48 protein-coding genes (1 of these 48 only partly in view) are annotated in these 50,656 nt (G+C 62.1%); 21 read left to right on the forward strand and 27 right to left on the reverse strand.

Annotated features, from left to right (window positions below):
* Positions 1 to 370, forward strand: partial view of a response regulator transcription factor gene (locus tag FW789_RS20130; protein ID WP_186700757.1) — the 3' portion only. It extends 257 nt beyond the left edge of the window; only the last 370 of its 627 coding nucleotides appear in the window; the start codon falls outside the window, past its left edge; its stop codon occupies positions 368 to 370.
* Between the two features lie 36 nt (positions 371 to 406).
* On the opposite strand, the gene FW789_RS20135 is transcribed toward FW789_RS20130, so the two are convergent.
* The 3 genes from FW789_RS20135 to metG form a co-directional block, all read right to left on the reverse strand.
* On the reverse strand, positions 407 to 586 hold the full coding sequence (locus tag FW789_RS20135) for a PA3496 family putative envelope integrity protein (protein WP_101321832.1): 180 nt from the start codon (positions 584 to 586) through the stop codon (positions 407 to 409).
* A 103-nt stretch (positions 587 to 689) separates the two neighbouring features.
* Positions 690 to 1,328: an endonuclease III gene (nth, locus tag FW789_RS20140; RefSeq protein WP_103438356.1), complete on the reverse strand. Its 639-nt coding sequence runs from the start codon at positions 1,326 to 1,328 to the stop codon at positions 690 to 692.
* A gap of 97 nt (positions 1,329 to 1,425) precedes the next feature.
* The gene (gene metG, locus FW789_RS20145; protein ID WP_103438355.1) at positions 1,426 to 3,468 is read right to left on the reverse strand and encodes a methionine--tRNA ligase; all 2,043 of its coding nucleotides are present in this window, start codon (positions 3,466 to 3,468) and stop codon (positions 1,426 to 1,428) included.
* Between the two features lie 158 nt (positions 3,469 to 3,626).
* Between metG and apbC the strand changes: the two genes are divergently transcribed.
* Positions 3,627 to 4,721, forward strand: a complete 1,095-nt coding sequence (gene apbC, locus FW789_RS20150; RefSeq protein ID WP_446431941.1) for an iron-sulfur cluster carrier protein ApbC — start codon at positions 3,627 to 3,629, stop codon at positions 4,719 to 4,721.
* A 107-nt stretch (positions 4,722 to 4,828) separates the two neighbouring features.
* Here the strand turns inward: apbC and FW789_RS20155 are convergent, their stop codons facing one another.
* On the reverse strand, positions 4,829 to 5,038 hold the full coding sequence (locus FW789_RS20155) for a cold-shock protein (RefSeq protein WP_101321828.1): 210 nt from the start codon (positions 5,036 to 5,038) through the stop codon (positions 4,829 to 4,831).
* Between the two features lie 325 nt (positions 5,039 to 5,363).
* Between FW789_RS20155 and dcd the strand changes: the two genes are divergently transcribed.
* Both dcd and FW789_RS20165 read left to right on the forward strand, forming a co-directional pair.
* Positions 5,364 to 5,930, forward strand: coding sequence for a dCTP deaminase (gene dcd / locus FW789_RS20160; protein ID WP_101321827.1), 567 nt, complete (start codon positions 5,364 to 5,366; stop codon positions 5,928 to 5,930).
* A 97-nt stretch (positions 5,931 to 6,027) separates the two neighbouring features.
* The gene (locus tag FW789_RS20165) at positions 6,028 to 6,258 is read left to right on the forward strand and encodes a hypothetical protein (protein WP_103438353.1); all 231 of its coding nucleotides are present in this window, start codon (positions 6,028 to 6,030) and stop codon (positions 6,256 to 6,258) included.
* Here the strand turns inward: FW789_RS20165 and pdeM are convergent, their stop codons facing one another.
* The 10 genes from pdeM to FW789_RS20215 form a co-directional block, all read right to left on the reverse strand.
* On the reverse strand, positions 6,259 to 6,915 hold the full coding sequence (gene pdeM, locus FW789_RS20170) for a ligase-associated DNA damage response endonuclease PdeM (protein WP_446431942.1): 657 nt from the start codon (positions 6,913 to 6,915) through the stop codon (positions 6,259 to 6,261).
* 26 nt (positions 6,916 to 6,941) lie between these two features.
* On the reverse strand, positions 6,942 to 9,419 hold the full coding sequence (locus tag FW789_RS20175) for a ligase-associated DNA damage response DEXH box helicase (protein WP_446431943.1): 2,478 nt from the start codon (positions 9,417 to 9,419) through the stop codon (positions 6,942 to 6,944).
* 61 nt (positions 9,420 to 9,480) lie between these two features.
* Positions 9,481 to 10,596: a succinylglutamate desuccinylase/aspartoacylase family protein gene (locus FW789_RS20180; protein ID WP_411562666.1), complete on the reverse strand. Its 1,116-nt coding sequence runs from the start codon at positions 10,594 to 10,596 to the stop codon at positions 9,481 to 9,483.
* Between the two features lie 99 nt (positions 10,597 to 10,695).
* The gene (locus FW789_RS20185) at positions 10,696 to 12,354 is read right to left on the reverse strand and encodes an ATP-dependent DNA ligase (RefSeq protein WP_446431944.1); all 1,659 of its coding nucleotides are present in this window, start codon (positions 12,352 to 12,354) and stop codon (positions 10,696 to 10,698) included.
* Complete coding sequence (locus tag FW789_RS20190) at positions 12,351 to 13,361, reverse strand: ligase-associated DNA damage response exonuclease (protein WP_411564381.1); 1,011 nt, start codon at positions 13,359 to 13,361, stop codon at positions 12,351 to 12,353. Before FW789_RS20190 ends, FW789_RS20185 begins: the two co-directional genes overlap by 4 nt.
* Positions 13,362 to 13,476: 115 nt before the next feature.
* Positions 13,477 to 15,915, reverse strand: coding sequence for a penicillin acylase family protein (locus FW789_RS20195; protein ID WP_446431945.1), 2,439 nt, complete (start codon positions 15,913 to 15,915; stop codon positions 13,477 to 13,479).
* A 118-nt stretch (positions 15,916 to 16,033) separates the two neighbouring features.
* A complete protein-coding gene (locus FW789_RS20200) occupies positions 16,034 to 16,237 on the reverse strand; it encodes an SEC-C metal-binding domain-containing protein (protein WP_101321819.1) in 204 nt (67 codons plus the stop codon).
* A 6-nt stretch (positions 16,238 to 16,243) separates the two neighbouring features.
* Positions 16,244 to 16,717 carry an LEA type 2 family protein gene (locus FW789_RS20205; protein WP_446431946.1) on the reverse strand — a complete coding sequence of 158 codons (474 nt, stop codon included), beginning with the start codon at positions 16,715 to 16,717 and terminating at the stop codon, positions 16,244 to 16,246.
* Between the two features lie 2 nt (positions 16,718 to 16,719).
* On the reverse strand, positions 16,720 to 17,196 hold the full coding sequence (locus FW789_RS20210) for a YchJ family protein (RefSeq protein ID WP_103438345.1): 477 nt from the start codon (positions 17,194 to 17,196) through the stop codon (positions 16,720 to 16,722).
* Between the two features lie 4 nt (positions 17,197 to 17,200).
* Positions 17,201 to 17,695, reverse strand: coding sequence for a DUF6231 family protein (locus tag FW789_RS20215; RefSeq protein ID WP_186700740.1), 495 nt, complete (start codon positions 17,693 to 17,695; stop codon positions 17,201 to 17,203).
* 158 nt (positions 17,696 to 17,853) lie between these two features.
* Here FW789_RS20215 and FW789_RS20220 point away from each other — a divergent pair, with 158 nt between their 5' ends.
* The 3 genes from FW789_RS20220 to FW789_RS20230 all read left to right on the forward strand — a co-directional run bounded on the left by FW789_RS20220 (position 17,854) and on the right by FW789_RS20230 (position 19,750).
* Positions 17,854 to 18,546: an OmpA family protein gene (locus FW789_RS20220; RefSeq protein WP_103438335.1), complete on the forward strand. Its 693-nt coding sequence runs from the start codon at positions 17,854 to 17,856 to the stop codon at positions 18,544 to 18,546.
* Positions 18,547 to 18,723: 177 nt separating this feature from the next.
* Entirely contained in the window at positions 18,724 to 18,999 is a 276-nt protein-coding gene (locus FW789_RS20225; RefSeq protein WP_103438334.1) for a DUF1145 domain-containing protein, read from the forward strand.
* The gene (locus tag FW789_RS20230; protein ID WP_446431947.1) at positions 18,992 to 19,750 is read left to right on the forward strand and encodes a collagen-like protein; all 759 of its coding nucleotides are present in this window, start codon (positions 18,992 to 18,994) and stop codon (positions 19,748 to 19,750) included. The genes FW789_RS20225 and FW789_RS20230 overlap by 8 nt, the downstream gene beginning before the upstream one ends.
* Positions 19,751 to 19,792: 42 nt before the next feature.
* On the opposite strand, the gene FW789_RS20235 is transcribed toward FW789_RS20230, so the two are convergent.
* On the reverse strand, positions 19,793 to 20,257 hold the full coding sequence (locus tag FW789_RS20235) for a CopD family protein (protein WP_103438332.1): 465 nt from the start codon (positions 20,255 to 20,257) through the stop codon (positions 19,793 to 19,795).
* A gap of 97 nt (positions 20,258 to 20,354) precedes the next feature.
* Between FW789_RS20235 and dinG the strand changes: the two genes are divergently transcribed.
* The 6 genes from dinG to FW789_RS20265 all read left to right on the forward strand — a co-directional run bounded on the left by dinG (position 20,355) and on the right by FW789_RS20265 (position 29,186).
* On the forward strand, positions 20,355 to 22,499 hold the full coding sequence (dinG, locus tag FW789_RS20240; RefSeq protein ID WP_446431948.1) for an ATP-dependent DNA helicase DinG: 2,145 nt from the start codon (positions 20,355 to 20,357) through the stop codon (positions 22,497 to 22,499).
* A gap of 81 nt (positions 22,500 to 22,580) precedes the next feature.
* Entirely contained in the window at positions 22,581 to 24,818 is a 2,238-nt protein-coding gene (locus FW789_RS20245) for a beta-agarase (RefSeq protein ID WP_446431949.1), read from the forward strand.
* A gap of 133 nt (positions 24,819 to 24,951) precedes the next feature.
* Positions 24,952 to 26,097 carry a serine hydrolase domain-containing protein gene (locus FW789_RS20250; RefSeq protein WP_103438329.1) on the forward strand — a complete coding sequence of 382 codons (1,146 nt, stop codon included), beginning with the start codon at positions 24,952 to 24,954 and terminating at the stop codon, positions 26,095 to 26,097.
* A gap of 98 nt (positions 26,098 to 26,195) precedes the next feature.
* Complete coding sequence (locus FW789_RS20255) at positions 26,196 to 27,185, forward strand: OmpA family protein (RefSeq protein WP_186700735.1); 990 nt, start codon at positions 26,196 to 26,198, stop codon at positions 27,183 to 27,185.
* A 19-nt stretch (positions 27,186 to 27,204) separates the two neighbouring features.
* Positions 27,205 to 27,852, forward strand: coding sequence for a pyridoxamine 5'-phosphate oxidase (pdxH, locus tag FW789_RS20260; protein ID WP_103438327.1), 648 nt, complete (start codon positions 27,205 to 27,207; stop codon positions 27,850 to 27,852).
* Between the two features lie 872 nt (positions 27,853 to 28,724).
* Positions 28,725 to 29,186 carry a glycine zipper 2TM domain-containing protein gene (locus FW789_RS20265; RefSeq protein ID WP_150573613.1) on the forward strand — a complete coding sequence of 154 codons (462 nt, stop codon included), beginning with the start codon at positions 28,725 to 28,727 and terminating at the stop codon, positions 29,184 to 29,186.
* A 69-nt stretch (positions 29,187 to 29,255) separates the two neighbouring features.
* Here the strand turns inward: FW789_RS20265 and FW789_RS20270 are convergent, their stop codons facing one another.
* The 7 genes from FW789_RS20270 to FW789_RS20300 all read right to left on the reverse strand — a co-directional run bounded on the left by FW789_RS20270 (position 29,256) and on the right by FW789_RS20300 (position 36,746).
* Entirely contained in the window at positions 29,256 to 30,866 is a 1,611-nt protein-coding gene (locus FW789_RS20270; protein WP_181109116.1) for an NAD(P)/FAD-dependent oxidoreductase, read from the reverse strand.
* Positions 30,867 to 30,970: 104 nt separating this feature from the next.
* A complete protein-coding gene (locus FW789_RS20275) occupies positions 30,971 to 31,645 on the reverse strand; it encodes a COG3650 family protein (RefSeq protein WP_411564387.1) in 675 nt (224 codons plus the stop codon).
* A 119-nt stretch (positions 31,646 to 31,764) separates the two neighbouring features.
* Positions 31,765 to 32,466, reverse strand: coding sequence for an ABC transporter ATP-binding protein (locus FW789_RS20280; RefSeq protein WP_101321803.1), 702 nt, complete (start codon positions 32,464 to 32,466; stop codon positions 31,765 to 31,767).
* Positions 32,466 to 33,233, reverse strand: a complete 768-nt coding sequence (gene livG / locus FW789_RS20285; RefSeq protein WP_101321802.1) for a high-affinity branched-chain amino acid ABC transporter ATP-binding protein LivG — start codon at positions 33,231 to 33,233, stop codon at positions 32,466 to 32,468. Before livG ends, FW789_RS20280 begins: the two co-directional genes overlap by 1 nt.
* On the reverse strand, positions 33,230 to 34,486 hold the full coding sequence (locus FW789_RS20290) for a high-affinity branched-chain amino acid ABC transporter permease LivM (RefSeq protein ID WP_101321801.1): 1,257 nt from the start codon (positions 34,484 to 34,486) through the stop codon (positions 33,230 to 33,232). Before FW789_RS20290 ends, livG begins: the two co-directional genes overlap by 4 nt.
* A complete protein-coding gene (livH, locus tag FW789_RS20295; protein WP_101321800.1) occupies positions 34,483 to 35,406 on the reverse strand; it encodes a high-affinity branched-chain amino acid ABC transporter permease LivH in 924 nt (307 codons plus the stop codon). The genes FW789_RS20290 and livH overlap by 4 nt, the downstream gene beginning before the upstream one ends.
* A gap of 224 nt (positions 35,407 to 35,630) precedes the next feature.
* Positions 35,631 to 36,746, reverse strand: coding sequence for a branched-chain amino acid ABC transporter substrate-binding protein (locus tag FW789_RS20300; protein ID WP_150571553.1), 1,116 nt, complete (start codon positions 36,744 to 36,746; stop codon positions 35,631 to 35,633).
* Between the two features lie 356 nt (positions 36,747 to 37,102).
* Here FW789_RS20300 and FW789_RS20305 point away from each other — a divergent pair, with 356 nt between their 5' ends.
* Together FW789_RS20305 and FW789_RS20310 are read left to right on the forward strand one after the other, a co-directional pair.
* Entirely contained in the window at positions 37,103 to 37,414 is a 312-nt protein-coding gene (locus tag FW789_RS20305) for a DUF2288 domain-containing protein (protein WP_103438323.1), read from the forward strand.
* Positions 37,415 to 37,638: 224 nt separating this feature from the next.
* Positions 37,639 to 38,526 (forward strand): NAD(P)-dependent oxidoreductase, encoded by an 888-nt coding sequence (locus FW789_RS20310; RefSeq protein ID WP_446431950.1) that lies wholly within the window; start codon positions 37,639 to 37,641, stop codon positions 38,524 to 38,526.
* On the opposite strand, the gene FW789_RS20315 is transcribed toward FW789_RS20310, so the two are convergent.
* Together FW789_RS20315 and rapA are read right to left on the reverse strand one after the other, a co-directional pair.
* Complete coding sequence (locus FW789_RS20315) at positions 38,426 to 40,690, reverse strand: putative bifunctional diguanylate cyclase/phosphodiesterase (protein WP_446431951.1); 2,265 nt, start codon at positions 40,688 to 40,690, stop codon at positions 38,426 to 38,428. The two genes, FW789_RS20310 and FW789_RS20315, sit on opposite strands and share 101 nt — an antisense overlap.
* 198 nt (positions 40,691 to 40,888) lie before the next feature.
* Positions 40,889 to 43,735, reverse strand: a complete 2,847-nt coding sequence (rapA, locus tag FW789_RS20320; RefSeq protein WP_446431952.1) for an RNA polymerase-associated protein RapA — start codon at positions 43,733 to 43,735, stop codon at positions 40,889 to 40,891.
* 122 nt (positions 43,736 to 43,857) lie between these two features.
* On the opposite strand from rapA, the gene FW789_RS20325 reads away from it, so the two are divergent.
* The 4 genes from FW789_RS20325 to ccoM all read left to right on the forward strand — a co-directional run bounded on the left by FW789_RS20325 (position 43,858) and on the right by ccoM (position 45,443).
* Positions 43,858 to 44,553, forward strand: a complete 696-nt coding sequence (locus FW789_RS20325; protein WP_446431953.1) for a M949_RS01915 family surface polysaccharide biosynthesis protein — start codon at positions 43,858 to 43,860, stop codon at positions 44,551 to 44,553.
* A gap of 89 nt (positions 44,554 to 44,642) precedes the next feature.
* Entirely contained in the window at positions 44,643 to 44,969 is a 327-nt protein-coding gene (locus FW789_RS20330) for an aspartate-semialdehyde dehydrogenase (protein WP_101321792.1), read from the forward strand.
* A 60-nt stretch (positions 44,970 to 45,029) separates the two neighbouring features.
* The gene (locus FW789_RS20335) at positions 45,030 to 45,191 is read left to right on the forward strand and encodes a hypothetical protein (RefSeq protein WP_188035409.1); all 162 of its coding nucleotides are present in this window, start codon (positions 45,030 to 45,032) and stop codon (positions 45,189 to 45,191) included.
* A gap of 135 nt (positions 45,192 to 45,326) precedes the next feature.
* On the forward strand, positions 45,327 to 45,443 hold the full coding sequence (gene ccoM, locus FW789_RS20340; protein WP_275967712.1) for a cytochrome c oxidase subunit CcoM: 117 nt from the start codon (positions 45,327 to 45,329) through the stop codon (positions 45,441 to 45,443).
* Between the two features lie 89 nt (positions 45,444 to 45,532).
* On the opposite strand, the gene FW789_RS20345 is transcribed toward ccoM, so the two are convergent.
* A complete protein-coding gene (locus FW789_RS20345; protein WP_186700724.1) occupies positions 45,533 to 46,750 on the reverse strand; it encodes a GAF domain-containing sensor histidine kinase in 1,218 nt (405 codons plus the stop codon).
* 185 nt (positions 46,751 to 46,935) lie between these two features.
* Between FW789_RS20345 and FW789_RS20350 the strand changes: the two genes are divergently transcribed.
* Complete coding sequence (locus FW789_RS20350) at positions 46,936 to 47,256, forward strand: DUF2025 family protein (protein ID WP_446431954.1); 321 nt, start codon at positions 46,936 to 46,938, stop codon at positions 47,254 to 47,256.
* A 12-nt stretch (positions 47,257 to 47,268) separates the two neighbouring features.
* Here the strand turns inward: FW789_RS20350 and FW789_RS20355 are convergent, their stop codons facing one another.
* The gene (locus tag FW789_RS20355; protein WP_446431955.1) at positions 47,269 to 48,345 is read right to left on the reverse strand and encodes a diguanylate cyclase; all 1,077 of its coding nucleotides are present in this window, start codon (positions 48,343 to 48,345) and stop codon (positions 47,269 to 47,271) included.
* A gap of 125 nt (positions 48,346 to 48,470) precedes the next feature.
* Here FW789_RS20355 and FW789_RS20360 point away from each other — a divergent pair, with 125 nt between their 5' ends.
* Complete coding sequence (locus tag FW789_RS20360; RefSeq protein ID WP_446431956.1) at positions 48,471 to 49,565, forward strand: MBL fold metallo-hydrolase; 1,095 nt, start codon at positions 48,471 to 48,473, stop codon at positions 49,563 to 49,565.
* A 3-nt stretch (positions 49,566 to 49,568) separates the two neighbouring features.
* On the opposite strand, the gene FW789_RS20365 is transcribed toward FW789_RS20360, so the two are convergent.
* A complete protein-coding gene (locus FW789_RS20365; protein ID WP_103438314.1) occupies positions 49,569 to 50,462 on the reverse strand; it encodes a formate/nitrite transporter family protein in 894 nt (297 codons plus the stop codon).
* Between the last annotated feature and the right edge of the window lie 194 nt (positions 50,463 to 50,656).

A 50,656-nucleotide genomic window follows, 5' to 3' on the forward strand; every position in this document is an offset into this window, starting at 1 on the left:
GCATTTCTCCATGCGCTGCATGCAGGCCGGCGCTGCCGGCTATGTCTGCAAGCAGCAGGAACTGACCGAATTGCTCAGTGCAATCAAGGCGGTGCTCTCGGGCTACAGCTATTTCCCCAATCAAGCCCTGCACAAGGCTCGTAGCACCATCAGTCGTGGGACCGAGACCGAAATGGTCGAGCGCCTTTCTGCGCGTGAGATGATGGTGCTGCAGCAGTTGGCCAGGGGCAAGAGCAACAAGGATATCGCCGAAAGCATGTTCCTCAGCAACAAGACCGTCAGCACCTATAAAACCCGGCTGCTGCTCAAGCTCAATGCTCGCTCACTGGTCGATCTGATCGAGCTTGCCCAGCGTCATGGGCTGGCCTGAGCAGGCTTAGTGCCGACCTGTTAACAGATCGTGGTTTTACAGGTCGTAGTCGTAATCGGCGAGTTGCCGCTGCAGGCGTCGCTCCTCCAGCAAGTTGTCAATGGTGCGACGCTTGTCCAAGTTGGTCTTGGCAACTTCTACCCGCGGCTCCGGCTCGTCATCGGTGCTCAGTACCAGATCGTCATCTATCACCAGGTCTTCTTTGTCAGTGCTCATGAGTTACTCCAAGCCAAGGGCCATTGGCCGACCTTATAACGAAAATCTCTGGTCTGGTAAAAAAGATTTTTTCAATCAGGCAGGGGGTGTTCTGGCTATTGGCTCAATCGTCCGAGGTTTTTAGTCGGTATTCGCACAAATCCTCGATGCGGCAGCTGCCGCAGCGCGGCTTGCGCGCCTGGCATACGTAGCGACCATGGAGGATCAGCCAGTGATGAGCATCGAGCAGGTAATCCTTGGGAACGAAGCGCATCAGCTTTTTTTCCACTTCCAGCACGGTCTTGCCAGGGGCGATCCCGGTGCGGTTGCTGACGCGGAAAATATGCGTGTCGACGGCCATGGCGGGTTGCCTGAACGCCGTATTGAGCACCACGTTGGCGGTCTTGCGGCCCACGCCTGGCAGCGCCTCGAGTGCTTCGCGGTTGTCGGGGACCACGCTGCCATGCAGCTCAATCAGCAGCCTGCAGGTTTCGATGACGTTTTTCGCCTTGCTGTTGTACAGGCCGATGGTGCGGATGTAGGCGCTTAGCCCGTCGACGCCCAGGGCGTAGATCGCCTCGGGTGTATTGGCAACCGGATACAGGCGCGCCGTGGCCTTGTTGACGCCGACATCGGTGGCCTGGGCTGACAGGATCACCGCAATCAGCAATTCAAACGGTGTGGTGTAGGCGAGTTCGGTCTTGGGCTCTGGGTTGTCTTCGTGCAGCCGACGAAAGATCTCCAGGCGTTTGGCGGCATTCATGAAAGGCTAGGCTCTCGTTTGAGGCGGGGAGGCGATGGTCGCTGGCCACATTGGCCAAAACAACGCCCCGGCACTTGGCCGGGGCGTTGTTGCTCGGTTACTTGATGCGCTGGCCTGGCTTGGCGCCGCTGTCAGGGCTGAGCAGGTAGATCTCTTCGCCGCCAGGGCCGGCTGCCATGACCATGCCCTCGGAGATGCCGAAGCGCATCTTGCGGGGCTTGAGGTTGGCCACCATCATGGTCAGGCGGCCTTCCAGCAACGACGGGTCAGGGTAGGCCGACTTGATCCCGGAGAACACGTTGCGACGCTCATCGCCGATGTCCAGGGTCAGTTGCAGCAGCTTGTCGGCGCCCGGTACTGCTTCGGCTTTGACGATCAGGGCTACGCGCAGGTCGACGGCGGCGAAGGTGTCGAATTCGATTTCCGCAGCCAGCGGATCCTTGCTCAGCTCGCCATTGCCAGCAGGGGCGCTGGGAGCCTGGGAGGCGAGCAGGTCTTCCTTGCTGGCGGCGATCATGGCTTCGACCTTGGCCGGTTCGATGCGGCTCATCAATGGCTTGAACGCATTCAGCTGATGATTTTCCAGGCGTGACTGGTGATCGTCCCAGCGCAGCGGCGCGACGTTGAGGAAGGCCTCGGCGTCTGCTGCCAGCACTGGCAATACCGGTTTGAGGAAGATCACCAGCTGGCGGAACAGGTTGACGCCCTGGGCGCAGATGGCCTGCACTTCGTCCTGCTTGCCTTCCTGCTTGGCCAGCGACCACGGCGCCTTGTCGGCAATCCAGGCGTTGGCGCGGTCGGCCAGGGCCATGATTTCGCGCATGGCGCGGGCAAAGTCGCGTGCCTCGTAGGCTTCGGCGATCGATGGCGCGGCGGCGGCAAAGGCTTCGGTCAGTTCAGGCGCAGCGTCACCGCCGACCATCACACCGGCATTGCCTTTGTGGATGAAGCCTGCGCAACGGCTGGCAATGTTCACCACTTTGCCGACCAGGTCGGAGTTGACCTTCTGGATGAAGTCTTCCAGGTTCAGGTCGAGGTCATCGACGCCGCGGCCAAGTTTGGCGGCGTAGTAATAACGCAGGTATTCCGGCGCCAGGTGGTCGAGGTAAGTACGCGCCTTGATGAAGGTGCCACGCGACTTCGACATCTTCGCGCCGTTGACCGTCAGGTAGCCGTGCACGTTGATTGCGGTCGGCTTGCGCAGGCCTGCGCCTTCGAGCATGGCCGGCCAGAACAGGGCGTGGAAGTTGACGATGTCCTTGCCGATGAAGTGATACAGCTCAGTGGTCGAGTCGGCCTTCCAGTACGCATCGAAGTCCAGCTCCGGGCGGCGTGCGCAGAGGTTCTTGAAGCTGGCCATGTAGCCGATGGGCGCGTCCAGCCAGACATAGAAGTACTTGCCTGGCTCATCCGGGATTTCGAAACCGAAATACGGAGCGTCGCGGGAGATGTCCCACTCCTGCAAACCGGAGTCGAGCCACTCGGCGAGTTTGTTGGCAACGGCGTCCTGCAGGGTGCCACTGCGGGTCCACTGCTGCAGCATGGCCTGGAAGTCAGGCAGCTTGAAGAAGAAGTGCTTGGAGTCCTTCAGTACTGGCGTGGCGCCAGAGATCGCTGACTTGGGGTTCTTCAGTTCGGTCGGGGCGTAGGTTGCGCCGCACTTCTCGCAGTTGTCGCCGTACTGATCTTCAGCCGCGCACTTGGGGCAGGTGCCCTTGATGAAGCGGTCGGCCAGGAACATGCCTTTTTCCGGGTCGAAGTACTGCGTGACCGAGCGGTTGGCGATGTGCCCAGCGTCGCGCAGGCGGGTGTAGATCATGCTCGACAGTTCGCGGTTTTCATCGCTGTGGGTCGAATGGAAGTTGTCGAAGTCGACCAGGAATTCGGCAAAGTCATTGCTATGCTCGGCCTGCACGTCGGCGATCAACTGCTCGGGGGTGATGCCTTCTTTTTCGGCACGCAGCATGATCGCCGAGCCGTGGGCGTCGTCGGCGCAGACATAGGTGCACTGGTTGCCGCGCAGCTTCTGGAAGCGAACCCACATGTCCGTCTGGATGTACTCGAGCATATGGCCAAGGTGGATGGAACCGTTGGCATAGGGCAGGGCGCTGGTGACGAGAATCTGACGTGGCTCGGACATGGTGGCTCGGCTATTACTCTGGCTAGACGGGATACAAAGTTGATCGGCCACTATAAAGCGACAGCGAATTTATTTCACCCCATCGACGTACCTGCTGACGATTGACGGGTTAGCATAGGCGCCTGTCTCACCTTCAGATCTTGCCTATGGGAGCCTCCATGAGTGCCGTCACACGTGCCGATGTCGAAGTCGCGCTTCGCCAGTACACCGATCCCTACCTGAACCGGGACCCGGTCAGCGCCGGTTGCGTACGCGCGATCGACATCCAGGGTAGCCAGGTCAGCGTGCAGCTGCAGTTGGGCTATGCCGCCGGGCTGTTCAAGAATGGTTGGGCGCAGGTATTGCAGACCGCTGTCGAGAACATAGAGGGCGTGACTGCGGCCAACGTCTCGATCGATTGTGTGATCAGCGCACACAAGGCCCAGGCGCAAGTGCCCGGCATGGCCAACGTGAAGAACATCATCGCCGTTGCCTCGGGCAAAGGTGGCGTAGGCAAGTCGACCACCTCGGCCAACCTGGCCTTGGCGCTGGCGCGCGAAGGGGCGCGGGTGGGTATTCTCGATGCCGATATCTATGGCCCAAGCCAGGGCGTGATGTTCGGTATCGCCGAAGGCACTCGACCGCAGATTCGTGAGCAGAAGTGGTTTGTGCCGATCGAGGCGCACGGCGTCGAAGTGATGTCGATGGCATTTCTGACCGACGACAACACGCCGATGGTCTGGCGCGGGCCGATGGTCTCCGGCGCCCTGCTGCAACTGGTGACCCAGACGGCCTGGGATGATCTGGACTACCTGGTGATCGACATGCCGCCCGGCACTGGCGATATCCAGCTGACCCTGGCGCAGAAAGTCCCGGTGGCCGGTTCGGTGATCGTGACCACGCCGCAGGACCTGGCCCTGCTTGACGCGCGCAAGGGTGTAGAGATGTTCCGCAAGGTCAACATCCCGGTACTTGGCGTGGTGGAGAACATGGCCGTGCATATCTGCTCCAACTGTGGCCATGCCGAGCACCTGTTCGGTGAGGGCGGCGGTGCCAAGCTGGCCTCGCAATACGGTGTCGACTTGCTGGCGTCGCTGCCGCTGTCGATGCTGATTCGCGAGCAGGCCGACAGCGGCAAGCCGACTGCGATTGCCGAGCCGGAAAGTCAAATTGCCATGGTCTACCAGGAACTGGCGCGGCAGGTCGGTGCGCGTATCGTGCTGCAGGAAGCAGCCGCTCCGGCCATGCCGAGCATCACCATCAGCGAAGACTGATATCTCGGCATCCCTGCGTAAGTGGGGATGCCGTCCGCGCTGGTCTGATAGCTAAATTGCAGGCATAAAAAAACCCGCCGAAGCGGGTTTTTTGAAGCCAGCTGGAATTAACCCAGTTGAACTTCTTCAGCCTGCATACCTTTCTGGCCGCGGGTAGCGACGAAAGTTACGGCTTGGCCTTCTTTCAGAGTTTTGAAGCCGTCAGCTTGGATGGCTTTGAAGTGCACGAACAGGTCGTCACCCGATTGAGGGGTGATGAAGCCGTAGCCTTTTTCATCGTTGAACCACTTGACGGTACCGTTTTGACGGTTGGACATGTGTCTGTCTCCTTGGACAAAGTAATTATCGGCGCAGGAAATGCCCTGGCCGGACTGAGTGCAAAGAGTCGGAAAATTCAGCGATGGGCAGATTGGGATCGTGCATCTAACTAGAGTTCTCGGTGTCACGTGCAGCACAGTGACGTCACCATACCCCACTTTCTTCAGCCTGCCAATGGCCAAACGCGGCTTTGCTCAAAATCGGATCGGCGGCGGCTGCAAGCCCCGTCCGGCGTGGGATACGGTCGGGGAACTTTAACCCGGAGGCCGGGACCGGTAAGATGCGCTTCTCGTTTTTTACCTTGCAGCCTTCAGGACACCCGCCATGAGCATCAAATCAGACAAGTGGATTCGCCGCATGGCGCAGGAACACGGCATGATCGAACCCTTCGTCGAGCGCCAGGTGCGCGGTGACGAAGCCAGCCGGGTGATTTCCTTCGGCGTTTCCAGCTACGGCTACGACGTACGCTGCGCAGACGAATTCAAGGTCTTCACCAACATCAATTCGGCCACGGTCGACCCGAAAAACTTCGACGCCGGCAGCTTTGTCGACGTCAAAAGCGACGTCTGCATCATCCCGCCGAACTCGTTCGCCCTGGCGCGCACCGTCGAGTACTTCCGCATCCCGCGCAACGTCCTGACCATCTGTCTGGGCAAAAGCACCTACGCTCGCTGCGGCATCATCGTCAACGTCACGCCGCTCGAGCCAGAGTGGGAAGGCCATGTGACGCTGGAGTTCTCCAACACCACCACCTTGCCGGCAAAGATCTACGCCAACGAAGGCGTGGCGCAGATGCTGTTCCTCGAGTCCGATGAAGAGTGCGAAGTGTCTTATAAAGACCGTGGCGGCAAGTATCAGGGCCAGCGTGGCGTCACCCTGCCGCGGACCTGAGCCGACGAGCGCGGGGAATTAGTTGCCCGCAAGGCACTCCAACGGGGTAACAGTTGCGGCGTGCATGACGTACGCCGGCCCCCGTGAGGAGCTGCCCATGAAACTCCATACCACTGTCAGTGCCCAGCTGGCTCATCTCCAGCCCAACCAGATCGGCCTGCTGGCCTGGTCGCTGTTGGCGCAGCCACCACTGCCTGTGCAGGCAGGAGGGGTGCCGGGCCAGCCAGACCCGGACAGCCCGCAGCCGCCTCAGCCGGGTGAGGATCAACCGACCGAGCCGGGTGTACCGACCTTGCCGGACGATATACCGCCTACTCCTGTTGCGTAATTAACGCTGCACTGCCCAGACCCGCTCAGCCCCTGCCAGAAACACGCGGGTGGCTGCGTCGGGTTCGACCGTCCAGCCCCCGGTGAATTCGCCGAATGCGGGCAACAGGCAGACCTCCTTGTTGATCAGAAAGCACGGCAAGCGCAACCGCTGCCGGGCTCTGCCGCGCAGTACGTAAACCGGATGCACGTGTCCTGCCAGCACCGTGTGCGCAGGGTTTGCCGTGGGCTCGTGCTGCAGGGCAAACGGGCCGTATAGCCACGGTTCTTCCTTGATCTCGATGTTCAGCTCCGCCGGTGGATCGCCGGCGTGGCGGTCATGGTTGCCGCGCACCAGAATCATCTGCACCTGAGCATGCCGATCGCGCCAGGCCTTGAGCTTAGCGATGATCGCCGGCGCCTGAGCGTGGTGGGCGTGCAAGAAATCGCCGAGTACAATCAATTGCTCGCAAGCGTGCTCGGTAAGCAACGCATCAAGGCGGGCGAGGGTGGCATCGGTGGTGCCGCGCGGCACTGGCTGATTCAATGCGCGATAGCTTGCCGCCTTGCCGATGTGCACATCAGCGACCAACAAGGCCCGCCGCGCTGGCCAGTACATGGCCTTGTCCGGCAGCAGCCAGAGCGTTTCGCCGCAGTGTTCAATTTCCAGATGCTGCATAGAAGTCCTTGTATTCAGGGCGAGGCTCAGCTCCCGCGTCGGGTTCGCCCGTTGGGTGCGTCGGCGACTTTTTCCAGATCAGCCACCATCCGTGCAATGCGGTCGGCCAGTTTTTCTGTGCTCAGGGTCTCGCGCATGCCTTCTACCAACAGCGCGAAAGCCAATGGTCCGGGGCGACGCAGGTCGTGCAGATCCAGACGCAGCGTGCTCAATTTGAGCAGCTGCCGATGCAGTCGCTCGATTTCCAGTTCTTCGCGCAGCACCTCATCCCGCGCTTGGCCGAGCAACAGATTGTCGGCGTCGTGCTTGCGAAATACCTCGTAGAACAATCCGCTGGAGGCCTGAATCTGTCGAGTGCTCTTCTGCGCGGCGGGGTAGCCGCCGAACACCAGCCCGGAAATCTGCGCGATTTCGCGAAAGCGCCGCAGCGCCATTTCGCCCGCATTCAAGCTGGCCAGTGCATCTTCGAGCAGATCATCCGTGCTCAACGCCCGCGGCAGATACGTGGCCCAGTCGACCGTGCTGGGGCTGACCAGCTCGAAGCCGTAATCATTGACCGCAATGGACACCGACAATGGCTGCACCCGGCTCACACGCCACGCTATCAGATTGGCCAGGCCCAGGTTGGCCATGCGCCCGGCGAATGGGTACAGAAACAGATGCGAGCCTTGTCTTGAAGTGAATGTCTCGGCCAGCAGGGTGTGCTGGGTGGGCAGCGCCGACCAAGTTGCCTGCAACTCCAGCAGAGGTCGCACGGCGCGCATTTCGGGGCCGTCGAAATGGTCATGGGCTGCGGCATCCAGGCGCTCCACCAAGGCGTCCGCCAGTTCGCTCGACAGCGGCATACGGCCGCCATTCCAACGGGCAATCGCCGCCTTGCGAGCGGTACTGCGGCGTACATAGGCGGTCATATTCTCGACCCGCACCAGCTCCAGCACGCGGCCGGCAAACACCAGCGTATCGCCGGGTTTGAGGCGCGCGATAAATGATTCCTCGACGCTGCCCAGCTGTTTGCCGCCGCCGCCCTTGCTCCAGTATTTGAGCTGGATACTGGCATCGCTGACGATGGTGCCGATGCCCATCCGATGGCGCCGCGCCAGGCGCTCGTTGGCTACACGCCAGATGCCGTCGGCGTGGGCTTCGACGCGCTGGTAGTCAGGGTAGGCCGTCAGCGAACTGCCGCCATGGCAGACAAAATCCAGCGCCCATTGCCACTGGCTGTCGCGCAGTTCGCGAAAGGCCCAGGTGCTGCGCACTTCCTCGAGCAGTTCTGCCGGGCGAAAGCCGCTGCCCAGCGCCATGCTGACCAGATGCTGCACCAGCACATCCATGCTCAGCCGCGGCGACTGGCGTGCCTCGATCTGGCCGGCGGCCAGGGCATGGCGAGCAGCGGCGGCCTCGACCAGCTCGAGGCTGTGGGTCGGCACCAGGGTAATCCGCGAGGCGCGCCCGGGCGCATGCCCGGATCGACCCGCACGCTGCATCAAACGCGCGATACCCTTGGCCGAACCAATCTGCAGTACCCGCTCTACTGGCAGAAAATCCACCCCAAGGTCCAGGCTTGACGTGCAGATCACCGCCTTGAGCGAGCCTTGTTTGAGACTGCGCTCTACCCAGTCGCGGGTCTGCCGAGCCAACGAGGCATGGTGCAGGGCGATCAAGCCGGCCCAGTCAGGGCGGTGCGCGAGAAGTGCCTGATACCACAGCTCGGCTTGCGCGCGGGTATTGGTGAAGACCAGGCAGCTTTCGCTGGCGTCGATTTCGGTACTGACCTGCTTGAGCATTTTCAGGCCCATGTGACCGGCCCAAGGGAAGCGCTCGATTGCCTCCGGCAATAACGTGTCGACGACAAAACGTTTGTCCTGACGCCCTTTGACCAGTGAGCCACCGGCGGGCAACAGCACATCGCGGGCGTGCTCAAGATTGCCCAAGGTCGCCGACAGCCCCCACACCACCAGCCCGGGATGCCAGCGGCGCAAGCGCGCCAACGCCAACTGGAGCTGCACGCCACGCTTGTTGCCAAGCAGCTCGTGCCATTCGTCGACCACCACCATGCGCAGCTGCGCAAAGTCTTCATTGGCCTGGGTGCGGGTCAGCAATAGGGTCAGGCTTTCTGGAGTGGTCACCAGCGTACTGGGCAGTCGCCGGGCTTGGCGGGCGCGCTCGGCAGAGCTGGTATCACCGCTGCGCACGCCGATGTTCCAGTTCAGTTCCAGATCATCCAGCGGCGCCTGCAGGGCACGTGCGGTATCCGCTGCCAGCGCACGCATCGGCGTGATCCACAACACTTGCAGCGGCGCCGGCTTAGCGGTCGAGTTGACCGTGCGCGCATAGGCGCGCAGGGCGGCCAGCCATACCGCGTAGGTTTTGCCAGAGCCGGTACTGGCATGCACCAGCCCCGACTCGCCACGCTCGACGGCGGCCCAGACCTGGCGCTGAAAGGCGAAGGGTTTGAATCCACGCGTGGCAAACCAGGCGTTGGCAAGGTCGGTCGTGGCGGGCATGCGTGGATCCGTCAAAGGCTGTGCTTCTACAGACCGCTGTGCGTGTCCATTGGTTTACCTGTTAATTGCCCAACAGGTAACCACTGCGGCAAATCTGCTCGCCCGCGACATGGGCGACGACCATGCCGCTGGTTGCCATGCGCCGAACGCTACGGGCATACAGCAGCCCGGCCTGTTGATTGCGCAGCGAACTGACCTGATCGGTGAGCGGGTCGATCACCTCGGCAATCAGTTGCCCGGCTTGCAGGTATTGGCCGGGTTTTGCGTAAAATACCAGCAGCCCGCCCTGGGCGGTGCTGACGGGTTCCACTGCGGCCAGTGGCGTGGCCGGATGGAGCAGCGCCGGTAATTCGGCCGGTTGCCCTTCGATAACCCCCGCGTGGGTCAGAAAGTCGATGATCGCCTTGCAGTCCTTGGTCGCCAGCGCGTGGCAGACGTCGGCTTGCCCGCGCAGCTCCAGCGTGACCGAAATGCCACCCTCGGGGATCGGGTAGCGCTTACCGAAGCGCTGCTGCAATTGCCACCAGACCAGACTGAAGCTCTCATCGAACGACTGCCCGCCCGAGTCGGTCGCGAGCAGGCTGGCCTGCGCCCCGAGGTAGCGCGCCAGTGGCTCTACCCGCGGCCAGGCCTGCGGCGTGGTGTACAGGTGCTCGACCGCTTCGAAGTCGCAGTGCAGATCGAGGACCATGTCGGCATCGCACGCCAGGCGTTGCAGGCACAAGCGCTGGGACTGCAGCGCGGTACGTGCCGGGTGCGCGTCCAGGCCCCGGCGCAGGTGCTCGCGGATCAGCTCAAGGTTGTGTTGCGGGTCCTGGGTCAATTGGCCTTCGAGCTGGTCGCCGATGGTGTCCGAAAGGTCGACGAAGTTGCGGTTGAAGTTTTCCCCGCTGTGCAGCTCGAAGCGGCCCATGGGCGCATCCAGCAGCACTTGCTCGATGCCCAATGGGTTGGCCACTGGGACCAGCAGGACCTGCTGACGCAACAGGCCTTGCTGTTCCAGTTCGAGCAGGCGCTGCTTGAGGTGCCAGGCGACCAGCATGCCCGGCAGTTCGTCGGCGTGCAGCGAGGCCTGGATATAGACTTTGCCGGCGCCGGCTGGGCCGAACTGGAAGCTGTGCAGGTGCCGGCTGATGCCGGGCGCGGGGCTGAGCAGGCTGTGGGTCGAGTGGTGCATGGGGGTCCTGGGCGCTGGTTGATGATCGGGCTGCGACTGAAGATAGAAGCACAAACTTCGGCGTTGCGCATGCGCGCAGGCAGATCCCGATCACGGTTTTCAGCTCAGCAGGGCCTGCAAGGTGGCCAGGTCGTCGGCTTCCTCGACCGGCTTGTCCAGGCGCCAGCGCAGCATCCGCGGGAAGCGCACGGCGATGCCGCTCTTGTGCCGCTTGGACAGCGCGATGCCTTCAAAGCCCAGTTCGAACACCAGCGTCGGGGTGACGCTGCGCACCGGGCCGAAGGTTTCCACGGTGGTTTTACGTACGATTGCATCGACCTTGCGCATTTCTTCATCGCTGAGGCCTGAGTAGGCCTTGGCGAATGGCACCAGCGCACGTCCAGGCGTGCCTGCCGGTGCGTCCCACACGGCAAAGGTGTAATCGCTGTACAGGCTCGCGCGCCGGCCATGGCCGCGCTGGGCATAGATCAGCACGGCATCGACGCTGAACGGGTCAATCTTCCACTTCCACCACAGGCCTATGTCCTTGGTCCGGCCAACCCCGTAGAGCGCATCGCGCTGCTTGAGCATCAGCCCCTCCACACCGAGGTTGCGCGACTGTTCGCGCTGCTCGGCCAGGTCGGCCCAGCTGTCGCCGGTCAGTAATGGTGACAGCAGCAGTGGCGCCTGCGGGTACTCGGCGACTACTCGCTCCAGCTGCGCGCGCCGTTCGTGCTGCGGGCGGCTGCGCCAGTCGTGGTCCTGCCATTCGAGCAGGTCGTAGGCCTGCAGCACCACCGGAGCATCGCCGAGCAGCTTCTTGCCCAGGGTCTTGCGGCCGAGCCGTTGTTGCAGCAGGGCGAAGGGCTGCACGGCGACATCCTCGCTGCTGGAGCCCGGTTTCCAAACCAGGATCTCGCCATCCAGCACGGTGCCGTCCGGCAGGCTGCTGGCCAGGCTGTGCAGCTCGGGGAAGCGGTCGGTCACCAGCTCCTCGCCTCGTGACCAGATCCACAACTGGCCCTCGCGTTTGACCACCTGCGCGCGGATGCCGTCCCACTTCCACTCCGCCTGCCAGTCGCTGAGCGGGCCGAGCAGGGCGTCGAATTGTTCGGTCGGCGCTTGCAGCGCATGGGCCAGAAAGAACGGATACGGCTGGCCGCCGCGCTGGCTGTGCTCGTCGGCCGACTCGGCGGCGATCAGCTTGAGGTAGCTGGCGGGGCTCGGTTTATGGCTGAGGTCGGTATAGCCGACCATGCGCTGGGCCACGCGCTTGGCGTCGAGATCGGCCAACTGCGCCAGTGCGCGGGTGACAAGCAGTTTCGACACGCCCACGCGGAAACTGCCGGTGATCAGTTTCAGGCAGAGCATCAGGCTCTGCCGGTCAAGCTGCGCCCACAGCACTGGCAGGCGCGCGCGTACCTCTTCCTGGGGCTGGCCGCGCAATGGCAGCAGGTGCTGCTCGATCCACTCAGCCAGGCCTTGATCACTGGCATGGGCGCTGTCGGGGAGCAGTAACGAAATGGTTTCGGCCAGGTCGCCCACTGACTGATAGCTCTCTTCGAACAGCCAGTCGGGCAGGCCTGACAATTCAATGGCCAGCTCACGCAACAAGCGGGTCGGCACCAGTTGCCGCGGCCGACCGCCGGCAAGAAAGTACACCGCCCAGGCAGCGTCCTGCGCAGGTGCCTGGCTGAAATATTCGCGCAAGGCCAGCAACTTGGCGTTGCTCGAGGTGGTGCTGTCCAGGCGCAGGTACAGCTCGGCAAAAGCCTTCATGGCTGAACCTCGCGGGTGTCGTCTTCTTCGCCGTATTCGGTAACGAAGGCCCGCGCGTCCAGGCCTTGCTCGGACAAATAGCGCACCAGCACATTGACCGAACCATGGGTGACCATGACCCGCTCGGCGCCGGTCTGGGCGATGGCCCACAACAGCCCCGGCCAATCAGCGTGATCAGACAGCACAAAACCGCGATCGACCCCGCGCCGCCGGCGGGTGCCGCGCAGGCGCATCCAGCCGCTGGCGAAGGCATCACTGTACTCGCCGAAGCGCTTCATCCAGCTGCTGCCGCCGGCCGACGGCGGCGCCATGATCAATGCCTCGCGCAGTAGCGGGTCGTTGCGGGCGAAGTCGCCGGCGTAATGGGTCTCCGGCAGGGCCACGCCAGCTTCGCGATAGACCCGATTCAACGGCTCGACCGCGCCATGCACCAGGATCGGCCCGATGCTGGCGTCAAGGCCATAGAGGATGCGCTGGGCCTTGCCGAAGGCATAGCAGAACAACACGCTTGCCTTGCCTTGTTCGCGATTGGCCCGCCACCACTGGTTGATCTCGGCGAAAATCACCGCTTGCGGCGGCCAGCGGTAGATCGGCAGGCCGAATGTCGATTCGGTGATGAAGGTGTGGCAACGCACCGGCTCGAACGGCGCGCAGGTGCCGTCGGGCTCGACTTTGTAGTCACCAGAGGCGACCCATACCTCGCCCTGGTATTCCAGGCGCACCTGCGCCGAGCCGAGCACATGCCCGGCCGGGTGGAAGCTCAAGCTCACGCCGTGGTGTTTCAGGCGTTCACCGTAAGGTAGGGTTTGCAGATTGATGTGCTGGCCGAGCCGGCTGCGCAGGATGCCGGCACCAGGCGCCGCAGTCAGGTAGTGATTGTTGCCCGAGCGTGAGTGATCACCGTGACCGTGGGTGATCACCGCGCGATCAACCGGGCGCCACGGGTCGATGTAGAAATCACCGGGTGGGCAGTACAGGCCTTCGGGGCGAGCAATCACAAGGTCCATGGCAGGCCGCTGGCTAGGGAGTTATAGCTAGGAGCGTTGCTGGCGCGATGAAGTTCGGATTGTCTGGCGGAGGTTGCCCGCACAGCCAGGGCTGTGCGGGCAGTCGGGCGTTGGCTTACTTGCCCGGTACCAGGGTCAGGCGCTGGCTACCGTAGGCACGGGCGAAGTTCTGCGGTTGCAGCGGCAGGCTCATGAAGCGGCCTTTGAACCAGGCGTCCAGGCCATCGCTGTGGTGACGACTGGCCGGGTTGCCGGACTGACCACTGCTGGTCAGCAGTTGCAGCGGTTCGGCCTGGCCAAAGTCGACGATCATCCGCGCCGAGGCTGGCAGTTGCGTGTCGAAGTTGCTGCCCCAGGCATACGGCGTCAGGGCCAGGGTGCTGAAGTCGCCGCCAGCCGCCATTGGCGCGCGGCTGATAGCGTCACCCAGGCCGTGATAGGCCGGTGCTGGCCAGCGGTACTGGTGCAGCTTGCCCCACTGCCAGGCCTTGCGGTCGGCGCCGAGCAGCGCCGTGCCAGTGTCGATCGCGGCGGCCAGGCTGCGGGCCAGGATCGCCGGTTTGTCTTCCTTTTGCGCGGTGGTGCGGTCATCCCAGAACGGGCTGTCCTCGCGGCCCAGCAGGTGATCAGCCTGCGCCGAGTAGGACAACTGCGCGTTGCTGACAAAGGCTTGCCACGCAGGGCCGGATTCAGGCCCAAGATCGTCGAGGAAGGTCTGTCGGGTCACTTCCTGGAGGAACAGCTGATACAGCGCGGCATCTGCCGACACTGGGCTCAGGTGACCATCGAAAGCTTGCAGCCGAGCCAGCGCGGCATTGGCCTTGTCGCGCTGGGCCGGTGGCAGTGCCGCGATCGCCTGCTTGAGCGGCTGGGCCATGCCGGGTGCGCTGAACATCTGCTTGAGCTTGGCGGCAAACAAGCTGACCTGATCGTTTTGCAGGGCCATCACGCTGCGGCTGTCGTGGCGGCCATTGGCAGCCAGCTGAGCGAGACGTTCGGCGCGCTCGGGGTAGTACCAGGTGTTGGACAACTGCATGCCGTAACCTTTGGCCAGGCTGCGCTCGTTGGCATGGCCGAGCCAGCCGGACGGTGGGTCCTGGTCGTACGGGTGGAGCATGGCGTCGGCATAGCCGTCCCAGTCATAGCGCCCATCCCAGCCTGGCGAGGGCAGCAAGCCCTGGCCTTCGCGGCGGTTCGGGTAGCGCCCACTGACCTGCCAACCGATGTGCTGCGGCTCAGCAAAGACGAAGTTGAGCGCCGCTGCGCCGATCTCGCGGGTGCTGTCGAAGGCGCGCTCCACCGAGGTGGCGCGCGTCAGGTCGAACAAGGCGTCGAGGCTGCGATCACCCTTCAACTGCGGCAGGCTCAGGGCCAGGCCGAGGCCGTTGCCAGCAGGCTGGCCGAGCAGGGTGCCGTGGCGAGTGTCGTAAAGCAGTTCGCGCAGAGGCTGCTGGCCGCGGGCGAAGAAGGTCTCGCTGCGGGTACGCGTTGGCAGCCATTTGCCGTCGGCGAGATAAGTGACCTGGCTGCCTTGGCGGCGCAGTTGCTCAAGGTACAAATCCTGGTTGTCGGCCATGACCGCGCTGCTGCTCCAGGCCAGTTTGCCGTTGTAGCCGGCCAGCACGATTGGCAGGCCCGGCAACGACAGCCCGGCAACCTGATACTTGCCGGTGTGGATTTGCACCGGGCTCAAGGCCCAGGCGGCGCGGCTGTCACTGACCAGCAGGCTCTTGCCGCTGCGGCTGCGCTGTGGGCCGAGGGCCAGGTTGGCCGAGCCCGGGCTGCCGAGCAGGCCCAGATCGGCGAGCTTCTGGCTGGCACTGGCCAGGGCAGGCAGGGCAGGCAGTTGGCTGGCCAGGTTGATGCCCTTGAGTTTGTCGACTTCGCCTTCGGCCAGCGGCTCGTCAGGCGCACCCGGCAGCAGCCAGGCAAGCTTGTCGCTGCCGACTTTTTGCGCGAGGGTCAGGGCGCTGAGTTCTTCCTGCAGATTGACTGACTGGCTGAAGGCATACAGGCTGAAGATCAGCGCGCTGTCTTCGGCCTTCCAGTATTCAGGGCGATAACCGCTACGGGCGAGCTCACCCGGCAGCTTTTCGCGGTAGCGGTACAGGTAGGCGTTGACCCCGCGCGCGTACACTTCAAAGAAGCGCTTGAGCCGCGGCGAAGCGTCGGCGTACAGGGCGTTGGCGCTCTGCTTGAGATTGGCCGCCCGCATCAAACGGTCGATATCCAGCGCTTCTGGCCCGGCCAGTTCAGCCAGGCGGCCCTGAGCCAGCAGGCGCATGCCGAGCATCTGCTCGATGCGGTCGCCGGCGTGCACGTAACCCAGCGTGAACAGCGCATCGTGGAAGCTGCTGCTTTCGATCAGCGGTGCGCCCATGGCATTGCGCCGCAGCGAAACGTTCTGCGCGAGGCCTTTGAGCGGTTGCACGCCGGTGGTCGGCGGCACGCTGTCTTGCACGGCGCTCATCTGGCAGCCGCCAAGACCAAGCAGACCTAGCAGCGCCAGGCTGGCGAAGCGGGGACGCAAAGGAGGAAAAGCGGGGGCGGCCATTGAAGAGGCTCCTGCAAGGTGTGACAAAAAAGGGATTTGGCTGGATCGGAAAGCATCAACCGCAAGCAATTACGGCCAAAGGCTGCAGTTGCTTGCGGCAGGGGTCAGCGAGCGAAAATCAGGCGCCGTGGCACTTTTTGAACTTCTTGTCGCTGCCGCACGGGCACGGGTCGTTGCGGCCAACGTCTTTCAAAGCGTTGCGCACCGGCTCCTGGTGGCCGTGGTTGCAGTGTGGACCGTGCACATGGCCGTGGTCATGATCATGCTGATGATCGTGATCGTGGTTGCAGTCAGGGCCATGAACATGCGGTTGCTGAGTCATTGCAGGTTACTCCGGTAAGAAATCGCCGGGCATTATCTCATCACTGCGCGACAAGTGCAGGCCCCGCCAGATGATCAGCCCGGTATTCAGCTCGGCCTGCAGTGAATAGCGCAGCGGTTGCCTGCTCTTGAGCAACTTGGCCAGCGGTTTGAGCTGCTTCCACAGGTTGGTGCGGGCGGTGATCTTGAAGGTCCGCCCCTCGTGGGCGGCGACGCTGCGCCAGATGCTCGCCTCATCGTCGACCAGCAGCAACTGGTTGAGCCGCACCGAATAATTCAGGTTGCGGATGAACAGGCGGCTGTCATTGGGGTTGTCGACTCGCAGGTAAATGACGAACTCCTGTTGCAGCAGGCGCGCCTTGACTGTTTCGACCTTGACCAGATGCACCTGTGGTTCGCGCCATTGCTCGCCGCTCCAGCCCGCGCAGCCGGCCAGCAGCAGGACGCAGCTGGTCAGGAGCAGGCGGGCGAGGACGTTCACGATCAAGTACCGACGTAACTGGAACAGCACTTCTTGAACTTCTGCCCGCTGGCACAGGGGCAGGGGTCGTTGCGCGTGGCCTTGAGGCCGACCGTTGGGTCAATGAAGTACCAAAGGCCATCGCGCTGGACGAAAGCCGAACGCTCACGGTGGGCGTGTTCGCCTTGAGCGTCGTGCCAGCGCGCGATGAAGGTGACAAACGCATGCTCAGGCTGACCGCCAAGCACCTCGGCGCTTTCCACCTCAAGCCCCAGCCAGGTGCTTTGCGCGCTCCAGGCAGCAATTGCAGCGCGGTCCAGGCCATCTTGCTGAGCCGGCAGGGTGGTTGCGACCAGGTAATCGATCAGGCCCAGCACGTATGCGCTGTAGCGCGAGCGCATCAATGCCTGGGCGTCTGGCGCCGGGGTGCCGGAATGATAATGCCCGCAGCAGGCGTCGAGCAGGTTGCCACTGCCGCAAGGGCAAACGGAGACACTCATCACATCACCACCAGTACTTGCCGAAGTTTTCAGGGTTGGCCCAGAACCTGGCGTTGAGCCAGTCAGGGACCTGCTTGTAGTCATGTAGATCATAGGTGAACAGGCTCAACACCTGCTCCTCGCGGCCGAATTTCTCGCTGGCCGACATCGCCAGCGAGAAAAACTCGGTGTCCTGCCAGCCGCAGGCGCTCAAGTCGGCCAGCACCGCCAGGCGACTGGCATTCAGATTGCGGATGCCTGCCAGCAGTTCCAGGCCGGTGCGCTTGGGCAAGTGCTCGAGGCAGTCGACCAGCACCGCCAGGTCGAAACGCTGGGCGGCGAGTGGATCCGGCAGTACGCCTGGTGCTGCCACCTCGATGACCACCTGTGGGTGCGCCTGGGCAAAGGCATCCAGCGCCGGGAAGCGCGTGCCCACCAGCAGCAGGCGCTGCGGTTGCACGCGCTCGAGCAAGGCGGCGAGGGCTTGTTGCGGCGTGCGTTGGGAAAAACCTTCGGTCATTGCCTATCTCCGTTCAGGGTCGCCAAGCCTAGCTGGCTAGAGCTTGCCGGCAAAGGGCTGTGGCACACCAGCATGGCTCATTGCTGGCAGATCGGGAATGCGCGGTCTTTACTGGCACAGATCGGCCTTATGCCGATTCCCCCTAGGAGATGCAACAGATGAGCATAGTTCGCACGGCGATACCCTTGGTGCTGCTGACCAGTGTGTTGACTGGTTGTGCAGGTTTGCAGAAAACCGACTGGCCGACATGTGCTGCCGTCGGGGGTGTGGGCGGCGCCGCCCTTGGCGCTATCGAAAGCTCGAGTTGGGCCGGCTGGGGCGCGCTGCTTGGCGGTGGTCTGGCCGCCGGCTACTGCTGGGCCAATGGCGACGGTGATGAAGACGGCGATGGCGTGCCGGACAGCCGCGACAAGTGCCCGGGCACCCCGCGTGGGGTACAGGTCGATGCCAATGGCTGCCCACCTGAACCGGTAGCAGTGGTAGAAGAGGTGGTCGTGGTCAAGGAAGAAGTCATAGTCATCCGTGACGTGCACTTCGAGTTCGACTCTGCGCGGCTGACTGCGGCCGACAAAGAACGCCTCAATACCATCGCCACCCGCCTTAAGCAGGAAGCGGCGAGCACCCGACTGAGTGTCACCGGGCACACCGACAGCGTTGGCTCCGACACGTACAACCAGAAGTTGTCCGAGCGCCGCGCGCATTCGGTGACTGACTATCTCGTCGAAAGCGGCGTGCCGCGCAGCAGCGTGGTGTCGGTAGTCGGTGCCGGCGAAACCCAGCCAGTGGCCGACAATGCTACTGCTGAGGGGCGTGCCATGAACCGCCGGACCGAGATCAAGATCGAGCGTTGACCGTGGGCCGCAGCTGGAGGACGCCTGGCAGGCTGTCCTCCAGCTGCACCATCAACTCTACTGCGGCCCCGCCAGCGCTGGTACAAGCTCTGGCGGGTGCCCCTCGATAACGTTACTGTGGACGCAGCGGCCCGTTTGCATGGGCCGCCGCGACAAAAACAAGATGGGGGGCGGGGTATGAGATTTATCCTGGGGCTGGGCAAGGCCCTGACGGTTGTGTTCTGGTGGGTGGTGCTGGTCAATCTGCTGATGCCGCAGCCGCTGCCGTTCAACCTCCTGATCAATGCAGCGGGCATCCTTTTGCTTGGCCTGCATATGCTCGAAGTACTGTTTTTCAACGCCAGCCTGCGCAACCGTAGCCACCGCTGGTTCGATCGTCTGCAGATTTTGCTGACAGGAATTTTTCACGTGATGTCGATTCCCAAGCCTCAGGAGGCGCCCCGCCGTGCGTAAATTGATGTTGTTGGTGGCCTTGGCCAGCCCATGGGCCCAGGCAGACAGCCTGGATGTTGCTACCAACTCGGTGATGCGCCTGGCCAACAAGGCCGGCAGTGTTCATCTGCAACGCCTGCGGGTGGCGGATTCGGCAACCTTGCTGTTGCCGGCGTCACTGACCTCGCTCAAGGTCGAGCAACTGGAACTTGGCCAAGATGCGCGCATTGCCGTCGCTCCGGCTGACACGGAATTGACCATCGAAGCAGCCTCGGCGAGCTTCGCCAGCGGCAGCGAGATCAGCGCCAACGGCGCGCCGGGTACCTATGAACGCGCCGCGCGCAGTGGTCGCAGTCTTGACCTGCAGTTGCATGCACTGGACGCCGAGCAGTTGTCGATCGACGCCCGTGGTGGTGCCGGTGCGCCGGGTTACGTCGGCCTGGATGGCGCCAATGGCAAGGCCGGTGGCTGCACCTGGGGCCAGGCCAGCCGCGGCGCTGATGGCGACAATGGTGGCAACGGCCATGACGGTGCAGCGGGCGGGAGGATTCGTCTGGCGGTGCCGGCTGACTATCCCGAGCAGCGCATTGTCGTACGCCTGGATGGGGGGCTGCCAGGCAAACCTGGCGCAGCGGGCAAACCTGGCGCAGGCGGCGCCAGCAAGGGTTGCCTGGTGTATAGCACCGACGCTGGGGCCAAGGGCCGGCCGGGCGTTGAAGGCCAGGCCGGACTGGCTGGCGCAGAGGGGGAGTTGATTCTGCGACGCCTGTAACCGGGCTTGCCGCCGCGCAGTTTGCCTGCGCGGCGGCACCGTTCAGAGCGGCAGACGCAGGCTGGCAACCGCCACAACGGCCAGCCCCAGCAGCAGGTTGATACCCACCAGCCGGCGAATACGCCCCAGCGCAGCAGCACCTGCCGGCCAATCCTCGGCCTGCACCGCGGCACGCAAGTCAGGCAGCAGCAAGGCCTGCACGCGCAGGAACAAGGCAAACATCACAATCGCCCCGCCCATCATCAGTTGCACGTACTTGGGCGCAGTTTCGAAACCGCTGAAGCGCATGTGCAACATGCCGATACCACTGATCGCCAAAATCGCCACAGCGACCCAGACCCAGACAAAGAAGCGTCGGAAAACTTCCAGCCACAAGCGCAACCGTGCCGGCCCCTCCAGGGCTGCAGCCGTTGCCGGGCGCAGGATCAGCCACGCAAAAAACATCCCGCCGACCCAGACCAGGGCGGCTAGCACATGCAGGGTGTAGGGTAGGGTAAAGCTCAGCATCGGGATCTCCATGCGGCATAAAGGGCGCGAGCGGGGTATGATAGCCGCCCATGCAAAACACTGAAAATATATCCAGCCCTTCGGGCGCCTGCAGACCATGATCAGCAACGAACTCAAAGCCACCATCCAAGGCGCCTATTCGCGTTTTCTCGAAGCCAAGAGCCTCAAGCCACGTTACGGCCAGCGCCTGATGATTGCCGAAGTAGCGAAAGTGCTTGGCGCTATTGCCTGCGACGACGAAGGTCGACGCTCGGGTGACCCCGCCGTGGTTGCCGTCGAGGCGGGCACTGGTACCGGCAAGACGGTCGCCTACGCCCTGGCGGCCATCCCCGCCGCCAAGGTCGCCGGCAAGCGCCTGGTGATTGCCACCGCCACCGTGGCGCTGCAGGAGCAGATCGTCTTCAAGGATCTGCCTGACCTGATGCGCAACAGTGGTCTGAACTTCAGCTTTGCCCTGGCCAAGGGCCGTGGTCGCTATCTGTGCCTGTCCAAGCTCGACGTACTGTTGCAGGAAGGCCACGCCCAGTCGGCCACTGCGCAGCTGTTCGAGGAAGAAGGCTTCCATATCGAAGTCGACGAGCGCAGCCAGAAGCTGTTCAACAGCATGATCGAGAAGCTCGCCGGCAACCGCTGGGATGGTGACCGTGACAGCTGGTCGGAAACCATCGAAGACCCGGACTGGGCGCGCCTGACCACCGACCACAGCCAATGTACCGGCCGTCACTGCCCGAACTTCCAGCAGTGTGTGTTCTACAAGGCTCGAGAAGGCATGGGCAAGGTCGATGTGATCGTCACCAACCACGACATGGTCCTGGCTGACCTGGCCCTGGGCGGCGGCGCGGTGCTGCCTGACCCACGCGACACCATTTATGTATTCGACGAAGGCCATCACCTGCCGGACAAGGCGATTGGTCATTTTGCCCATTATTCGCGGCTGCGCTCGACCGCCGACTGGCTTGAGCAGACGGCCAAGAACCTGACCAAGCTGCTCGCCCAGCACCCGCTGCCGGGCGATCTGGGCAAGTACATCGAACAGGTGCCGGAGCTGGCGCGTGAAATCCGTACCCAGCAGCAGTTCATGTTTACCCTTTGTGAGCAGATTGCAGATTTCAAGCCCGGTGAAGACACCGAAGGCCGCGAGCGGCCACGCTACCGCTTCGAGGGCGGGGTGGTGCCGGAGCATATCCGCGAAGTCGGCATCGAGCTGAAAAAGGGTTTTTCCCAGCTCAATGACCTGTTTACGCGCCTGGCAGACCTGCTCAAGGAAGGCATGGATGGCGAGAAGAACATCGGTATCGCCAGCCACCAGGCCGAAGAGTGGTACCCGCTGTTCGGCAGCCTGGTGACTCGGGCTCAGGGCAACTGGGAACTGTGGACGGCGTTCACCGCCGAGGACCCGGAAGACAGCCCGCCGATGGCGCGTTGGCTGACCCTGGCCGAGACCGGGGCGCTGTTCGACATCGAGGTAAACGCCAGCCCGATCCTCGCAGCAGAGATGCTCCGGCGCAGCCTGTGGAGCGTTGCCCACGGCGCCTTGGTGACGTCGGCAACGCTGACCGCGCTGGGCAAGTTCGACCGCTTCCGCATGCGCTCCGGCCTGCCAAGGGACGCAGTAACCTGTGTGGTGCCGAGCCCGTTCGTGCACGGCGATGCCGGGTTGCTGCGGGTGCCTGATCTGGGCGCTGATCCGCGCGATGCTGCCGGGCACACCGCCGCGATCATCCGCGAACTGCCGGCGATGCTCGAAGAGGCGCGGGGTGCGCTGGTGCTGTTCTCGTCGCGCAAGCAGATGCAGGACGTATTCGATGGCCTTGATCGTGACTGGCGCAAGCTGGTGCTGATTCAGGGCAACCTGTCCAAGCAAGAAACGCTGAACAAGCACAAGGCGCGGGTCGACGACGGCCAGCACAGCGTGCTGTTCGGTCTGGCCAGTTTCTCCGAAGGGGTCGACCTGCCTGGCGCATACTGCGAGCACGTGGTGATCGCCAAGATCCCGTTCTCGGTGCCGGATGACCCGGTCGAAGCCGCTCTGGCCGAGTGGATCGAAGCGCGCGGGGGTAATCCATTCATGGAAATCTCCGTACCCGACGCCTCGCTTAAGCTGATCCAGGCTTGTGGTCGCCTGCTGCGCACCGAACAGGACCGCGGCGTGATCACCTTGCTGGATCGGCGCCTGGTCACTCAGCGCTACGGCAAGGCTATCCTCAACGCGCTACCGCCGTTCCGGCGGGAAATTTCCTGACGGCTGGAGCGTGCAGCTCCGGCGTGTTGTCCATTACTCAGTCACGGGCTCCCCGCGGCCCTGAAGGAGAGCTCCAGTTCTATGATTCGACGCACCTTGCCCGCAGTCTTCACGCTGCTGTTCTGCTCACCCTTGCTGGCTGGGCAGCAGACGCTGTTCAGCTTCGTGCGGCCGGCCTCGGTGGTCAATGTCATCACCGTCGACGCCGGCATGCCGCAATACAACGCCGAACAGACCGCCGAGGGCGAGGTGTTGCGCCGCGTCGTGTTCAATCCGGTCGAACGCCCAAGCCTGGGCCTGAGCCCGCAAGGTGGGGCGTGGGACTGGTCGGCCGGCAAGGCCCTCACCTTGCGCCTGCAAAGTGCGATGGATTGGGCGCTGACGGTCGACGTCACAGTGCAGAGCAGCGATGGCCGCACCCTCACCAGCCGCATCGACCTACCGGCCGGGCCTGCGCAAACGGTAATGGTGCCGCTAACCGCCAGCTCGCCGCTGAGCCAAGGCATGCGTGCCGGCCCACCGATGCCATGGACCTACGACGGCCAGCGCTTGCTGCTGACCAGCAGCGTCGGTGAGGTGGACCTGAAGCAGATCAGCTCGGTGACCCTGAGCATCCCCAAGCCCAACGTGGCGCAAAGCCTGCTGATCGAGAGGGTCGGCCTACAAGATGACGATCTCGCCTTCAAGGCAGCCTATGCCGGCCTGATCGACGCTTATGGCCAGTCGACGCGGGGCCGCTGGCCGGAGCGAATCGTCAGCGATGACCAGCTCAAAGCTGCCGATAGCCGCGAGCAGGCGCAGCTCAAGGCCTGGCTGGCAGAGCGCGGCAAGCAAGCGCTTGACCCGTACGGTGGGCTGCTGGCCGGGCCTGCGTTTGAGGCTCAGGGCTTCTTCCGTACAGAGAAACGCGATGGCCGCTGGTTCCTGGTGACGCCTGACGGCCATCCGTTCTTCTCGTTGGGTGTCAACGCTGTGGCTGCTGACGGCGGGCGTACTTATGTCGCTGGCCGCGAGGGCATGTTCACTGCCTTGCCCGGCGTCGACGAGCCGCTCGCGGCCTTCTACGGCGAAGGCAAAAACGACGATGGCAACGCCTCTTCGCAGGGGCGCGCATTCAAGCAGGGCCGCTGGTTTGACTTCTACGCAGCCAATCTGCAACGCAGCCATGGCCACAGCTGTGCCCCGGCCGCCGCCGAACCGACCAGCCAGGCGTGCCCGCCGATGGCGATCGATGCCGCCCGCTGGCAGGCGCATGCTCTGGATCGCTTGCAGGCGTGGGGCTTCAATACCCTCGGCAACTGGAGCGATCCTGAACTGGGCCTGGCCAAGCGGGTGCCTTACACCCTGCCGTTGTCGATCGTCGGCGACTACGCCAGCATCAGCACGGGCATGGACTGGTGGGGGCGCATGCCCGATCCGTTCGACCCACGCTTTGCCATGGCCACCGAACGTGCTGTAGCGATTGCTGCCCGTGATCATCGCGATGACCCGTGGCTGATCGGTTACTTTGCCGACAACGAGCTTGCCTGGGCCGCACCCGGTGATGATCCGCGGGCCCGCTATGGCCTCGCTTTCGGCACCCTGCGCCTGACCACCGACGTGCCAGCCAAGCGCGCGTTCCTCAAGCAGCTGCGCGACAAGTACCGCAATCAGGAAGGGCTGTCCAAGGCCTGGGGCATCGAGCTGCAGGCCTGGGAGCTAATGGAAGACCCAGGCTTCGAAGCACCGCTGCCCAACCCTGAGCACCCGGAAATCGAACGCGATTATCAGTACTTCCAACAGGTGTTCGCCGACACCTATTTCAAGACCATCGCCGATTCACTCAACTGGCATGCGCCCAACCACCTGTTGCTCGGAGGCCGCTTTGCCCTGAGCAGCCCACAGGCGGTCAAGGCCTGCGCCGAGTTCTGCGATGTGCTCAGTTTCAACTTCTACACCCTCAAGCCTGACGACGGTTACGACTTTGCTCGCCTGGCCGAGCTGGATAAGCCGGTGCTGGTGTCCGAATTCCAGTTCGGTTCGCGCGACCGTGGGCCGTTCTGGCCGGGGCCGGTGGAACTGGTGCGCGAGGAGGACCGTGGCCCGGCCTATGCCAACTTCCTCAAGGCCGCCATGGCCCAGCCGATGATCGTCGGTGCGCATTGGTTCCAGTATCTGGATCAGCCTGCCAGTGGCCGCCTGCTCGATGGCGAAAACGGCCATCTTGGGTTGGTGGCGATTACTGATGTGGCCTATCCGGGCTTTGTCGAGGCGGTGCGGCGGAGTAATCAGCAGGTAATCGACGAGCTGCGCACGGTGGTCAGCAAGCCGGCGCCATGAGGCGCTTGGGGCTGGTTGCAGAGCTGTTTGGCGACGTTTTCTGACAACCATCCGGCCACATTCAGTAGGCAAAATGGTCAACTACTGAAACAATGCACGCCTTTGCAAACTCGAGTCGTACGGAGAGCTGGCGGTGCAGATTCAGGGTCACTATGAGCTGAAGTTCGAGGCGGTGCGTGAAGCATTCGCCGCCTTGTTCGAGGATTCCCAGGAGCGCGGTGCGGCGTTGTGCATCCAGGTCGGTGGCGACACCGTGATCGACCTGTGGGCCGGCAGTGCCGACAAGGATGGGCAGCAGGCCTGGCATAGCGACACCATCGCCAATCTGTTCTCCTGCACCAAGACGTTCACCGCCGTGACTGCGCTGCAACTGGTGGGCGAGGGCAAGCTGGCGCTGGATGCCCCGGTAGCACGCTACTGGCCGGAGTTCGCTCAGGCCGGCAAAGAAGCCGTGACCCTGCGTCAGTTACTGAGCCACCGCGCTGGCCTGCCAGCCATCCGCGAGCTGCTCCCCGCCGAGGCGTTGTACGACTGGGAAGCGATGACTGCCGCGCTGGCCGCCGAAACGCCGTGGTGGACCCCAGGCACCGAGCATGGCTACGCGGCAATCACCTATGGCTGGCTGATCGGCGAGCTTATTCGCCGAGCTGACGGCCGCGGCCCGGGTGAGTCGATCGTCGCCCGCACGGCCAAGCCGTTGGGGCTGGATTTTCACATTGGCCTGGCGGATGAAGAATTCCACCGTGTGGCACATATCGCCCGCGGCAAGGGCAATTCGGGCGATGCGGCTGCGCAGCGCCTGCTGCAGGTCACCATGCGCGAGCCAGAGGCGCTTTCAACCCGAGCGTTCACCAACCCGCCAGCAATCCTGACCAGCACCAACAAGCCCGAATGGCGACGCATGCAGCAGCCCGCGGCCAACGGCCACGGCAACGCGCGCAGCCTCGCCGGTTTTTATGCCGGCCTGCTCGACGGCAGCTTGCTCGAATCGGAGCTGCTGGATGAACTGACCCGCGAGCACAGTCTCGGTGAAGACCGCACCTTGCTGACCCAGACCCGCTTCGGCCTGGGTTGCATGCTGGACCAGCCAACCGTAGCCAACGCCACCTTCGGCCTCGGCGCACGTGCCTTTGGTCACCCTGGCGCGGGTGGTTCGGTCGGTTTCGCCGACCCCGAGCACGATGTTGCCTTTGGCTTCGTCACCAATACCCTCGGCCCTTACGTGCTGATGGACCCAAGAGCGCAGAAGCTGGTGCGCGTGCTCGCCAGTTGCCTTTGATCGGCTAGTGCGGGTAATGCCCTTACGGTTTGACTATGCTCAATGCCAATGCCTGCAGTTGCAGGCAAAATCTCCTTCAATTTCATGGTGTATCGCTGATGTCTTCACAAAAAACCTTAGCACTCGCCCTGTGCCTGGCCATGACCGGCTGTGCCAGCCAATCGCAGGATGCCTCCTCGACTAGCGGTCACAGCTGGTGGCCGTTTGGCTCGGACAAGGTTGCCGATCAGGAAGTGAAGCAGGCGGTGACCGAAAAAGTTGCCAAGGCCGATGCCAAGTCCGAAAGCAGCAGCCGCTGGTGGTGGCCGTTCGGCTCTGAAGAGACTCAGGCCAAGGGGCCGGTCGTTCCCAAGATCGACCACAAGGCCACCCAGGCCTGGCTTGACCAGTACGAGCCAAAGCTGCGTGAAGCGGTCAAGGACAGCAAGTTTGAAGTGGAGCGCCGCGAAGACCTGTTGGCCGTGACCATTCCAGTCGACAGCTCGTACAACCCGGACCGCCCGAACATGCTGTTGCCGGCGAGCCTGGGGCCGATCACCCGTCTGGCCAAGGCCATTGAAGTCGACCCGAAAACTGCCGTGCTGATTCTCGGTCACGCCGACAGCAGCGGTGCCGCTGCCGTCAACCAGAAGCTCAGCCTTGAGCGCGCTGCCTCGGTCTCGGCGATCTTCCGCCTGAGTGGTCTGCAGCGCGACCGTTTGAGCCTCAAAGGTATGGGCTCGGTGATGCCACGCGCCGCCAACGACAGCCTCGAAGGCCGCGCCTTGAACCGCCGCGTCGAATTGCTGATGACGCCGCAGAACACCATGCTGGCCCTGTTGGCCAAATACCAGCAGCCGAACCTCGCGCCGGCCCCGGCCGCTGTGGTCGCCACTCAAGACAGCAAGGCCCCGGTGGCCAAGCCTGCAGCCAGCAAGCCTGCAGCCAAGGCCGCTGCCAAGCCAGCGGCGAAGAAAGCCGTGGCCAAAGCCCCGGTCAAGAAGGCCGCAGCCAAGACTGCTACCAAGAAGCCGGCCGCCAAGCCGGCTGCGAAAAAAACCACGGCCGACAAGAAAGTCGCTGCCAACAGCCCTGCGAAGACCAACTGATCGTCAAGGAAGTGCTGTCATGACTCAATCTCTGGCCGATATGCGCCGCGACTACACCCGTGATGGCCTGGCCGAAAGCCGGGCGCCGGATGAGCCGTTTGCGCTGTTCCACCAGTGGTTTGCCGATGCTGTAAAAACCGAACAGGCGCCGGTCGAGGCCAATGCCATGACGCTGGCTACGGTCGACGCCGATGGACGTCCGCATTGCCGGGTGTTGCTGTTGAAGGGCCTGGATGCTCAGGGATTCACCTTTTTCAGCAACTATGACAGCGCGAAGGGGCAGCATTTGCAGGCTAACCCTTTTGCGGCGATGACCTTCTTCTGGCCGGCGCTGGAGCGTCAGGTGCGGATTGAAGGGCGGGTTGAGAAGGTTACTGCGCAGGAGTCCGATGATTATTACCAGGTGCGGCCTCTGGGGAGTCGCCTGGGGGCTTGGGCTTCGCCGCAGAGTCGGGTGATTGCTGGGCGTGAAGAGCTGGAGGCTTTGGTCAAGGCTACTGAAGCGCGGTTTTCGCAGGTTCAGCCGCATTGTCCTGAGCATTGGGGGGGGTATCGTTTGCTGCCGGAGCGGGTTGAGTTCTGGCAGGGTAGGGCTAGCCGGTTGCATGATCGGCTGAATTATCGTCTGGTGGCGGGGCAGTGGGCTCGGGAGCGGTTGGCTCCCTGAGATTGGTAGCCGGCGGCCTGGGCTGCTTTGGCAGTTCTGGGTTGTTCGCGGTTACTGTGGGCTTATACGTTTTTTGTGGTGGCTGATCGGGCCCCTTTCGCCTTTACGGCGAGTCACTTTTTTGGCAAACGCCCCAAAAAAAGTAACCAAAAAAGGGCTTGGCTCCACATCCGGCCCCTTCGCTGCGCTGCGGGGTTCCCTCGCTCCGGTCTTGCTCCCGGGAGGACCGCGCTGTACGGGCCATCCTGGCCCGCAGCGCTTGCCGGCCATCCATGGCCGTCACCTCCCTTCGCAAGACCTGCGCTCGGCCTCCTGAGTCGCCGGTGGATCAAGATCAAAAGCAGATCAAGATCAAGGGCACGCCTCGCTGCGCTGGCGCAGATCAAGAGCTAGAGTCAAAGTCAAAAGCTTGTGTCGTGCCGTGCCGCAGCAATCTCATTCCGTACCCAAATCCAGCAGTCTCCCTGATCCCGCTCTGCGCCAGCGCAGCGAGGCGTGCTCTTGATCTTGATCTACCTGCGACTTCAAGAGGCCCGAGCGAGGGAACCCCGTAGCGCAGCGAAGGGGCTGTATGTAGGAGCGAGCCCTTTTTGGGTTACTTTTGGGGCGTTTGCCAAAAAAGTGACTCGCCGTAAGGGCGAAAAGGGGCCATCACTGCCACCACACAAAATGGATAAGCCCCCAATCCCCCCAAATCGCCCCAACCAATCCCAAACCCAATGCAGTAATCCAAGCCGATCCAAGGTCTGACAATCAAGCGTCAGCACACACCCTGTACCGACGCTGAATGAATGCATTTTTGTTACGTATGCACCGTGACAGCCGTCAACCTGCAGCGTCTAATGGTCACCTGTCTTATGGAGATACAACCCATGCGTAAATCTGTTCTGGTGGTGGCGTTCACCACCATGTCGCTGCTGCTCGGCGGTTGTGCCTCGAGCCTGACCGGTGACAGCTACTCCCGTGATGAAGCCCGCCGCGTGCAGACCGTACGCATGGGTACCATCGAAGCCCTGCGTCCGGTGAAAATCGAAGGCACCAAGACCCCGATCGGCGGCGGCGCCGGTGCTGTGGTCGGCGGCGTGGCCGGTAGCGCCATTGGCGGCGGCCGCGGCAGCATCGTTGCCGCTGTGATCGGTGCTGTAGCCGGTGGCCTGGCAGGTTCGGCTGCTGAAGAAGGCATCACCCGCACCCAGGGCGTCGAAGTCACCGTACGTGAAGATGACGGCAGCACCCGTGCTTACGTACAGGCCGTGCAGGAGAATGAAATCTTCCGCGTGGGCGAGCGTGTCCGTATCATGACTGTAGATGGCACCAGCCGCGTCACTCACTGACAGCCGCGCTGAAAGCAAAAACCCCGATTGGCAGTGCCGATCGGGTTTTTTTTACGCCTGGGTTTCAGCTCACTGCAGCCCGAGGATATCCCGCGCTACGGCTTCAGCGATGCGAATGCCGTCGACACCTGCCGACAGAATACCACCCGCGTAACCTGCACCTTCTCCGGCCGGGAACAGGCCCTTGACGTTGATGCTCTGGAAGCTGGCATCACGGGTGATGCGCAGCGGCGAGGAGGTCCGCGTCTCGAGCCCGGTCAGTACTGCGTCGTGCAGGTTGTAGCCCTTGATCTGCCGATCGAACGCCGGCAGCGCCTCGCGGATGGCCTCGATAGCGAAATCGGGCAGGCTCAGCGCCAGGTCACCCAAGGTCACGCCCGGCTTGTACGAAGGCTCGACACTGCCCAGCGCGGTCGAAGGCCGACCGGCGACAAAGTCGCCAACCAGTTGCGCCGGCGCCTGGTAATTGCTGCCGCCCAGCTCATAGGCGAGTGTCTCAAGCCGCTCCTGCAACTCGATGCCGGCAAGCGGTCCGCCCGGGTAATCCCGTTCTGGGTCGATGCCGACGACGATGCCCGAGTTGGCATTGCGCTCGTTACGCGAGTACTGGCTCATGCCGTTGGTCACAACTCGGCCAGGCTCGCTGGTTGCCGCAACCACAGTGCCGCCCGGGCACATGCAGAAGCTGTACACCGAGCGACCGTTCTTGGCGTGATAGACCAACTTGTAGTCAGCGGCGCCGAGTTTCGGGTGGCCGGCGTATTTGCCCAGGCGCGCCTTGTCGATCAAGGTCTGTGGGTGCTCGATGCGGAAACCGACCGAGAACGGCTTGGCTTCCATGAACACACCCTTCGCGTGCAGCATGCGGAAGGTGTCACGCGCGCTGTGGCCCAGAGCCAGCACCACGTGCCGCGAGTGCAGCTGTTCGCCGCTGTCGAGGACCACACCGGTGAGCTGTTCGCCATCGAGGAGCAAGTCGCTGACTTTTTGCTCGAAGCGCACTTCGCCACCGAGGGCGATGATCTGCTCGCGCATGTTCTCGACCATGCCGGTCAGGCGGAAGGTCCCGATGTGCGGCTTGTTGATGAACAGGATCTCGTCTGGCGCACCGGCCTTGACGAACTCTTCCAGCACTTTGCGGCCGTGGTGCAGCGGGTCCTTGATCTGGCTGTACAGCTTGCCGTCGGAGAAGGTCCCGGCGCCGCCTTCGCCAAACTGTACGTTGGACTCGGGGTTGAGCACGCTTTTGCGCCACAGGCCCCAGGTGTCCTTGGTTCGCTGGCGGACTTCCTTGCCACGCTCAAGCACGATCGGCTTGAAGCCCATCTGCGCCAGCAACAGCCCGGCAAAGATCCCGCACGGGCCGAAGCCGACTACCAGAGGCCGCTCCTGCAGCTCGGCAGGAGCCTGGCCGACGTACTTGTAGCTGACGTCGGGGGCAACGCTGATGTTGTGATCGTCGGCGAACTTGTGCAGCAGTTCGGCTTCGTTGCTGGCGTGCAGGTCGATGGTGTAGATGAACAGTAGTTCGCTGTTCTTCTTGCGAGCATCGTAGCTGCGCTTGAACAGGGTGAAGCTCAGCAACTGGTCATCGGCAATACCCAGGCGCTGGAGGATGGCCTCGCGCAGGGCTTCGTCAGGATGGTCCAGGGGCAGCTTCAGTTCGGTGATTCGTAGCATGGCAGGGTCCAGTATCCCGGCCTCTGGCGGCCGGCGGCTTTACACAAACCGCCAAGTATAAGCTGTTCGCCGGGCTCAAAGGCAGGATAAAAACCACTAGGCGATCAGTTGTCGCGGGCGCCGCCGTAGTAAGCGCAGCCGTGCACGGTCTGGCCATCGAGGCGCAGCTCGGCACGCAGGTGGCGCACGGCGCCGGTGACGCTGTCGACGCAGCGCTGCGGAGCGAGCCACAGTTCGATGCGCTGGCCATTGGCTTCGCTGGACAGGTTGAGGCCACCGCCGGGCATCTGCTCTTCAAGGAACGGCAGTGGCAGCGGCGGCTGGCCGGCGCGGTTGAGGACCATGCCCTTGCCGCTGGCCTTGATGTCCCATTCCGGCGCATGGCCGCCGGCGCGCAGGGTCAGTTGCTTGAAGTTGGGGTCTTCGCAGGCACTGGCCGAAGGCTCCAGGCGATACAGCCGGCGCACATCCAGCTGGCCGTCGCTGTTGGCCTGCTTGCTGCCGGCAAGGCGCCCGCGGACATCGGCGAACAGCTTGTCGCCAGCGCCGTGGGCCAGGTTCGAGGCTTCCTGCAGGATGCCCGTTGCGCCGGCATCATTGACCACGAACGAACGGCTTTCGCTGCAAGGTTTGAACAGCAGATGACCGCCGCTGGCGCTCAGTTCGCCCTGCATGCGCGTGGTGCCAAGGTCAGGGTCGACCGGTTTGTCGGCAAGCATCTGGCAGCCGGCGAACAGTGGCAGCAGGGTGGCGAGCAGCAGAGGAGGGGTGCAACGCATGGGTGAGGCTCCGGGGACGCGGCGGGTGAAGTGCGCACGTTACCGAGCAGTACCCGGGATCACAAGGGGTGGTGAAACGATTGGGGCCGCAAAGCGGCCCCAATGAATTACACGAAGAATCAACCGCCGAGATAAGCGTCTCGCACCTTCGGGTCACTCAACAACGCTTCGCCAGTGCCCTGCATGACCACGTGACCGTTCTCCAATACATAGGCACGGTCAGCGATCTTCAGTGCCTGGTTGGCGTTTTGCTCGACCAGGAATACCGTTACACCATCACGGCGCAGTTGTTCGATGATGTCGAAGATCTGCTGAATGATGATTGGCGCCAGCCCCAGCGACGGTTCGTCGAGCAGCAGCAACTTGGGCTTGCTCATCAGCGCACGACCAATCGCCAGCATCTGCTGTTCGCCACCAGACATGGTGCCGCCACGCTGTGAGTAGCGCTCTTTCAAGCGCGGAAACAGCTGCAGGACCTTGTCCAGCTGCTCCTGGTAATCGCCCTTGTCGGTGAAGAAACCGCCCATGGCCAGGTTCTCTTCGACAGTCAGACGGGCAAACACGCGGCGGCCTTCGGGGACCACGGCGATGCTCTTGCGCATGATGTGCGAAGACGGCTGGCCGACCAGCTCTTCCCCCAGGTATTTGATGCTGCCACTGTGCGCCTGCGGCGAGCCGCACAGGGTCATCAGCAAGGTCGACTTGCCGGCACCGTTGGCGCCGATCAGGGTGACGATCTCGCCCTGATTGATTTCGACGTTGACGCCATGCAGCGCCTGGATCTTGCCGTAGAAGGTGGAAACGTTTTCGAACTTGAGCATTACGCTTCCCCCAGATAGGCCTTGATCACATCAGGATTGTCACGGATCTGCTCCGGGGTACCATCGGCCAGGGGCGTGCCCTGGTTGATCACGACGATATGGTCGGAGATGCTCATCACCAGTTTCATGTCGTGCTCGATCAGCAGCACAGTCACGTTGTGGGATTCGCGCAGATAGCCGATCAATGCCTTGAGGTCTTCGGTTTCCTTGGGGTTCAAGCCGGCGGCGGGCTCGTCGAGCATGATGATCCGCGGTTGGGTCATCATGCAGCGGGCGATCTCCAGGCGGCGCTGCTGGCCGTAAGCTAGGGTGCCGGCAGTGCGGTTGGCGAACTCGGTCAGGTTGACCTTGTCCAGCCAGTACTGCGCACGCTCCATGGCTTCGTGTTCGCTGCGGCGAAAGCTCGGGGTCTTGAACAGGCCGGCAAAGAAGTTGGTGTTCAAGTGCCGGTGCTGGGCGATCAGGAGGTTTTCCAGCGCGGTCATCTCTTTGAACAGACGCACGTTCTGGAAGGTCCGCACCACACCCTTGCGGGCGATCTGATGGCCGGCCAGGCCCTGAATCGGCTGGCCGTCGAGCAGAATGGTGCCGCCACTTGGCTTGTAGAAGCCGGTCAGGCAGTTGAACACCGTGGTCTTGCCGGCGCCGTTCGGGCCGATCAGCGCCACCACTTGTTTTTCCTTGACGGTCAGGGCCACGCCGTTGACCGCCAACAAGCCGCCGAAGCGCATGCTCAGGCCGCTGACTTGCAGAATTTCGCGGCTCATCGACGCAGCTCCATATGTGGTCGTTGCATAGGCAGCAAGCCCTGCGGACGCCAGATCATCATCAACACCATCAGCGCACCGAACATCAACATGCGGTATTCGCTGAATTCACGCATCAGCTCCGGCAGCAGGATCATCACGATGGCCGCGAGAATCACGCCCAACTGCGAACCCATACCGCCCAGCACAACGATGGCGAGGATGATTGCCGACTCGATGAAGGTGAACGACTCCGGTGTCACCAGCCCTTGCCGTGCGGCGAAGAAGCTGCCGGCAAAACCGGCGAAGCAGGCGCCCAGGGTGAATGCCGAGAGCTTGATCACGGTGGGGTTGAGGCCCAACGCGCGGCAGGCGATCTCGTCTTCACGCAGTGCTTCCCACGCCCGCCCGATTGGCATGCGCAGCAGCCGGTTGATCACGAACAAGGCCAGCAAGGCCAGCAACAACGCTACCAGGTAGAGGAAGATGACCTTGTTGATCGAGTTGTACTCGATGCCGAAGTACTCGTGGAAGGTTTGCATGCCTTCAGCCGCGCGACGCTCGAACGACAGCCCGAAGAAGGTTGGCTTGGGGATGTTGCTGATGCCGTTGGGGCCGCCGGTGAGGTCGGTCAGGTTACGCAGGAACAGCCGGATGATCTCACCGAAACCGAGGGTCACGATCGCCAGATAGTCACCGCGCAAGCGCAATACCGGGAAGCCCAGCAAGAAGCCGAAGGTGGCTGCCATCAAGCCGGCAATCGGCAGGCAGATCCAGAAGCTCAGCCCGTAGTAGTGCGACAGCATGGCGTAACTGTAGGCACCCACTGCGTAAAAGCCGACATAACCCAGGTCGAGCAGGCCGGCCAGGCCGACGACGATGTTCAGCCCCAGACCGAGCATCACGTAGATCAGGATCAACGTAGCAATGTCTACCGCGCCGCGCGAGCCGAAGAACGGCCAGACCAATGCCACCACGATAAGGCCGAGGATGATCCAGCGCTGGGTCTTGGGCAAGGTCAGGAAGTTGCTCACCGCTGGCGAGATCAACTTGCGGTCCGAGCCACGGGCAGTCACTGCGCTCCACTGCTTGTCGAACAACACCCGCAGGAACATCAACACCGAACACACCGCAATCACGGTGATGGTGAACGGCCCCTGGCTATGCACGATCAGGTTGATGCCGTCGATGCTCAGCTTCAGGCCAAGTACCGGGAAGGCCACGGCCCAGACCAGCAGGGCGCTGAAAAACGCTTGTTTGATATTCTTGTTCATACTTTTTCAACCTCCGGACGGCCCAGAATGCCGGTCGGCCGGAACAACAGCACCAGAACCAACAGCCCGAACGCCACGACGTCCTTGTACTGGTCACCGAAGATATCGGCGCCAAAGGCTTCGGCCACACCCAGCACCAGGCCACCGAGCATGGCGCCCGGAATACTGCCGATGCCGCCCAGGACTGCCGCGGTGAAGGCTTTCAAGCCCACCAGGAAGCCGGCGTTGGGGTTGATCACCCCGTATTGCATGCTCAGCAACACGGCTGCCACTGCCGCCAGCGCGGCGCCAATGACGAAGGTCAGGGCAATGATGTTGTTGGTGTTGATACCGAGCAGGTTGGCCATCTTGATGTCCTCGGCACAGGCGCGGCAGGCGCGGCCCAGGCGGGAACGGGAGATGAACAGGGTCAACAGGGTCATGGCCACCAGGGTGACGACAAACACCAGTACCTGCATGTAGGAAATCAGCACTTCCTCTGCGCCGCCCGGGCCGAAGGAGAAGCTCCCAGGGATCAGGTTGGGGATCGACTTGTCCTTGGAATCCTGTGACAGCAGCACAGTGTTCTGCAGGAAGATCGACATGCCGATGGCAGAGATCAGCGGGATCAGACGGTTACTGTTGCGCAACGGGCGGTAGGCAACGCGCTCGATGCTGTAGCCATAGGCACTGGTAACGCAGATTGTGGCAATGAACGCCACGGTCATCAGTATCGGCAGGGAATGGATGCCCATCATGGCCAGCCCGGCAAGTGCAATGAATGCCACGTAGGACCCGATCATGTACACCTCGCCGTGGGCGAAGTTGATCATGCCAATGATGCCGTACACCATCGTGTAACCGATGGCGATCAAGGCATAGGTGCTGCCGATGGTCAATCCATTAACCAGTTGTTGGAAGAAATGGTAGATCTCAGGCATTACAGCGCTCCTAAAAACCTGATTGCATTCGCTGGCGGGGGGTAACCCGGCGCGCCTCGTGGTCTGTGCGACGATGGCAGGGCTCGGCCAGTGAACCGCGGGTGACGGTTTTAAGATTTTCAGGTGAGGCGGCTGCCGGATCACGGCAATCGTTCTCATGAACCTCGTAAAACAAAGCCCACTGCTCGCACAGTGGGCTTTTCGGTCAGCTATTGATCACGCAGTTACTGCGGGGAGACTTCGGTCTTCGGCTTGCCGAAGTGCCATTCGTAAACCACGAACTTGAAGTCTTTCAGGTCGCCCTTGGCGTCATACGACAGGTCGCCGGTCGGGGTCTTGAAGGTGCCAGCGTGGATGGCTGCAGCCACTTTGTCGGCGTCTTCGGACTTGGCCGCAACGATACCGTCAGCGATCAACTGCACAGCGGAGTACGCCGGGAACACGAACGGGCCGCTTGGGTCCTTGCCGTCAGCCTTGATGGCATCGGCAATGGCCTTGTTCGCAGGGTCAGCGTCGAACGACTTCGGCAGGGTCACCAGCAGGCCTTCCGAAGCGCCTTGGGCGATCTGCGAGATGGAGTCGTTGCCGACACCTTCCGGGCCCATGAACTTGGCTTTCAGGCCTTTTTCTTGCGCCTGGCGCAGGATCAGGCCCAGTTCTGGGTGGTAGCCGCCGTAGTAAACGAAGTCGACGTTGTTCTGCTTGAGCTTCTGGATGATCGAGGAGAAGTCCTTGTCACCCGCGTTCAGGCCTTCGAACACGGCAACTTTGGTGCCTTTGCTTTCCAGGGTCTGTTTGACCGCGGTAGCGATGCCTTCACCGTATTGCTGCTTGTCGTGCAGTACTGCAACGACCTTAGGCTTGACGTGGTCGGCGATGTAGTTGCCAGCAGCAGGGCCTTGCGCGCTGTCCAGGCCGATGGTGCGGAAGATCATCTTGTAGCCACGGGCGGTGATTTCCGGGCTGGTGGCAGCCGGGGTGATCATGATCACGCCTTCGTCTTCGTAGATGTCGGATGCAGGCTGGGTGGAGCTGGAGCACAGGTGACCGATTACGTACTTGACGCCATCGTTGACCACTTTGTTGGCTACGGCCACTGCTTGTTTAGGGTCGCAAGCGTCGTCATATTCCTTGGCCTCAAGCATCTTGCCATCGACGCCGCCCTTGGCGTTGATGTCCTTGATAGCTTGCTTGGCGCCGATGAACTGCATGTCGCCGTACTGGGTGACGGGACCGGTTTTCGGGCCGGCGATACCGATCTTGATGGTATCGGCAGCAAACGAATGGCTGGCTACGCCGGCCAGTACCATTGCAGCGAACAGCTTGGAAATCTTGATCATAGTGCTCCACTCATTCTGTTGTAATTCTTATAGTCCTGGCGGTCAGGGCTACAGACCGGGCGGGATGTGCAATGGCCACGCCATATGCACGCCCACCTTCCCCCGGAACATGTCCCGGAACTGTACCGGTACAGTGTAGAGCGCTGGCTCGACGCTTGAAAAGCCATCAAAAAGCGTCTGTTTCGCGGGGTGTCGCGTGATCGACATAAACATACAGAATAGCGCCATCAAATAGCCTCTATTCAGCGATGAATCCCCCATACTCGGGAGCTGTCGAGCAAATTACATATTTGCAACCGGGTTTTTCTGCAAAAATGGCGGCCTTTAAGTTGGCCGATTCTTGCTGGTAGGAACCCATGACTGATCAAACAAGCACCCTCTATGCCAAATTGCTTGGTGAGACTGCAATCATTGAGTGGAAGGCGCTGGAGCGTTTCTGGGCAAAGGGTGACCTGATTTGGGTCGACCCCGATCTGGACCTGATTACCGTTGCTGCGGCGATGGCCGAAAACCAAGGTGAAATGTTCGCCAAATGGCGGGCGGATGGCACTGTCGTACCGGTATCGGCAGAGCAGGCGCTAGACATGCAGGCCCGTGATCCGCAAATCTGGGCTGTGGTGGTTTCGCCATTCGTGCTCATGCAGACAAAGCCCGCTACAAATCAGTGAGCTTTTTTGGTGCGTAGAAACAGGCAGGCGGCTGCTTATGGTGCGCGTTGACGTGCACGTAAGGTAGAAGTAAGTAACACCGCAAGCATCGTTCGGCACAGCGGTAACAGTTTACGGAATGCGTAATAAAGGTGCAGGGCGCTCGCCACTGCGCTCAAGTCGAGGCCAGGGTGGCACCGTCACTTGCTGGTTGCTGTTGCACACACACCGTTGATGGAGTTGCTATGAGTACTGCACTGCCTGCGTTGGGTTTCGCTGGGATTGGCTTGATGGGCCTGCCGATGTGCCGTCGCCTGTTGGCTGCCGGTTATCCATTGACGGTATGGAACCGCAGCCCGCACAAATGCGCCGAGTTGGTCGCTGCCGGCGCCCGGCTGGCGGCGAGCCCTGCAGAGCTGAGCCAGTACAGCGATATGGTGCTGTTGTGCCTGGCGGACACCAGCGTGGTCCACGAGGTGGTGTTTGGTGAGCAGGGGGTGGCCGCAGGCGGTCGGCACGGGCAGTTGTTGGTCGACCTGTCCAGCCTTGAGCCCAGTGCGACGCGGGCAATGGCAGCCGAGCTGGCAGCGCGTTGTGGCATGGCCTGGCTGGATGCGCCAGTGTCTGGCGGCACAGCCGGAGCCACCGCCGGTAGCCTGGCGATCATGGTTGGCGGCGCAGCGCAGGATCTGGCCCGGGCCCGGCCGGTGCTGATGCAGCTCGGTCAGCGCGTGACTCACATGGGCGCGGTAGGCACGGGCCAGGTCACCAAAGCCTGCAACCAGATGATCGTTGCCTGCAATGCCTTGGTGATTGCCGAAGTGGTCGCCCTCGCCGAGCGCTCCGGCGTCGATGCCAGTTTGATCGCCGAAGCGCTGGCCGGTGGCTTTGCCGATTCCAAGCCGCTGCAGATACTTGCGCCGCAGATGGCAGCGAGCGAGTTCGAACCGGTCAAGTGGCATGTACGCACGCTGCTCAAGGACCTCGATGGCGCCGTCAAACTGTCCCACGAGCAGGGCTCGGCCGCACCGATCAGTGGCCTCGCCGCGCAACTGATGCGCTTGCACGGTAGCCAGGGCTGCCTGGAAAAAGATCCGGCAACTCTGGTTGAGCTGTATCGGCATCTGCCCTGAGCGCCGGTTGCTGGCGGTCGAGGCGCTCCAGTACCGGGTACAGCTCGGTCAACGGCACCGGTCGGCTGAGCAGGTAGCCTTGCAGGTAATCACAGCTATGGCTGACCAGAAACTGCTGCTGCTCCACGGTTTCGACGCCTTCGGTGACTACCTGCAGATGCAGGGTGTGGGCCATCATGATGATTGCCTGGACGATCTCACGGTCTTTCTGGCTGACCGGGACTTCCTGGATAAATGAACGATCGATCTTCAGCACGTCCAGCGGCAGGCGTTTGAGGTAAGCCAGCGACGAATAGCCAGTGCCGAAGTCATCGATCGACAGCGCCACGCCTTGCGCGCGAATCCGCTTGAGCAGGTTGATGACCTGCTGAATGTCGCCCATCAGGGCATTTTCGGTGACCTCCAGTTCCAGTTGTCGCGGCGCCAGGCCAGCCTGGAACAAGGCCTGTTCGACGTCATCTGGGAGCTCTTCGCGGGCCAGGGTCAGCGCCGAGCAATTGACCGTGACCTTGAGGCTGGCGTAACCATGCTGATTGAGCCGGGCGAGGTCGGCGCAGGCGCGGCGCAGCACCCACAGATCCAGCTCGGCGATCAGCCCGTTGGCTTCGGCGATGCCGATGAAGCGCTCGGGCCCGAGCAGACCGTGCTGCGGGTGTTGCCAGCGCACCAGCGCTTCCAGCTTGGCCACTTGACCGCTGCGTACGTCGAAAATCGGTTGGTAGTGCACGCACAGGCCGCGTTCTTCGAGCAAGGCAACCCGCAGTTCTTCCTCCAACTGCAGTTCCAGGGTCGCGCGAACACGCAGACTGCTATTGAAGAAGTTGAGGTTGTTGCGTCCGCAGCCTTTGGACTGATAAAGCGCCAGGTCGGCGTTTTTCAGCAATTCTTCGGCATTGCGGCCGTCGTCCGGATAGATGCTGATGCCGATACTGGTGGTCATGACCATACGCCGTCCGCCCAGGTCGATAGGCTCTTTCATCCGCTGCATGATCCGCTGCGCCAGGTGACGGGCCTCGTCGCGGCTGTGCAGGCTGGTGACGATGCAGAATTCGTCGCCGCCAAACCGCGCCACCAGATCCTGGCTGCGGGTTGCGGCTTTGATGTGGTCGGCGATGACCTTGAGCAGATCATCGCCGGCGGCGTGGCCGAGGCTGTCGTTGATCCGCTTGAAGTGGTCGATGTCGAGGAACATCACCGCCAGCATGCCTTCATTTGCGGCGTGCTCGGCAAGACGTTCGGCAAACACCTGGTTGAAACCGCGGCGGTTGATCAGGTTGGTCAGTGCATCGTAGTGCGCGGCCTGCTGCAGCGACACCCGGGCCTGGTCAAGCTGGCTAAGCAGCACACTGACCCGGCGCAGGTCGTGCTCCTTGCTTTGCAGTTTTTTATCGGCCAGCGCCGCACTGATGCTGCTGGCGCTGATCAGAAGGGTGATGCAGGCAACGGTCAGGCCCAACTGCAGGCTGTTGTCAGTGGATGGCAGGCTCAGCGCGGCGTCTGCCGGGATCACCAGGGTCATGGCCGCCATGCCGGTAAAATGGGTAGCCACGATACCGCCAGCCATCAGCAGGCTGGCGCCGTACTTCATGGCCAGATGCAGGGTGCCGCTGCCGTTGCGAAAGTGACGCGCCATGACCAGCGCCAGCAGGCTGGCGACAATGGCAAACAGCAACGAGGCCAGCAGCAGGTTGGTCTGGTAGTACTGCACGGCGCTGGTCTTCATTGCCGCCATGCCGACGTAGTGCATCAAGGTCACACCGAGGCCGATGAACGTGGCCGCTTGCAGGTAATGACGCGGGCTCATCACATGGCGCTCAAGGCTGTGCATGGCGAACCACGAGGCGAGTAGGGCAAGCAGCAACGACAACCCTGTCAGCGCGGCGTCATAGTGGGTTTCCAGCGGCGCGTGCAAGGCCAGCATGCTGATGAAGTGCAAGGCCCAGATACCGCCTGCCAGGCAGCATGCGCCGAGGATCCGCCATTGCCGGCGAGCGTTGTCGTTCTCGCTGTGGCATTGGCGCTCAGCCATATCCAGGGTGGCAAACGCCGCAGCGCTGACGACGATATAGGCCAGAATGATCAGCAATGGCTCGTGACGGCAGTCGATAACGATCTGTCCGGTTGCCGGTAGCTCGGCGAACAATTGCAGTCCCAGCCACTCCATCGCGCCTCTCCGTGGTGCCCTGCATCCGCCCCCGAAGGAGACTCATGAACACGCAGTATAGGAAAAGGTAGTTAAGCCTTCCTGATTAATGGCAATTTGGTTGCTACGATTTGGTTATCAGGCTGATAGCGGGCGGAAATAAAAAAGGGCGCCGTAAGGCGCCCTGGTTTTTACTGCTGGGAGTCGTGCTCAGACTAATCAGCCCGCGACCAGCACCCGAATCGCTTCCAGACGCAAAGCCGCCTTGTCGAGCATGGCCAAGCCCTGCTCACGCTGTGCACGCAGCGCATCGATTTCGCTGTCACGTACCGTCGGGTTGACGGCCTTGAGTGCGGTCAGGCGTGCCAACTCCTCATCCGCTTCGGCAGCCAGGCGACGCTGCGCCTCGGCCACACGCTCGACGTGCACCGGCTCGACCTTGGCTTCGGCACCACTGATGCGCTGGGCCAATACATCGCGTTGCGCCTGGATGAACTTGTTGGCGCTGGCCCGCGGCACACTTTCGAGCTGCTCGTTGAGCGTCTCGAAGGCCACCCGTGCGGCCAGGTCGTTGCCGTTGGCATCGAGCAAACAGCGCAGGGCAGCGGTCGGCAGGTAACGGCCAAGTTGCAGGCTGCGAGGCGCGACCACTTCACTGACGTAGAGCAGTTCGAGCAGGACGGTGCCTGGCTTGAGCGCCTTATTCTTGATCAACGCTACGGCGGTGTTGCCCATCGACCCGGACAGCACCAGGTCCATGCCACCCTGTACCATTGGGTGTTCCCAGGTCAGGAATTGCATGTCTTCGCGCGACAATGCCTGGGCCCGGTCGTAGGTGATGGTCACACCTTCGTCGTCACCCAGTGGGAAGCTGGCGTCGAGCATCTTTTCGCTCGGTTTGAGGATCAGGGCGTTTTCTGAATGGTCCTCGCTGTCGATACCAAAGGCATCGAACAGGGTTTCCATATAAATAGGCAGGGCGAACTGGTCGTCCTGCTCCAGGATCGCCTCGACCAGTGCCTGACCTTCGCCAGCACCGCCGGAGTTGAGCTCGAGCAAGCGGTCGCGGCCGCTGTGCAGTTCGGACTCGAGGCGCTCGCGGTCAGCGCGGGCTTCGTCCACCAGGATGTTCCAGGCGCTGGCTTCGCCATCGCCGAGCAGCGAAAGCAAGCGCGAACCGTGGCGATGTTGCAGGGCGTTGCCGGTCGGGCAAGTGGCGAGGAACGCATTCAGTGCCAGGTGGTACCACTGGAACAAGCGCTCTTGCGGGCTGTCCTGCAGGTACGGGATATGCAGCTCGATGGTGTGCTTCTGGCCGATCCGGTCGAGACGGCCAATGCGCTGCTCGAGCAGGTCGGGGTGGGCAGGCAGGTCGAACATCACCAGGTGATGAGCGAACTGGAAGTTGCGGCCCTCACTACCGATTTCCGAGCAGATCAGTACTTGAGCGCCGAACTCTTCATCGGCGAAGTAGGCTGCCGCGCGATCCCGCTCGAGGATGCTCATTCCCTCATGGAATACCGTGGTCGGGATGCCGGAGCGCACGCGCAGGGCGTCTTCCAGGTCCATCGCGGTTTCGGCGTGGGCGCAGATCACCAGGACCTTGGTGCGCTTGAGCATTTTCAGCGTGTCGATCAGCCAGTCGACCCGTGGGTCGAAGCGCCACCAGCGTTGCTCGTCATCGCCTGGGCCCTGGGCCTGGAAGGCCACTTCCGGATACAGCTCGGCGCGCTCGCCAGCCGGCAGTGCGCTGTACTGCTCAGGGTTAGGCAGCGGGTAGGGATGCAGATGACGCTCGGGGAAGCCTTGCACGGCAGCACGGGTGTTACGGAACAGCACGCGGCCGGTACCGTGGCGATCGAGCAGCTCGCGGATCAAGCGCGCGCTGGCTTCGCTGTCGCCATCGTTGACCGCAGTCAACAAGGCTTCGCCTTCGGCACCGAGGAAACCGTGGATAGTGGCGTGGGCCTTGGGCGACAGGCGGCCTTGTTCGAGCAGCTCCTGCACTGCTTCGGCGACCGGGCGGTAGTTCTCGCTCTCGGCGCGGAAGGCTGCCAGGTCGTGGAAGCGATGCGGGTCGAGCAGACGCAGGCGCGCGAAGTGGCTGTCCTGGCCAAGTTGCTCGGGGGTCGCGGTCAGCAGCAGCACGCCAGGGATGACCTCGGCCAGTTGCTCGACCAGGGAATATTCCGCGCTGGCGTTTTCTTCGTGCCAGACCAGGTGGTGCGCTTCATCGACCACCATCAGGTCCCAGCCGGCGGCGAACAGCGCGTCCTGAGCCTTCTCGTCTTCGACCAGCCACTCCAGCGCGACTAACGCCAGCTGGGCGTCTTCGAATGGGTTGCTGGCATCGCTTTCAATGAAACGTTCGGCGTCGAACAGCGCTACCTGCAGGTTGAAGCGCCGGCGCATCTCTACCAGCCACTGGTGCTGGAGATTTTCTGGAACGAGGATCAGCACCCGGTTGGCGCGGCCGGTAAGCAGTTGGCGGTGAATCACCAGGCCTGCTTCGATGGTCTTGCCCAGGCCTACTTCATCGGCCAGCAGAACGCGCGGGGCGATCCGGTCAGCGACCTCACGGGCGATGTGCAGCTGGTGCGCGATCGGTTGCGCGCGGCAGCCGCCCAGCCCCCACAGGCTCGACAGCATCTGTTTGCTGTTGTGCTGCAGGGTGTTGTAACGCAGCGAGAACCACGCCAGCTGGTCGATCTGCCCGGCGAACAGGCGGTCGCTGGCCAGGCGGAACTGGATGAAGTTGGACAGCTGGGTTTCCGGCAGGGTGCGCGGCTGGTTCTGTGCGTCGAGGCCGTGGTAGACCATCAAGCCGTCGACGTCATCGACCTCGCGCACGGTCAGCTTCCAGCCTTCGAAATGAGTGATCTGGTCGCCCGGCGAGAAGCGCACGCGGGTCAGCGGCGCATTGCGCAGGGAATATTGACGGGTGTCGCCAGTGGCCGGGTACAGCACGGTCAGCAAGCGGCCATCCTGTGCCAGGATGGTACCCAGGCCGAGCTCGGCTTCGCTGTCGCTGATCCAGCGTTGCCCCGGTTGATACTGCTGCGCCATACTGCCTGAACTCCCGCCGATGAAAAGCCGGCTATGTTAACGGATAGACCGGGCAGACCAAAGAGTTAACAGACTAGCCGTTTCATCGACGCCCACCCGCAGCGACGAGGATACCCAGCCCAATGCCTGCCAAGTACCGTTGGTTGACCGCTTCCGTGGGCCTGGGCAGCTTGCTGCTGATGGCCGGTTGCGGGCAGAACAATTTCCAGTCCTTGGCGCCGATCGCCGCCGAGCAGCTCGAGGTGCTGGGTGTGCGTACACCGATCAAGAGCGTGCATTTTCGCGACCGCGACGGCGAGGGGCTGTTGGTGTTGAGCCGTACCGATGGCCAGGCCAGTGACCCCGAGAGCGAGCAGGAAGTCGACAAGGTAGTGCTCAAAGCCACCCTGTACGGGCGCACTGCCGGCAGCGAAGCGTTCAAGCCGCGCTGGCAGATCGAGCAAGAGACCACCTGCCCGGGGCTGGACCTTGATGTCGACTTCTATACCGATGTCAGTGACGTCAGCGATCTGAATGGCGACGGTGTCGCCGAAGTGACGGTGGCCAGCCACGCATTCTGCGGTGGTGGTATTGACCCGCATGACATTGCAATAGAACTGCGTGAAGGTGCTTCGGTCTACAGCATCACCGGCCAGTCCTTGATCAGCCCGGCAGGTGAACAACCTATCGGCGGTGAGCGGGTTGATAGCGCTTCACTGAAGAATGCCGCGCAGGTCCTGCGTGATCATCTGGATGCGGTGTGGCAGAAGGTCTACAAACGGCCGTGGAGCGAAGTCAGCCCTGAGCCGGATGATGCAGATGACGATCTACCCGATTAAGCAAGCCTGGCTGGCGGCGCTCGTTTCCCGTAGTGAGGCACTCAAGGCCGGTTCACACCGGCCGATACAGTAGTGACAGGAGAACCTCAATGCTGCCGCCGATCATTCCACTCAGTGCCATGCCCGTGACCACCCAGCACGACCCGGTCAAACAGACACCGGACATCCGCCCGGTTGTCCCTGCGCAGCCAGCTCCCGACGACAGCTCGATCAACCTCAAGCAGCAGCGCGACCCCAACGAGCAGGCCTTGCTCCTGCGTGAAGAGCAGCGCCGCCAGCATCAGCGCCGCCACGATGAGGATGACGAGCGTTACGAGGCACTCGCCGGTGAGGAACTCAATGCCGACAACACCGTGCCTGTAGCGCCTCTGGGCGAACGCCCGCGCCAGGGTCTGCTGGTCGATATCGAAGTCTGACTGGCCAACATCGACGCCTGGCGGCATCATGCACTTATCTGCTGACAGCCGGGCCCGTCCATGAGTGAAGACAACCTGATCGACTTCGGTGCCGAGCGCGCCAAACGTATCCATGACCTCAAGGATAAGCGCCTCGATGAAATGCGCCAGGCCTTCGAGCAAGCCATGCCGCTGACTGCTGGCAAAAAGAAAAAGCCCAAGAACAAACCCAAAAAGCGCTGAACTTGACCCAGGTCAACCCTGCGCCCGCCTCCAGTGCCCGGTCCCGGGCACTATTGACCCCGGTCAATTTCCTTCCTGCTCCTATTCGCTACCTTACATCCATCGGACGACGGCAGATAAACAGGGAGCGCCGACATGTTCTTCGACAATGTGGTTATCGCAGGTGTTGTGACGGTCGGTTTGATGCTGGTCTTCTTCGCCGGTCTGGGCATTTTCATCTGGAAGGATTCGCACAAGCGCAAACAGCGCTGATCCTTCCCGATTCATGAGCACGCAAGGCATTTAGGGCGACTTCGGTCGCCCATTTTTTTGTCTGGATTTTCTTGCTGGCGCAGCGCGGCTTACTGTTCCGGCAACAGTGCTTGAATAGCCGTCTCAGGCCGATCAACGGCCAGGTGAAAGCTGAATACAGTTCCGCCCGCAAGGCTTGATGCCACTTGCATGTGCCCGCCGTGGGCGAGGGCGATTTGCTTGGCAATGTACAGGCCTAGGCCCAAGCCTTGTTGATGGGCTGTGGCGCGTATTCGGGTAAAGGGCTGAAACAGCTGAGCGAGGGTCTGCGCGGGGATCGGCTCGCCCAGGTTATGTACGCTGAGCAGGAAGTGGCCGTCATGAATGTTTGCACCGACCGTCACCGTACCCTGCGGGTCACCATGAACCAGGGCGTTGGCGATCAGGTTGGATAACAACTGGGCAATCCGCTCAGGGTCACAATACAAACCGCCGATCTCACCCAGTTGCAGCTGCAATTGGCGCTGTGGGTGGACGCGTTGCAGTTCCGAGGCTACGTGCCGCAGTACCTCAGCCAGGTCATGGCACGGCTGCTGCGCAAGGGCGATACCGCTGCCCAGGCGGCCGCGGGCGAAGTCCAGCACATCACGCACAAGATTGCTCGCCCGTTGACCGCAAGTGAGGATGTGCTTTGCCAGAGCCTGGTGTTTTTGCTCGGTCAGGCGCTGCACCAGCAGCTCTGCGCCGGCAGTGATTGCGAACAGCGGGTTGCGCAGGTCGTGGCCCAGCACGGCAATGAACTGCTCGCGCACCTCTGCCATCGCTCGCTCCTGCTGCAACGCGAACTCGGTGCGCTGGGCGTGTTCTTCATGTTCCATCTGCACTGAAAGTAGCTTGGCAAAGCCTTCTATCATCGGCTGTATTGCGCTGTTCTTCAGGGCAAAAGGCTCGGGGTCGAGAGCGCAGATCGTGCCGAAGAAACTGCCATCCTGGAGATATACGGGCACCGAGATGTAGCTTTCGAACTTGTACTGTATCGGAGTGGGGTGGTTGCAGTAGAGCGGGTCTTCACTGGCCTTATCGATGACGATGGCTTGATGTGAACTGCGAATTACATCGCACAACGTCGTGGTGACATCCAGTTCCCCGCCTACGTCCAGGCCAAATCCAAGGCCATCCAGCACTGCGCAGGCGGTCCAGCTGTGCTCTGTTACGCGCGCGACAGCAGCGAAGCGCATGCCGGTGCTCTGGCAGATAACCTGAAGAATCGCCGGCACCGCACTGATGCGACCAATGGTGGCGATATCGGAACTTACCGCGTTGTTCATGCAGGGTTCCACGGCCCCTTGGGCCACATCAATGATTTGCCGGGTATTCTAGCGGGCTTGTCAGGAGCAGATCAAAAAGCTTGGCGAAGCGCTGGCCAGTTGCGCTAGGCTGGCAGCTGCGCGTGGCCCGCCAGAGGTCGCCGCAGGCTTTGCGTGCGTCACTCACTTAATTAGCGAGGTACGCCATGGCCATCACTTCTCAAGACATCTGCAGCGCCGCCGACCAGCTCAATGGCTTTGTCGGTTATCACGCCAAGCGCGGCAGTCATATCGTGCGCTTTTCCGAAGATGCGTTTGGCATGGATGTGGCGGACGACAGCATTACACTATGTAGCGAATTCGTCTGGCGGGCCGAGTCCGGGCAGCGCATGGCTTTGTGCCGTGAGCGCCTGGCCCTGCTGCTCGGCCAGCATGTGGACGACCGCCTGAATATCGCCGAGCCGTTGCGCATCTATCTGCAGCGCAGCGACCTGCCGGAGATAGTCGCCGAGCGCCGTCTGCGTTGAACGTGGCCCCGCTCAGTCTGGGTATGCCAGCCTGAGCGGGGCAGCAGGCCCATGATTGAAGCTGACCTGGTCGCGGCCCTGATGTTTGGCGGCATAGAGTGCTTTGTCGGCGTGTTCCAGCCAGTGCTCCGGCGACTTCAAAAGCTCATCATAGGCTGCCAGACCAATGCTCAGACTGATCCGTAACATGGGTAGTTGCGGGTTGCGGTAGGCATTTACCCGCTCACGCAGCGCTTCCATCGCCAGCCCAGCCCGGGCTTGGTCAGCCCCTGGGAATATCACGCAGAACTCGTCGCCACCGTAGCGCCCAGCCTGATCATCCGGGCCAAGGCTGCGCTGCAGTTCCTGGCTCAAATGGCGCAGCACACAGTCACCGACGACGTGACCATAGGTGTCGTTGATGGCCTTGAAATGGTCAATGTCGATCAGGGCGATCATTGCCGGCAGGCGCTGTTGGCGGCTGATCTGGAACTTGATCAGGAGCAGGTCCTTCCATGAGCCGTGATTGAGCAAACCAGTCAGGCTGTCGGTACGGCTCAGTGCGCTGAGCTGACGTTTATGGTCGGCCAGGTTGATCGCCAGGTGATAACACACCCATCCCAGCGCCATGGGATACAGGGCGAGCATTGGCAGGCACGCCCAGACCTGCAGGGCGCTGGTCTGCAACTGCAGGCCGCTGCCTAGGATCGCGCTGGCGAGCAGCATCCCGGCCAATTGCCCGAGCAGCCCGCGCGCCAGCAGGGCTTTGCCGCCGGCGGCAACATTGTTCATGGTCATCATCGACAGGATGGTCACGGTGGGCAAAGGATTGAAATGCATGGCCGCCACCCAGAAGCCGCCCATCAGTGAGTCCAGCAGCAGGTTGCGTTGTTCGGCGCGGTAGGGCGCAGTGGAATGCTTGGCCCATAGATAAGCAACGTGTGGCCAGAGCAAACCATTGGCCAGCATCAATGCCCAGATCCAGCCGGGAGGGTGCAGCGGCGCCATGGCGGCCATCACGCTGAACAGGCCGATGGCCATGCCGAGAATCCTGGGCAGGTAGATGCGCCTGACGAATGAGAGTCCCTTGCCGCTTCTGTTGTCGATCATGGTCGTGGTTCTTCCGTGGGACGCCGTTTATCGCATAAATCGCGTGAATATTGTTCAACAGACTCACCGCAGCGAAAAATGACCTTACAAGCCAATTCACGGTTGATCCAACGCTGTGGGGTAATATGAAGGCCTTGTTTCTCTGCGGAGTGCTCCTGTTCATGCTGCCCACGGACTCCCCCGCCGGTGAACCGGCGCGTTATCAGGATGGGCGCTTTCATAACCATGCGGCCCTGCCACAGGACGGCATGCTGAAAAAACTGCGCATTGGTCTCAAATACCTGTTCTTGCGCAAACCACCGCAAACGCGGCCAGCGACGGCTATTACCTTGCAGCCGATGAGCCGGCAGCAGTTGCTTGATTCGCCAGACCACAGTCTGTGGCGGCTGGGGCACTCGACGATACTGCTCAAGCTGCGTGGGCGCTTTTTCCTCACCGACCCGGTGTTTGCCGAGCGCGCCTCGCCGGTGCAGTGGGCCGGGCCGCAGCGCTTTCACCCTTCGCCGTTGGCGCCCAACGAAATTCCGCCGTTGGCAGCCGTGATCCTGTCCCATGATCACTTCGATCACCTCGACGAGCATGCCATTCGCCAATTGGCGCCGCGCACGGATGTTTTCCTGGTGCCGCTAGGAGTTGGTGACCGCCTGATCGGGTGGGGTGTGCCAGCTGGCAAGGTGCGCCAACTCGATTGGTGGCAGGAGGCGGAGGTGGCGGGCGTGCGCTTTGCCGCCACACCTGCGCAGCACTTCTCCGGACGCGGTCTGTTTGACAGCAACCAGACGTTGTGGGCGTCCTGGGTGATCATCGATGACGGGCTGCGGCTGTTTTTCAGTGGCGATACCGGGTACTTCGATGGCTTTCGTCAGATAGGCGAGCGCTACGGTCCGTTCGACCTCACGCTGATTGAAACCGGCGCCTACAACCTGGCCTGGCCCAGCGTGCACATGCAGCCCGAGCAAAGCTTGCAAGCGCACCTGGATCTGCGTGGGCGTTGGATGCTGCCTATCCACAATGGCACCTTTGATTTGTCTACCCATACCTGGCAGGAACCGTTCGAACGTATTCTCGCGCTGGCCGGCGCTGCTCACGTCAAACTGAGTACGCCGCAGATGGGCGAGCGTGTCAGCCTCGACTCACCCCACGCCGGGCAGAACTGGTGGCAACCGCGCCCCCTGCGTCAGCAGGGCAGGGCGCAACCCAGTTCAGTTGTCTCGCGTTAGCTACTAAAGACGCGGCTCTTGGCGATCGTTATTTTGGTTGGCTTCCTTTAATAGCTTGGACGGTGGCTTGCCGCTGTCGCTGCGTACCTGGGCGTGGCTGATCAAGGCAAAGATGAAGCTGCCACCGATGATGTTGCCGGCCAAGGTAGGCAGGGCAAACTCGAACAGAAAAGCCTGCCAGGTTTCATCGCCAGCCCAGACCAGGTAGGAAACCTCAACCGAGCCCACCACGATATGGGTGAAGTCGCCGAGGGCCATCATGTAGGTGATCAGCAGGATGATCCAGATCTTGGCGTTCTCCATTGCCGGGATCATCCAGACCATGGTTGCGATCATCCAGCCCGATATGATGCCTTTGGCAAACATCTGGCTGATGTCGTTGTGCATGACCTTGCGGCCTATCTCCAGGAATGCCACGTCTGCCTTGCTGTCGAAAATCGGCAGCTCGAGCATGACCCAGGACACCAGCAGCGTGCCGGCCATATTGCCCAGCAGCACCACGCTCCACAAACGCAGCAAGCGGCCGAGGTTGCCCAGGGTCGGGGTAGTCATCACTGGCAGCACGGCAGTGAGCGTGTTTTCGGTAAACAACTGCTGGCGCGCCAGGATCACGGCGAGAAACCCGGCGCAGTAGCCAAGGCTGGCGATGACCTGTGCACTGTCACCCTCTGGCAGGCGGGCATAGAACAAGCCCATAGCCATCAACGACAGGCCCATGCTGAGGCCGGCGGCAAGTGCCGACCACCACAGCGCGGCGAGGGTTCGCTCCAGTTCCTGGTCGCCTTGGGCACGGATGATCTCGTGCAGCACCGCTGCCCGGGGCGGTTGGTTATGGCTGATTTCCTGTTCTTCATCCGCCGACAGGCCAGGGGTTTTGTCGCTGTGCGCATCGCTCATTACCACTGTGCTCCTCTGGGTGTTTCTCTACAGATCAATTGCGCCGCTGTTTAGTTGCCGGGAAGGGTGTTATCAGTGCGAAAGTTTTTTCAGATCAAGGTGTTGACTCCAAATTCAGATCGCGTATTATTCGCCACCTCGCAGCGATGCAGTCGCAGCGAGGCAAGTGTTAAACGCTTGAGGTTGGTAGTAGC

This window comes from Pseudomonas sp. 1121_17 (genome assembly GCF_052850745.1).

What these genes read in the sequence shown, in the direction of transcription:
- FW789_RS20135 (WP_101321832.1), bottom strand. Translation starts at nt 586, where the DNA reads ATGAGCACTGACAAAGAAGACCTGGTGATAGATGACGATCTGGTACTG.
- nth (WP_103438356.1), bottom strand. Translation starts at nt 1,328, where the DNA reads ATGAATGCCGCCAAACGCCTGGAGATCTTTCGTCGGCTGCACGAAGAC.
- metG (WP_103438355.1), bottom strand. Translation starts at nt 3,468, where the DNA reads ATGTCCGAGCCACGTCAGATTCTCGTCACCAGCGCCCTGCCCTATGCC.
- apbC (WP_446431941.1), top strand. Translation starts at nt 3,627, where the DNA reads ATGAGTGCCGTCACACGTGCCGATGTCGAAGTCGCGCTTCGCCAGTAC.
- FW789_RS20155 (WP_101321828.1), bottom strand. Translation starts at nt 5,038, where the DNA reads ATGTCCAACCGTCAAAACGGTACCGTCAAGTGGTTCAACGATGAAAAA.
- dcd (WP_101321827.1), top strand. Translation starts at nt 5,364, where the DNA reads ATGAGCATCAAATCAGACAAGTGGATTCGCCGCATGGCGCAGGAACAC.
- FW789_RS20165 (WP_103438353.1), top strand. Translation starts at nt 6,028, where the DNA reads ATGAAACTCCATACCACTGTCAGTGCCCAGCTGGCTCATCTCCAGCCC.
- pdeM (WP_446431942.1), bottom strand. Translation starts at nt 6,915, where the DNA reads ATGCAGCATCTGGAAATTGAACACTGCGGCGAAACGCTCTGGCTGCTG.
- FW789_RS20175 (WP_446431943.1), bottom strand. Translation starts at nt 9,419, where the DNA reads ATGCCCGCCACGACCGACCTTGCCAACGCCTGGTTTGCCACGCGTGGA.
- FW789_RS20180 (WP_411562666.1), bottom strand. Translation starts at nt 10,596, where the DNA reads ATGCACCACTCGACCCACAGCCTGCTCAGCCCCGCGCCCGGCATCAGC.
- FW789_RS20185 (WP_446431944.1), bottom strand. Translation starts at nt 12,354, where the DNA reads ATGAAGGCTTTTGCCGAGCTGTACCTGCGCCTGGACAGCACCACCTCG.
- FW789_RS20190 (WP_411564381.1), bottom strand. Translation starts at nt 13,361, where the DNA reads ATGGACCTTGTGATTGCTCGCCCCGAAGGCCTGTACTGCCCACCCGGT.
- FW789_RS20195 (WP_446431945.1), bottom strand. Translation starts at nt 15,915, where the DNA reads ATGGCCGCCCCCGCTTTTCCTCCTTTGCGTCCCCGCTTCGCCAGCCTG.
- FW789_RS20200 (WP_101321819.1), bottom strand. Translation starts at nt 16,237, where the DNA reads ATGACTCAGCAACCGCATGTTCATGGCCCTGACTGCAACCACGATCAC.
- FW789_RS20210 (WP_103438345.1), bottom strand. Translation starts at nt 17,196, where the DNA reads ATGAGTGTCTCCGTTTGCCCTTGCGGCAGTGGCAACCTGCTCGACGCC.
- FW789_RS20215 (WP_186700740.1), bottom strand. Translation starts at nt 17,695, where the DNA reads ATGACCGAAGGTTTTTCCCAACGCACGCCGCAACAAGCCCTCGCCGCC.
- FW789_RS20220 (WP_103438335.1), top strand. Translation starts at nt 17,854, where the DNA reads ATGAGCATAGTTCGCACGGCGATACCCTTGGTGCTGCTGACCAGTGTG.
- FW789_RS20225 (WP_103438334.1), top strand. Translation starts at nt 18,724, where the DNA reads ATGAGATTTATCCTGGGGCTGGGCAAGGCCCTGACGGTTGTGTTCTGG.
- FW789_RS20235 (WP_103438332.1), bottom strand. Translation starts at nt 20,257, where the DNA reads ATGCTGAGCTTTACCCTACCCTACACCCTGCATGTGCTAGCCGCCCTG.
- dinG (WP_446431948.1), top strand. Translation starts at nt 20,355, where the DNA reads ATGATCAGCAACGAACTCAAAGCCACCATCCAAGGCGCCTATTCGCGT.
- FW789_RS20245 (WP_446431949.1), top strand. Translation starts at nt 22,581, where the DNA reads ATGATTCGACGCACCTTGCCCGCAGTCTTCACGCTGCTGTTCTGCTCA.
- FW789_RS20255 (WP_186700735.1), top strand. Translation starts at nt 26,196, where the DNA reads ATGTCTTCACAAAAAACCTTAGCACTCGCCCTGTGCCTGGCCATGACC.
- pdxH (WP_103438327.1), top strand. Translation starts at nt 27,205, where the DNA reads ATGACTCAATCTCTGGCCGATATGCGCCGCGACTACACCCGTGATGGC.
- FW789_RS20265 (WP_150573613.1), top strand. Translation starts at nt 28,725, where the DNA reads ATGCGTAAATCTGTTCTGGTGGTGGCGTTCACCACCATGTCGCTGCTG.
- FW789_RS20270 (WP_181109116.1), bottom strand. Translation starts at nt 30,866, where the DNA reads ATGCTACGAATCACCGAACTGAAGCTGCCCCTGGACCATCCTGACGAA.
- FW789_RS20275 (WP_411564387.1), bottom strand. Translation starts at nt 31,645, where the DNA reads ATGCGTTGCACCCCTCCTCTGCTGCTCGCCACCCTGCTGCCACTGTTC.
- FW789_RS20280 (WP_101321803.1), bottom strand. Translation starts at nt 32,466, where the DNA reads ATGCTCAAGTTCGAAAACGTTTCCACCTTCTACGGCAAGATCCAGGCG.
- livG (WP_101321802.1), bottom strand. Translation starts at nt 33,233, where the DNA reads ATGAGCCGCGAAATTCTGCAAGTCAGCGGCCTGAGCATGCGCTTCGGC.
- FW789_RS20290 (WP_101321801.1), bottom strand. Translation starts at nt 34,486, where the DNA reads ATGAACAAGAATATCAAACAAGCGTTTTTCAGCGCCCTGCTGGTCTGG.
- livH (WP_101321800.1), bottom strand. Translation starts at nt 35,406, where the DNA reads ATGCCTGAGATCTACCATTTCTTCCAACAACTGGTTAATGGATTGACC.
- FW789_RS20300 (WP_150571553.1), bottom strand. Translation starts at nt 36,746, where the DNA reads ATGATCAAGATTTCCAAGCTGTTCGCTGCAATGGTACTGGCCGGCGTA.
- FW789_RS20305 (WP_103438323.1), top strand. Translation starts at nt 37,103, where the DNA reads ATGACTGATCAAACAAGCACCCTCTATGCCAAATTGCTTGGTGAGACT.
- FW789_RS20310 (WP_446431950.1), top strand. Translation starts at nt 37,639, where the DNA reads ATGAGTACTGCACTGCCTGCGTTGGGTTTCGCTGGGATTGGCTTGATG.
- FW789_RS20315 (WP_446431951.1), bottom strand. Translation starts at nt 40,690, where the DNA reads ATGGAGTGGCTGGGACTGCAATTGTTCGCCGAGCTACCGGCAACCGGA.
- rapA (WP_446431952.1), bottom strand. Translation starts at nt 43,735, where the DNA reads ATGGCGCAGCAGTATCAACCGGGGCAACGCTGGATCAGCGACAGCGAA.
- FW789_RS20325 (WP_446431953.1), top strand. Translation starts at nt 43,858, where the DNA reads ATGCCTGCCAAGTACCGTTGGTTGACCGCTTCCGTGGGCCTGGGCAGC.
- FW789_RS20330 (WP_101321792.1), top strand. Translation starts at nt 44,643, where the DNA reads ATGCTGCCGCCGATCATTCCACTCAGTGCCATGCCCGTGACCACCCAG.
- FW789_RS20335 (WP_188035409.1), top strand. Translation starts at nt 45,030, where the DNA reads ATGAGTGAAGACAACCTGATCGACTTCGGTGCCGAGCGCGCCAAACGT.
- ccoM (WP_275967712.1), top strand. Translation starts at nt 45,327, where the DNA reads ATGTTCTTCGACAATGTGGTTATCGCAGGTGTTGTGACGGTCGGTTTG.
- FW789_RS20345 (WP_186700724.1), bottom strand. Translation starts at nt 46,750, where the DNA reads ATGAACAACGCGGTAAGTTCCGATATCGCCACCATTGGTCGCATCAGT.
- FW789_RS20350 (WP_446431954.1), top strand. Translation starts at nt 46,936, where the DNA reads ATGGCCATCACTTCTCAAGACATCTGCAGCGCCGCCGACCAGCTCAAT.
- FW789_RS20355 (WP_446431955.1), bottom strand. Translation starts at nt 48,345, where the DNA reads ATGATCGACAACAGAAGCGGCAAGGGACTCTCATTCGTCAGGCGCATC.
- FW789_RS20360 (WP_446431956.1), top strand. Translation starts at nt 48,471, where the DNA reads ATGAAGGCCTTGTTTCTCTGCGGAGTGCTCCTGTTCATGCTGCCCACG.
- FW789_RS20365 (WP_103438314.1), bottom strand. Translation starts at nt 50,462, where the DNA reads ATGAGCGATGCGCACAGCGACAAAACCCCTGGCCTGTCGGCGGATGAA.